Below are 54,433 nucleotides of genomic sequence, written 5' to 3'. Positions count from 1 at the left end.
ACAACGCCGGGTCCACCACCCCGGCCCGCCGCCGGAAGTCCCCGGCCCACAGCTCCCGCACCCCCTCCGGCTCCAGAAAGCTCACGCGCCCCTGGACATCGCCCACGGTCCCGGGCGGCAGCGGAATCACCCCGGCCCGCTCCTCGTGGAACCGCGTGGTGATCGTCGCGACGCGCACGGCGTCACCCCGTACGGACAGCACGAGGAAGGGGCGCTCGGCCTCGTCGGCCACGGCCCACCAGATCTCCGCGGCCCGCGGCCGGACCGCCGCTGCCGAGGCGGGCCGCCGCGCCGTGCGCCCCGCGCCGCGCGAGCGCCCGTGCCCGCGCCCCCACCCGTCCACCACGGTGGCCACCAGGGCGAGCACCACCACCGCGGCGAGGGCCAGCCACCAGGACGTGTCCATAGCCCCGACGGTACCGGCGGGCCCGTCAGCCCGCCGCCCGCGCGGGCGAAAGGAGGGCGCCGAGGACGACCGGAGCGTCCTCGCGCGCCAGGGCGACGAGCACCGTCTCGGCGCCGTCGCGGCACTCGATGAGGACGGTGTCGTACGTGCCGCCGGGGCCGATGACGGTGTCGCCGGGCCGCGGCGCCCGCACCTCGCGCACGGTCAGTGACGGCGGCAGCGGCCTGCGGGCGACGCGCCCGTCCGGGTCGGGCGTCACCGCGGGCGCCCCGTCCCCGACGACCAGGTGGTCGAAGCCGTCCACGCTGTAGGGCACGTCCCCGAGGACGGCCGCGCGCACGCACCGCTTCCCGGCGGGCGGCACCGGGACGATGTCGCTGGTGTCGACGGCCCGCCGCTCCCGCCGCCGCGTGAGCCACGCGACCAGCGCGGTGAGCGCCGCCACCGGCGGCACCCCGAGGGCCGTGACCAGCAGGGCGCCGCGCACGTCCGGGCAGACGTGGGCCGCGACGATGCCGAGGCAGCCCAGGAGCGCCCCGGCCACGGGCCCCACGGAGAGCTGCCAGGCGCTCGCGTGCGCGGCGGACGCGTACCTCCGGCGCCACCAGCCGACCGCCCCCAGGACGCCGAGCCCGATGGGCAGCGTCAGCAGGCCGATGCCGAGGGGCAGGCGCCAGTCGTCGGCGGGCGAGGCCTCGGTGTCCTCGGCGGCGGTGCCGAACCGCACGGTGCGGATCTCGCCCCGCCAGTACGTCAGGGACACCCGGTCCCCGGCGCGCACGGCGTCGTGCAGCCGCGATCCGGACATGTGCACGCGCCGCACCCGGTCGTCGCCGCGCTCGGTGACGCGGAGCCAGTAGTCGGCCTTGCGGCCGCGGGCCTCCACCTCGGTGCCCGTGACGGTCGCGGCCACCGTCGTCGTGCACGATTCCGGCCGGGCCCCGGCCGTACACGCGGGCGCGGCGGCGTACGCGTGCCCCCGCGCGAGCGCGCCCGGCACGGCGGCGAAGAACCCGAGGGGGACGAGCAGGAACACCAGCGCACAGCCGACCCCGAGCACCGACCGCCACCGACCGGGCCCGTTCCCCGTCCGCCCCGCCGTCCCCGACACTCCCGCACCCCTCCCGGACCCAGCCAAAACCTTCCCTCACAGTGTCCCCCGCCACCCCACCCCCGGACGGCCCCCCCGAACCGGTGACACCCCAGGTGAGTTCGCCCACAACGGCCCACGACGGAGGAGCGAGGCGCCGTTTCGCGCCTTACGCTCGTCGGACCGCACGCCCCCGAATTCCCCCGACCGCCAGCGCGGAGGTTCCAGCTATATGAAGCTCACCGTCGTCGGCTGCTCGGGGTCGTTTCCGTCCGCGGACTCGGCCTGCTCGAGCTACCTCGTCGAGGCCGACGGCTTCCGGCTGCTGCTCGACATGGGCAACGGCGCCCTGGGCGAGCTGCAGCGCCACATCGGTCTGTACGACCTCGACGCGATCTTCCTCAGCCATCTGCACGCCGACCACTGCATCGACATGTGCGCGTACTTCGTGGCCCGCTACTACCGGCACGAGGGCGGCCGCTGCGTGCCCATCCCGGTGTACGGCCCCGAGGGCACCGAGCAGCGCCTGACCACGGCGTACGCCGACACGCCCTCCGCGTCCTCGATGAGCGAGGTCTTCGACTTCCACACGGTCAAGCCGGGCGCCTTCGACATCGGCCCGTTCGCGGTGCGCACCGAGAAGGTCTGCCATCCGGTCGAGGCGTACGCCGTGCGCGTCGAGCACGGCGGCAGGTCGCTCACGTACTCCGGCGACACGGGCCCCTGCGCGGCGCTCGACGAACTCGCCACCGGCACCGACCTCTTCCTGTGCGAGGCCGCGTTCACGCACGGCAAGGAGGACATCCCGGACCTGCACCTCAACGGCCGCGAGGCGGGCGAGTCCGCCCGGCGCGCGGGCGCGGGGCGCCTGGTCCTCACCCACATCCCGCCGTGGACGGACCCCGCGGTGAACCTCGCGGACGCCCGCGCGGTGTTCGAGGGCCCGACGGAGCTGGCCGCGCCCGGAGCGTCGTACCAGCTCTGAGGCGCTGTATCGATCCGCCCCCGCGGCGCGTGCCACCCTGACGACGAAGGCCCCGGAACCCAAGCGGTTCCGGGGCCTTCGCGCTGTCCGAGGGGCTACGCCTTCGTCAGGTCCTCGATCTCCTCCTCGGGCTCACGGCCCGGGGTGGGGATGTTGAACTTGACGATCGCGAAGCGGAAGACCACGTAGTAGACGGCCGCGAAGACGAGGCCGATCGGGATGATCATCCAGGGCTTGTCGGCGAACTTCCAGTTCAGGACGTAGTCGATGGCACCGGCGGAGAAGGTGAAGCCGTGGTGCACGCCGAGCGCCCAGGTGACCGTCATGGCCACGGCCGTGAGGACCGCGTGGATCACGTACAGGGCCGGGGCGATGAACATGAACGCGAACTCGATCGGCTCGGTGATGCCGGTGACGAAGGAGGTGAGCGCGAGGGACATCATCATGCCGCCGACGACCTTGCGGCGCTCGGGGCGCGCGGTGTGCGTGATGGCGAGCGCGACGGCGGGCAGCGCGAACATCATGATCGGGAAGAAGCCGGACATGAACTGGCCCGCGGTCGGGTCGCCGTGCATGAAGCGCTGGATGTCGCCGTGCCAGACGGCGCCCGCGGAGTCCGTGAAGGAGCCGATCTCCTGCCAGGCCACGGTGTTCACGAACTGGTGCATGCCGACCGGGAGCAGCCCGCGGTTGACCACGCCGAAGATGCCCGCGCCGACCGAGCCGAGGTCGGTCATCCACTCGCCGAAGCTGGTGATGGCGTCGCCGACCGGGCCCCAGGCCAGGCCGAAGAAGACACCCAGGGCGGTGCCGATGAAGGCCATGATGATCGGCACCAGGCGGCGGCCGTTGAAGAAGCCGAGCCAGTCCACCAGCTTGGTGCGGTGGAACTTCTGCCAGACCACGGCGGAGATCAGGCCCATGATGATGCCGCCGAAGACCTTGGGGTCGTTGTACGTGGCGGCGATGTCGGCACCCTTGGTGATCTTCGCCTCGGTCACCGGGAACGCCTTGAGCACGTTCGTGTAGACCAGGAAGCCGACGAGCGCGGCGAGGGCCGTGGAGCCGTCCGCCTTCTTCGCGAAGCCGATGGCGACACCGATGCAGAACAGCATCGGCATGTTCGCGAACACGGCGTCACCGGCGTTGGCGAACACCGTGGCGACCTTGCCCCAGCCCAGGCCGTCCGCGCCGAACACGTCCGGCTGGCCGAGGCGGAGCAGGATGCCCGCGGCGGGCAGCACGGCGATGGGCAGCTGCAGGCTGCGGCCGACCTTCTGCAGACCCTGCAAGAGGCCGGCGCCCCGCTTCTTCGCGGGCGCCGCCTTGGCGGTGGCCGTACTCATGACTTCCTCCATGTGCGGGTGCTGTCAGGGGACAGTTCAGGGGGTGCGACAGCATCCAGGTGGTCTACACCACTCAGTGGTGTAGACCTGTTGTAACACGGTCAAGGCGACATAAGGAACCCGCGATTCCTGTGGGGTGGGCCATACCGTCACAAGCACGACGAAAGGCCCCGGGACCAGGGGGTCCGAGGGCCTTTCCGGAGGCTCTGAGCGGGGTTCCGCTTGAGGCCTACGCTTTGGTCTGTTCTGCGTCCAACGCCTTTGCTTCCTCTTCCGGTTCGCGGCCCGGGGTGGGCAGGTCGAACTTGTGGATGACGAAGCGGAACAAAGCGTAGTAGACGACCGCGAACACCAGGCCGATGGGGATGATCAACCAGGGCTTGGTGGCCAGGCTCCAGTTGATGACGTAGTCGATGAGACCCGCCGAGAAGCTGAAGCCGTCCTTCACGCCGAGCGCCCACGTCACCGCCATCGAGACGCCGGTGAGCACCGCGTGGATCGCGTACAGGAGCGGCGCGATGAAGAGGAAGGAGTACTCGATCGGCTCGGTGATGCCGGTGACGAAGGAAGTCAGGCCGACCGAGAGCATCATGCCGCCGACGACCTTGCGGCGCTCGGGGCGGGCCGCGTGCGTGATGGCGAGCGCGGCGGCGGGCAGCGCGAACATCATGATCGGGAAGAAGCCCGAGGTGAACTGGCCCGCCGTCGGGTCCCCGGCGAGGAAGCGGTTGATGTCACCGTGCACCACGGTGCCGTCCGCCTTGGTGTAGTCGCCGAACTGGAACCAGACGAAGGTGTTCAGGAACTGGTGCAGGCCGACCGTGAGCAGCGCGCGGTTGGCCACGCCGAAGATGCCCGAGCCCAGCCAGCCGAGGTCCACCAGCCACTTGGAGAAGCTGGTGAGCCCGTCGCCGATGGGCGGCCAGACCCAGACGCACAGGCCCGCGAAGACCAGGCCGACGAAGGCCATGATGATCGGTACGAGCCTGCGGCCGTTGAAGAAGCCCAGCCAGTCCACCAGGCGCACCCGGTGGTAGCGCTGCCAGAGCCAGGCCGCGAGCAGGCCCATCACGATGCCGCCGAACACGCCCGGATTCTGGTACGCGGCCTGGGTGGGGGCCCCCTCGCCGGTCACGCACACCCCGCTCCACATCCCGGCGCCCGCGAAGTCGGCGCCCGGCGGGCAGTCGTCGGGGAAGGCGCGGAGCACCGCGTAGTAGACGAGGAAGCCCGCGACGGCGGCGAGCGCGGTGGAGCCGTCCGCCTTCTTGGCCATGCCGATCGCCACGCCGATGCAGAAGAGGAGCGGCAGGCCGAGCGAGGAGTCGAGCAGGGCGCCGCCCGCGGCGGCGAAGACCTTGGCGACGTTCGTCCAGCCCAGACCGTCGTCGCCGAAGACGTCCGGCTGGCCGAGCCGGTTCAGGATGCCCGCGGCGGGCAGCACGGCGATGGGCAGCTGGAGGCTGCGGCCCATCTTCTGCAGGCCCTGGAAGAGGCCGTTCCACCACTTCTTCCGCGGTGCCGCGGCGGCGTCCGACGTCATCGGCGTTCCTCCTGGAACCTTCCGGGAACCGGCCAGTTTGGCGGTCGTTGAAAACTGGTGTAGACCAGTTGCGGGCAGGTGTGCGGTGGCCCCTGGTCAGGGACGACGCCTTGATCGTCATGATGGGGTGCGGCCGTCGTGACCGCCCGCGAAGATGGGCCAACCGTGCGTTACCGTGACAGAGCGGACCTACGGTGTCGTGGCCGCGTCCTTTCACAGCAGGGAGTAAGCAATGGCCAGCAAGGCTGAGAAGATCGTCGCCGGGCTCGGTGGCCTCGACAACATCGAAGAGGTCGAGGGCTGCATCACCCGCCTCCGCACCGAGGTCAACGACCCGAGCCTGGTCGACGAGGCCGCTCTGAAGGCCGCGGGCGCGCACGGTGTCGTGAAGATGGGCACGGCGATTCAGGTGGTCATCGGCACGGATGCGGATCCGATCGCGGCGGAGATCGAAGACATGATGTGAGCGACGTCGCTCCCGCTTGGGGGTGCGGATCCGGGTTGCCGGGGCCGCGCCCCTTTTGCGTTGCCCGGGGCGGCTGCGGCCTCGGCTCGCCCTGAGCCCTGGCGCCGCGGCGCGGGGCGGCTGTCCGCTGTGCCCGCCCATCCCCAAGCTCTCGGCTCCGCTCGAGCAGGGGAGACCCCACTCGCCCCCTGGGCGGACCAGCCGCCCACAGAGCCAGGGGGAACCGGCCCGGTAGAGGACCGGGTGAACCGGTCGGGTGGGTTCCGGGGGGACTATAGGGTCGTTGGTATGTCTCGATTCGACGGTCGTACCCCCGCCCAGCTTCGTCCCGTTTCCATCGAGCGGGGGTGGAGCAAGCACGCCGAGGGCTCCGTCCTCGTCTCCTTCGGTGACACCAAGGTCTTCTGCACGGCCTCCGTCACGGAGGGCGTGCCCCGCTGGCGCAAGGGCAGCGGCGAGGGGTGGGTCACCGCCGAGTACTCGATGCTGCCGCGCTCCACCAACACCCGCGGCGACCGCGAGTCCGTACGCGGCAAGATCGGCGGCCGCACGCACGAGATCTCCCGCCTCATCGGCCGCTCGCTGCGCGCCGTCATCGACTACAAGGCGCTCGGCGAGAACACCATCGTCCTGGACTGCGACGTCCTCCAGGCCGACGGCGGCACCCGCACCGCCGCCATCACCGGCGCGTACGTCGCGCTCGCCGACGCCGTCTCCTGGGCGCAGGGCAAGAAGCTCATCAAGGCGGGCCGCCAGCCGCTGACCGGCACCGTCAGCGCCGTGTCCGTCGGCATCGTCGGCGGCGTGCCGCTGCTCGACCTCGCCTACGAGGAGGACGTCAAGGCGGACACCGACATGAACGTGGTGTGCACCGGCGATGGCCGGTTCGTCGAGGTCCAGGGCACCGCGGAGGCCGAGCCGTTCGCGCGCGACGAGCTGAACGCCCTGCTCGACCTCGCCGTCGGGGGCTGCGCGGAGCTGACCGCGCTCCAGCGCGAGGCACTGGATTCGGCCAAGTAGCCGTAGATGTACAGGGGTTCGCCTCCCGGCGAGCAACCGTCCCGACGACCACGGGCGTTCTATGGGGTGGAGCGTGCGGGAACGACCGCACGCTCGCTCACCGCATAACGGGAGGGAACCATCCATGGCCGTGCGCCACCGCCGTGTCACCGTCGCCATAACCACCGCTCTGATCGCCGTACCGGCGACGCTCGGCCTCGTCGCCTGCGACCCGAAGGACGCCGTGGACTGCGTCAGGGCGGCCGACGCCGTGTCCGACGGCGCCGCCGCGCTCCGCAAGGCCGCCTCCGACGCGGTCCTCTACCCGGACCGGTCCTCCGAGCGGCGCTTCGACAAGATCAGGGACAACCTCAAGGACATCCGCGAGGACCACGAGGACGACGAGGACATCACCGAAGCCGTCGACGAGATGCAGAAGGCCGTCGACAACGTCGAGAAGGCCGTCGACAACGGCGACAAGACGCCCGACCTCCGCCCGATGGCGAACGCCGCGGGCAAGGTCACCAAGGCCTGCACGAACTGACGCCGGGCCAGGGCCCGCACGGACGGACGCGGCGCGGTGGCCGGGGACACCCCCCGGCCGGGCGGCCGGGTCCCGGCGACGGGACGGATACTGGTCCCATGACCCGTCTCATCCTCGCCACCCGCAACGCCCACAAGGTCACCGAGCTCAGGGCGATCCTGGCCGCCGCGGGCCTCGACCACGAACTCGTGGGCGCGGACGCCTACCCCGAGATCCCCGACGTCAAGGAGACCGGGGTCACCTTCGCCGAGAACGCCCTGCTCAAGGCGCGCGCCCTGGCGCGGGCCACCGGCCTGCCCGCCGTCGCCGACGACTCCGGGCTCTGCGTCGACGTGCTCGGCGGGGCGCCCGGCATCTTCTCGGCGCGCTGGGCGGGGCGCCACGGCGACGACAAGGCCAACCTCGACCTGCTGCTCGCCCAGCTCGGCGACATCGACGAGGCCCACCGCGGCGCGCACTTCGCCTGCGCCGCGGCCCTCGCCCTGCCCGACGGCACCGAGCGCGTCGTCGAGGGCAGGCTGCGCGGCACCCTGCGCCACGCCCCCGCGGGCACGAACGGCTTCGGCTACGACCCGGTCCTCCAGCCCGAGGGGGACACCCGGACCTGCGCCGAGCTGACGGCCGAGGAGAAGAACGCGATCAGCCACCGCGGCGAGGCGTTCCGCGCCCTCGTGCCGGTGGTGCGGGAGCTGCTCGGCTGACCCGGCGCGCACAGACGGCGAAGGGCGCCCCCGCGCGCGGCGGGGGCGCCCTTTCGTACGTCTGCTTCCGAAGGCGGCGAGTCCTTCGCGAGTGCGGCCGGAGGGACTCGAACCCTCACGGGTGTTACCCCACTGGGACCTAAACCCAGCGTGACTGCCAATTCCACCACGGCCGCGTGCCGCCCCATCGTAATGGGCGCCCGACCGCGGCCGCCGGGCGGAGTCAGAACTTGGGCGCCGCGGCCCGCTCCTCGACCAGGTCGGCGGCCTCCTCCTCGGTCTCGACGCACGGCGGCGAGCCGCTGAGCGGCCGCCGCGCGGTCTCCTTCATGCAGGCGACCGCGGCGATGCCGACGCCCGCCGCCGCCATGGAGTAGTAGGCGGGCATCATGTCCGAGCCCGTGACGCTGATCAGCGCGGTGATCACCAGCGGCGCGGTGCCGCCGAACAGCGAGGCGGAGAGGTTGTAGCCCACCGAGAGCGAGCCGTAGCGCACCGGTGTCGGGAACAGCGCGGGCAGGGTCGCGGACATCGTGCCCAGCAGACACACCAGGGACAGGCCGAGCATCAGCATGCCCGCCGCGACCGCGACCAGCGCGCCCTGCTTGATCAGCAGGAACGCCGGGACCGGCAGCACCAGGAAGCCCACCATGCCGGTCAGCAGGAGCGGCTTGCGGCCGAAGCGGTCGGACAGCACCCCGACCCGGCTGATCACCAGCATCAGCGCGAGCATCGTCGCGATGAGGATCACCAGACCGTGCGTGTCGTCGTAGCCCAGCTCGTCGGTGAGGTACGTCGGCATGTACGACAGGAGCGTGTAGTGGGCGATGTTGTACGCGCCGACCAGGGCGACGCACAGGACCAGCGGCCGCCAGTACTCGCGGAAGATCCTGGCCAGATCGCCCTTGGCAGAGGTCTCGACGGCGGACGCGGCGTCGGATGCGGGGTGGTAGCTCTCGTCCGTGAGCTTCTGGAACGCCGGGGTCTCGTCCAGGCGCAGCCGCAGATACAGACCCACCAGGCCGAGCGGGCCCGCCACCAGGAACGGCACGCGCCAGCCCCACGCCTCCATGGCGCCGTCGTCGAGCACGGTCGTCAGGATCGTGACCAGGCCCGCCGCGCCCACGTACCCGGCGAGCGTGCCGAACTCCAGGAAGCTGCCGAAGTAGCCGCGCCGCTTGTCCGGCGCGTACTCGGCGATGAAGGTGGACGCGCCGCCGTACTCGCCGCCGGTGGAGAAGCCCTGCACCATGCGGAAGAGGATCAGGAGCACCGGGGCCCAGAAGCCGATGGCGGCGTAGCCGGGGATCAGGCCGATGGCGAAGGTCCCGGCCGCCATCAGGATCATCGTCAGGGCCAGCACCTTCTTGCGGCCGACCTTGTCGCCCATCGGGCCGAACACCATCCCGCCGAGCGGCCGGACCAGGAACGAGACCGCGAAGGTGGCGAACGACGAGAGCAGCTGGACCGTGCTGTTCCCGGACGGGAAGAAGACATGCCCGATGGTGACGGCCAGATAGCTGTAGATGCCGAAGTCGAACCACTCCATGGCGTTGCCGAGCGAGGCCGCCTTCACCGCGCGGCGCACCGCCGCGTCGTCGGTGACGGTGATGTCGGTGCGCCGCAGGGGCGGGTTCCGGCGCCGTCTCACCGTGCGGAAGAGGAGGCGGTGACGCTTCACCGCCTCCGGGTCGGCGCCGGGAGCGAGGGGGTCGGCCCCCGTGTCGGCCTGGTACCTGCTGGCCGCCATGGAAGGAGTCCTTTCGGAGCGGGTGGGTCTCCAGGACGCCTACTCCGAGCCCGCGATCGCAAACGAAAGCCCCCTACCGGAGGGGGCTTTCTCACATGCGCCGCGGCGGCCGTGCGCGCTCGTCAGATGCCGAGGTCGCGGATGATCTTGGCGACGTGGCCGGTCGCCTTCACGTTGTAGAACGCGTGTTCCACCTTGCCGTCCTCGTCCACGACGACGGTCGAACGGATCACGCCCGTCACCGTCTTGCCGTACAGCTTCTTCTCGCCGAAGGCGCCGTACGCCTCCAGGGTCTCCTTGGCCGGGTCGCCGACCAGGGTGACCTTCAGGTTCTCCTTCTCGCGGAACTTCGCGAGCTTCTCCGGCTTGTCCGGGGACACCCCGATGACGTCGTAGCCCGCGGCCGCGAGCACGTCCAGGTTGTCCGTGAAGTCGCAGGCCTGCTTGGTGCAGCCGGGGGTCAGGGCGGCCGGGTAGAAGTACACGATCACCTTGCGGCCCTTGTGGTCCGCGAGGGAGACCTGCTTGCCGTCGGCGTCGGGCAGGGAGAAGGCGGGGGCGGTGTCGCCGGGCTGCAGTCGCTCGCTCATTCTTGGGCTCCTCACGGTGCGCGTACGCACCAAGCTGTGGTGACGGAGACGAGCGTAATAGGGGTGCCGTGGGGTGCGGCGCGGGCGAAGCTGACAGACTGTGGAGGTCCGAGTACAAGGAACACACCCCACGGAGGCAGCGCGGTGTCGGATGCGGATGCCAGGACCCCTGCGCAGATCGAGGCGGACATCAAGCTCCGGCGCGAACAGCTCGCCGAGACCCTCGACGAGATCGGGGTGCGGGTCCACCCGAAGACGATCGTCGGCGACGCCAAGGCGAAGGCCGCGGCCAAGGTGGACAACACCCTCGGGCGGGCCTACGTCGGGGCGAACCGCTTCGTCTCCGACGTGCGCGGCCAGCTCGTCTCGGCGGACGGCCAGCCACGCCTGGAGCGGATCGTGCCGGTGGCCCTGGTGGTCGTGGGGCTCGTGGGGCTCCTCGCCGTCGGAACCCGGCGTCGCAAGGGCTGACCCGGGGGCGTACAGGGCGCGTGTGGGCAGGTAGGTTCGGGGCGTGAGCGCCAAGACACATGACACCAGCACCCACGACGACAAGCTGCCGATCCGGATGCTGCACGACCGCGTGCTCGTGCGACAGGACACCGCCGAGGGCGAGCGGCGCTCCGGCGGCGGCATCCTGATCCCCGCGACCGCGGCCGTCGGCCGCCGCCTGGCCTGGGCCGAGGTGGTCGCCGTGGGGCAGAACGTGCGCACGGTGGAGCCGGGCGACCGGGTGCTCTACGACCCGGAGGACCGGGCCGAGGTCGAGGTGCGGGGCACGGCGTACGTGCTGATGCGCGAGCGCGACCTGCACGCGGTGGCCGCGGACCGCTTCGAGGGCTCGGAGGACTCCACGGGGCTCTATCTCTAGCCCACAGGTGCGCGAAGGGGCTGGTGACCATGGTCACCAGCCCCTTTTGCCTGCCCTTTGCTACCGTGGAAGGACCCCGACGAGACGCGCCGTACCGGGCCCCGCAAAGACGACGCACCCCTGAAGTCCCGTTCTCGGAGGTGCCGTCATGGCCTGGGTCCTGCTCATCGTCGCCGGTCTGCTCGAAGTCGGCTGGTCGATCGGCATGAAGTTCACCGAGGGGTTCACCCGCCTGTGGCCGAGCGTGTTCACCGGCGCGGGCATCGTCGCGAGCATGGTCCTGCTGTCGTACGCGGCGAAGACGCTCCCCATCGGCACGGCCTACGGCGTCTGGGTCGGCATCGGCGCCGCGGGCGCCGCGGTGGTCGGCATGGCCGCCCTGGGCGAGCCCACCACCGCGGCCCGGATCTTCTTCGTCTGCCTGCTGCTCGTGGCTGTGGTGGGCCTCAAGGCGACGAGCGGCCACTGAGCCCGGGGGGCGCCCCGCGAGGGGCGCAGCCGGTCACTGAGCCCCGGGGGGGCGCCCCTTAAGGGGCGCGGGGCTGCGTCATGTGCGGCTCCGCCGCGTGGGCGCGCCCAGCCCCCACGCACCCGCAGGCTCAATCGTCGTCCCGCCCACCGGTCCCCACGGTGAGCCCACCAAGGGCCCCCTGGGCGGCCCCGCCGCCCGGCCCCCCGTCGTTGTCCCCGCTGGCGCCCCCGCCACCCGCACCGCCGCCCTGCGCAGCGCCGCCCTGGTCCTGCCCGCCGGTCGGGTCCTGGGTCTGACCGCCCTGGTCCTGGCCACCCTGATCCTGGCCACCCTGGCCCTGGCCGCCGGTCGGCTCCTGGGTCTGACCGCCCTGGGTCCGGCCGCCGCCCTGGTCCGGTTCCTCCGACGGCCCCCCGTCCGCCGCGCCGCCGGTGTCGTCGCCCTCGTCGGGCTCCTGCGCCGACTGCGACGGGTCCGGCGCGACCGGCTCCTCGGAGCCCGGCTCCAGCTGGAGGTCGAACTCGTTGACGGGCTTGCCCTCCAGGGCGTCCTTGGTGAACTGCGCCCACACCTTCGCCGGGTAGCCGCCGCCGTTGATGCGGGTCTCGCCGAGCGCCCCGTACAGCGGCGTCTGCGCCGCCGTGACCGGGTCCTGGCCCATCACAGCGACCACGGTGGCGAGGTCGGGGGTGTAGCCCGCGAACCAGGCCGCCTTGTCGTTCTCCGCCGTACCCGTCTTGCCCGCCGCCGGGCGGCCCGCGGCGAGGGCCTCGCGGCCGGTGCCGGACTGCACCACGCTCTGCAGGATCGACGTCGTCGTGTCGGCGGCCTCGCGGCTCACCGCCGTCGTCGTCTTGCGCTGCGGAAGGGCGATGTCCTGGCCGTCCTTGCTGATCTTCTCGACGAGCGTGTACGTGCCGTGCTTGCCGTGGTTGGCGAGCGTCGCGTACGCCTCGGTCATGTCCAGGACGGACGCCGTGGACGGGCCGAGCGCGATCGACGGGGACGCGGTCAGGTCCGGCGTCTTCGCCGGGACGCCGAGCGCGACCGCGGTCTCCTTGACCTTGTCCGAGCCGACGTCGACGGCCATCTGCGCGTACACCGAGTTCACGGACTTGTCCGTGGCCTCGCGCACGCTGATGTCGCCGTACTGGTAGTCGTCCTCGTTGGCGGGCGCGTACGTGCCGCCGTCCCAGCCCTGGACCGGGCGGCGGTTGTTGCCGTCGTAGACCGTGTTCGGCGTGATCGGGCGGCCGTCCTGCGTGGTCGAGTCGTTCTCCACCGCCGAGGTGAACACGAACGGCTTGAAGGTCGAGCCGACCTGGTAGTCGCGCCGGGTCGCGTTGTTCACGAACTGCTTGGTGTAGTCGATGCCGCCGTACATCGCGACGACCTTGCCGGTCTTCGGGTCCACCGACGCGCCGCCCACCCGCACGTCCTTGTCGATCTTGCGGGCCTTCTTGTCGACCTTCGACATGACCTGCTCGTCGACGGCCTTCACGAAGGCGTCCTGCTTGGGCTTCTGGAGCGTGGTGGTGATGCGGTAGCCGCCCTTGCTGAGGGTGTCCTCGTCGACGATCCGGTTCTCGATCAGATAGTCCTCGACGGCCTTCACGACGTAGCCGCGCTGGCCGGAGAGGCCCGGCGCGCCCTTCGCCTGCTCCGGCATCGGGAACTTGACCTTGTCCCGCTCGGCCCGGTCGAGCCAGCCCTCCTTGACCATGCCGTCCAGGACGTAGTTCCAGCGCGCGACGGCACGCGGCTTGTTCTCCGGGTGCGTCGCCACGTCGTAGGCGTTGGGGGAGTTCACCAGGGTCGCCAGGTACGCGCCCTGGCCGACGGACAGGTCCTCGACGTCCTTGCCGTAGTACGCCTGCGCCGCGGCCTGCACGCCGTACGCGCTGCGGCCGAAGTAGCTGGTGTTCAGATAGCCCTGGAGGATCTCGTCCTTGCTCACCTCGCGGTCCAGCTTGATCGCGATGAAGAACTCCTTCACCTTGCGCGAGACCGTCTGCTCCTGCGCCAGGTAGTAGTTCTTCACGTACTGCTGGGTGATCGTCGAACCGGACTGCTTGCCCTTGCCGGTGAGCGTGTTCCAGCCCGCGCGGAGCATCGCCTTGGGGTCGACGGCGGACTCGCTGTAGAAGTCCCGGTCCTCGGCGGCGAGGACCGCGTGCTGGACCTTCTTGGGCACCTTCGACAGCGGCACGTTCTCGCGGTTGACCTTGCCGTCGCGGGCGATCTCGGTGCCGTCGGAGTACAGGTAGACGTTGCTCTGCTTGGTGGCCATGGCGTTGGCGGGCGGGATGTTCACGAGGAAGTAGCCCGTCATGAACGCGCCCACGCCGAGCAGGATGAACAGGATGAAGGCGCCGAGCACCATCCGCCAGGTCGGGAAGAGGCGCCGCCAGCCCTTGCGCTTGGGCCGCTTCGCCTTCTTGCCCTTCTTGCCCTGCTGGCCGGGCGCTGCTGGCCCGGCGGGGCTCGCCCCGTCGCCGTCGCCCGCCCCGCCCTCGTCGGGGTCGCGGGGCGCCCAGCCCTGCGGCCTGCCGTTCCCGGGCTCCTGGTGCGCGGCGCCGGGCCCCTCGGGCCGCACGGGCCGCAGCCGGGTCGTGGCGGGGCCGCCCTTCGCCGCGGCCCCGGCCGCCCCGGCCGCGGCCCCGGCCGCCCCGGCCGCGGCCCCGGCCGCCCCGGCCGCGGCCCCGGCCGCCCCGGCCGCGGCCCCCTGGGCACCGGCCTTGACGGGGCGGATCTGCTGGGTCGCGGGGTCGTTCGCCCCGGCGGCCGGGGTGGCCCGGGGCGGCGCGGCGGAGCCGTTCTTGCGCAAGCGCGCGGCGTCGCCCTCGCCCTTGCCCCGCGGCGCGGCCCCGTCCCGGTCGGTGACCGGCCGGATCTGCTGGGTGGCGGGGTCGGGCGCGCCCTGGCCGGGGCGCGCGGCGGGGTCATCCCGGCGCGCGGGCCCGTCACCCTTGCCGGGGACGCCCGGGCGCCCGGCGTCGGCGGGGCGGCGGGCCCCCTCGGGGGCGTCCTGGCGCGGGGCCGCAGGCCCGTCCTCGGGGGCGGCGGGCTCCCCGGGCCCGTCAGCGGGCCCGCGCCCGGGGCCACGCTGCTGCTGCGGCTCGTCGCTGCTCATGTCTCGCGGAACTCCCAGTTCGCGTCGTACGCCTCGTACGACCCATTGCACACTGTCTCCGCATGCCCTTCTGACCAGGCACGCGCCGCGCGGCGAAATTGCCTGGCACGGACGGCCCCGCTCACATTAGGCTCCTGCGCTTCGGTCCGGACACGCGGTCCGGGCGCCCGGCCTGGAAGCGGGACGAGGCTCTCTGAAAGGGATGTGCGTGAGAACAGGACGGTTCCGCTTGTACGCGGCCGTCGCCGGAGGAAACTTCCGGAGATTCGCCACATACCGGATGGCGACGCTGGCGGGTGTGTTCACCAACACGGTGTTCGGGGTGATCCTGGCCTACACCTACAAAGCCCTCTGGGACGAGAGACCCGGACTAGGAGGATACGACCAGGCGCAGGCGCTCACGTACGTCTGGCTCGGACAGGCCCTCCTGATGACCGTCGCGGCGATGGGCGGCGGCTTCGAGGCGGAGCTGATGGAGCGCATCCGCACCGGCGACGTGGCGACCGACCTCCACCGGCCCGCCGACCTCCAGGCGTGGTGGCTCGCGAGCGATCTGGGCCGGGCCGCGTTCCACCTTCTGGGCCGTGGGGTGGTGCCGATGACTTTCGGGGCGCTCGCCTTCCAACTCGCGCTGCCGACGTCCGCGTTGACCTGGCTCGCGACGCTCCTCGCGGTGTTCCTCGGCGTCGTCGTCAGCTTCGCCCTGCGCTATCTGGTGGCGCTCAGCGCCTTCTGGCTCCTGGACGGCACGGGCGTGGCCCAGATCTCTTGGCTCGCGGGCACGTTCTTCTCCGGCATGCTGCTGCCCCTGAACGTCTTCCCCGGCGCCCTCGGCGAGGCCGCCCGGGCCCTGCCCTGGTCCGCGCTGCTCCAGGTGCCCGCGGACGTGTTCCTCGGCAAGCACACGGGCACCGGGCTCCTCGCGATCTACGCCTTCCAGGCCGCCTGGGCGGCGGGGCTGCTCGCCCTCGGACGGCTGCTCCAGGGCGTGGCGACCCGCCGGGTGGTGGTCCAGGGTGGCTGAGTCGCTGCGGGAGCGGCCCGAGCCGCCCCAGGAGCGGGCCGAGCCGCCGCGTGAGCGGGCCGAGCCGCCGGGTGAGCGGGCCGGGGGGCCGGTGCCCGGCGGCCTCGGCGTGCCGGTGGGGCCGCTCGGCAGGGCCCGCGAGGGCGTGCGCGCCTACCGCCTGATCACCGCCATGTGGATCCGCTCCACGATGGCCTACCGCGCCTCCTTCGCGCTGACGACCTTCGGGAACTTCGCGGCGACCGCGCTCGACTTCGTCGCGATCCTGCTGATGTTCTCCCAGGTGGACCGGCTCGGCGGCTACGGCCTCGGCGAGATCGCCTTCCTGTACGGGGCGGCGTCCACCGCCTTCGGCGTGGCCGACCTCGCCATGGGCTCCATGGAGCGGCTCGGCACCCGGGTGCGCGACGGCACGCTCGACACCCTCCTGGTCCGCCCCGTGCCGGTCCTCGCGCAGGTCGCGGCCGACCGCTTCGCGCTGCGCCGCCTCGGCCGCATCACCCAGGGCCTGCTGGTCCTCGCGTACGCCTTCTGGAGCGTGGACATCGCCTGGACGCCCCTGAAGGTGCTCCTCGTGCCGCTGATGCTGATCAGCGGGGCCGGGATCTTCGCCGCCGTCTTCGTGCTCGGCGCGGCCTTCCAGTTCGTCGCCCAGGACGCCTCCGAGGTGCAGAACTCCGTCACGTACGGCGGCAACACGCTGCTCCAGTACCCGCCGACCGTCTTCGCCGACGACCTGGTGCGCGGGGTCACCTTCGTCGTCCCGATCGCCTTCGTGAACTGGCTGCCCGGCCTGTACGTCCTCGACCGCCCGGCCCCGCTGGGCCTGCCGGAGTGGGCCGCCTTCGCCCCGCCGCTCGTGGCCCTCGCGTGCCTGGCGCTCGCGGGGCTCGCCTGGCGCGCGGGACTCCGCTCGTACCGCAGCACAGGGAGCTGACTCTTACGTGGACACCGACGCGTTCATCACCCTCGACGGCGTCGAGAAGGTCTTCGACGTCCGCAGGAGGACCGGCCTCCTGCGCCGCGAGCGGCACGAGGTGCGGGCCGTCGACGGCATCACCTTCCGGGTGCCGCGCGGCGAGATGGTCGGCTACATCGGGCCGAACGGCGCGGGCAAGTCGACCACCATCAAGATGCTCACCGGCATCCTCACGCCCAGCGGCGGCCGACTGCGGGTCGCGGGCATCGACCCGGCCCGCGAACGCACCCGCCTGGCCCGGCACATCGGCGTCGTCTTCGGCCAGCGCACCACGCTGTGGTGGGACCTGCCGCTCATCGACTCGTACCGCCTGATGCACCGGATGTACCGGATCCCGGACGCCCGCTTCGCCGAGAACCTCGACCGCTGCGTCGAACTCCTGGACCTGGGCGCCCTGTTGGACGTCCCCGTACGGCAGCTCTCGCTCGGCCAGCGCATGCGCGGCGACATCGCGGCGGCGCTCCTGCACGACCCGGAGGTCCTCTACCTCGACGAGCCGACCATCGGCCTCGACGTGGTCAGCAAGGCCAAGGTCCGCGGCTTCCTGCGCGACCTGAACGCCGAGTCCGGCACCACGGTCCTGCTCACCACGCACGACCTCACCGACATCGAGCAGCTCTGCGAGCGCGTCATGGTCATCGACCACGGGCGCCTGATGTACGACGGCCCGCTCGACGGCCTCCACGAGGCGGGCCAGAGCGAGCGCATGCTGATCGTGGACCTGGAGCACGAACTGCCGCCCCTGGAGGTCGAGTCGGCGCGGGTCGTGCGCACCGAGGGCCCCCGGCAGTGGCTGGCCTTCCCCGCGGACGCCTCCGCGGCGCCTCTGGTCGCCGCGGTCGCCGAGCGCTATCCGCTCGTCGACCTCTCCGTGCGCGAGCCGGACATCGAGGCCGTCATCGCCAAGATGTACGCCGACCGGGGGACCTCGTAGGCTTCGGGGTATGACGGACGCCGAGTCTTCCCAGCCCCCCGCGTCGCCACCGGCCGTCCCCGGCGCGCCGGATCCGGGGCTCCGCGCCTCCGACGCCGACCGCGAGCGCGTCGCCGAGGTCCTGCGCGAGGCCCTCGCCGAGGGCCGCCTCGACATGGACGAGTTCACCGAGCGGGTGGACTCGGCCTACCGCGCCCGTACGTACGGCGACCTCGCGCCGCTCACCCGGGACCTGCCCGCGGCCGGTGCGGTCGCCCCCAAGACCTCCCTGGTCAAGCGGTCCGCCGACGACGGTTCGACGGAGATCGACTGGGCGGAGCGCGTCGTCGTGGGCGCCGAGCCCACCTCCAGCGGCGCCTTCGCCCTCTGGAGCGGCTTCAACCGCAAGGGCGGCTGGACCATCGGGCGGCTCTTCACGTCGTTCGCGATGTGGGGCGGCGGCGAGATCGACCTGCGCGAGGCGCGCTTCGCCGAACGGGACGTCGTGATCCGCTGCTTCACGATCATGGGCGGCATCCAGGTCACCGTGCCGCCCGAACTGAACGTCACCGTCAAGGGCTTCGGCATCATGGGCGGCTTCGGCGACGACGCCACGGGCGAGGGCACCCCGGGCTCCCCGCGGGTGACCGTCACCGGCTTCGCCCTGATGGGCGGCGTCGGCGTCGAGCGCAAGCTCCGCAAGGCCGAGCGCCAGCGCCTGAAGGAGCAGCGCCGCCAGGAGCGCATCGAGGAGCGCGAGGCCCGGCGCCTGGCCCACCAGGAGCGCCACGAACTCCACCGCCGCCGGGTGGAGGAGCACCACCGCCGGACGGAGGACCGGCACCACGGCATCCACGGCGGGGACGGGCAGTAGCCCGCTCGCCCCCGCCGCGCCGACGCATCGGACGGGCCCTAGGCCGCGGAGTCCCGGCGGCCGCCCTGGCGGCCGGTGCCCGCGCCGCCCTTGGCGCCGCCCGCGGCCGTACGCCGTCCGGAACCGCGCCCGGCGTTGCCGGAGGCGGCACCGGCCGCGGACCGGCGGCCGGAGCCACGGCCGGAGCCACGGCCGGAGGCCGCGCCCGCCGTCGTCCCGCCGGACGCCCGGCGCTCCGAGCTCCGGCGTTCCGAGCCCCGGCCCCCGGCCGTGCCCGTGGCGCCGGTCGCGGTGCCCGCCGCGGCCTTCGCCCCGCCGCCACCGCGGCGTCGGCGGCTGGACCGCCTGCGGGACTCGGAGCCGGGCGCCCCGTCGGCACGGCCGGACGCCGGTGCTTGGGGCTGCGGGACCTCGATGGTGACGGCCACGCCGGAGGGCTCGCGGGCGCCGGTGATGTCGGCGAGCTCCGTGTCGCTCGACGTGACGCGGCTGGTCCGGGGGCGGATGCCCGCGTCCGACATGAGCCGGGTGATGTCCCGCTTCTGCTCGGGCAGGACCAGCGTGACCACGCTGCCGGAGTCACCGGCGCGGGCCGTGCGGCCGCCGCGGTGCAGATAGTCCTTGTGGTCGGCGGGGGGATCGACGTTCACGACGAGGTCGAGGTCGTCGACGTGTATGCCCCGGGCCGCGACGTTCGTCGCCACCAGGGCGGTGACCTGCCCGTTCTTGAACTGCTCCAGGGTGCGGTTGCGCTGCGGCTGGGAGCGGCCGCCGTGCAGGGCCGCCGCGCGGACGCCCACGGCCAGGAGCCGCTTGGCGAGCCGGTCCGCGGCCCGCTTGGTGTCGATGAAGAGGATCACCCGGCCGTCGCGGGCCGCGATGCGCGTGGTGACGGCCTTCTTGTCGGTCTCGTCCTGCACGTGGAGCACGTGGTGCTCCATGGTGGTCACCGCGCCCGCGGACGGGTCCACGGAGTGCACCACCGGGTCGGTCAGGAACCGCTGCACCAGGCGGTCGATGTTCCGGTCCAGGGTGGCCGAGAAGAGCAGGCGCTGACCGTCGGGCCGTACGCGCTCGACCAGCTTGGTGATCTGCGGCAGGAAGCCCATGTCGGTCATCTGGTCGGCCTCGTCGAGCACCGTGACGCGGACGTCGCCGAGCACGCAGTCGCCGCGCTCCACCAGGTCGTTGAGCCTGCCGGGGGTGGCCACGACGACCTCGGCGCCGCGCCGGATCGTGGCGGCCTGCTTGGTGATGGAGAGGCCGCCGACCACGGTGGCGAGGCGGAGGTTCACGGCCGTCGCGTAGGGGGTCAGCGCGTCCGTGACCTGCTGGGCGAGCTCACGCGTGGGCACGAGGACGAGGGCGAGGGGCGCCTTGGGCTCGGCGCGCAGACCGGCCGTGCGGGTCAGCAGCGCGAGCCCGAAGGCCAGCGTCTTGCCGGAGCCGGTGCGGCCGCGGCCGAGGAGGTCGCGCCCGGCGATCGAGTTGGGCAGCGTGGCGGCCTGGATGGGGAAGGGGGTGGTCACCCCCTGCGCGGTGAGGGTCTTGAGCAGGCCCGAGGGCATGTCCAGATCGGCGAAGCCCTCGACGGCGGGGAGTGCGGGTGTCGTGTTCTCCGGCAGCCGGAAATCCCTCGCGGGCGGCGCCGAGGACGCGGACGACTTGGACGACCTGGACGAGGACGTCTTGGCCGACGACGCGCGCCGGTTCGGCTTCTGGGGCCTGCGGGACATGCGGGTACTTGCCTTCCTGGAAACAGCACAAACCGGGGTCCGCACCGTGACGGTACGGACCCCGGTGAGTGGATACGCGTCCGGCGATCAGGCGGGGACGATGTTCTCCGCCTGCGGGCCCTTCTGGCCCTGCGTCACGTCGAAGGAGACGCGCTGGCCCTCCTGGAGCTCACGGAAGCCCTGGGTGGCGATGTTCGAGTAGTGGGCGAAGACGTCGGGGCCGCCGCCGTCCTGCTCGATGAAGCCGAAGCCCTTTTCCGAGTTGAACCACTTCACGGTTCCCTGTGCCATGACATTCTCCTTGACTGTAGGCAGAGGCCCCATCCGGAGATGCCGGTAAAAAACTAATGCGCCCGAGGAAACATTCCCGTCAGGCGCACATAGGTTCATGGGTACCACAACTGCAACGCTGAAACTCTAACACAGCCCGGCGGCAGTCGCCGGGTGACGGTGATCTCAGAGCTCGGCCGCTCCCGACCCCTTCAGGGCCCCCAGATCGAAGGTCTCGCCCATGCGGCGGAAGCCCGCGTCGCTGGGGTGGAGGCTGTCGCCCGAGTCGTAGCGGCGCAGGAGCCTGCGGGGGTCGTACGGGTCGCGCAGGGCCTTGTCGAAGTCCACGTAGTCGTCGAAGACCCTCCCCGAGCGGATCTCGGCGTTGACGGACTGCCGCACCGCCTCCAGGGCGGGGGTGTAGCCCCGGTGGCCGCCGAAGGGCATGAGGGTGGCGCCGACGACGCGCAGGCCGCGGGTGTGGGCCTGGCGGGTCAGCTCCCGCAGCCCGTCGAGGATGCGCTGGGCGTCGGTCTGCCGCGGGTTGCGCAGGATGTCGTTGATGCCGAGGGCGATGACGACGGCCTTGGCGCCGCTGCGGCCGAGGACGTCGCGGCCGAAGCGGGACAGGCCGCTGGGGTTGGCCGCGGGGGCGTCCGCGAAGCGGCCGGGCCGCCCGTCGGACAGGACGCGGTTGCCGCTGATGCCCTGGTTGACGACGCTGTAGCGCGGCGCGCCCGCCTCGTCGCGCAGCCGGTCCGCGAGCACGTCGGTCCAGCGGCGGTTGGCGCCCATGGTGGACGTGATGCCGTCGGTGATCGAGTCCCCGATGACGACGACCGTGCCGTCCGTGTCGCTGCTGAGCACGTCCACTGCGGAGACGTACCGCCAGTACGGGCTCTGCTCGTGGTACGCCGCCCCGGTCGCGTCCTCGGTCCGGTCGCCGTCGGCCACGTAGGAGATCTGGCGGGCGTGCGGGTGGTACGTCACCGGGCCCGAGGGCGTCGGCGAGTACGTGGTGACCAGCAGGTCCGCGTCGTGCGGGACGCGCAGGCGCGCCGCGTCGCTGACCACCTGGCGGCCGGGCGGGATGACGACGGACGTCTCGCCCCGGAAGGTGAGGCGGCGCAGCGTGTCGGCGGCCGCGGCCGGGCTTCCGGCCCCGGCGGCCACCGCGAGGGAGGCGTGCGTGACGGTCAGCGGCCGGCTGCCGTACAGGTTCGAGAGGGTGACGCGGGCGCCGTCGCCGCCCACGCTGGTGTGCACCACGTTGCGCACGGAGCGGCCCGCGAGGCCGTGCGCCTCCGTGCCGGGCTCGGCGCCCGCCGGGGACGCCGACCAGGTCCCGACCCAGGTGCCAGCGGAGGCGGGGGCCGCGGAGTTGCGCGGTGCACGGGGGTTCGCGCCGGACGCGTCCCCGGTGTCGTCGGCGCCGGTGACGCCGAGGTATATGGCCGCCGACACGACCAGGGTGACCGCGAGCAAAGCGGCCAGCAGTGCATAACCGTGACGCTTGGTCATGCGGCCTTTTTCTCCTCGGGCAGGGGGAGCCCGAGGCTCCGGTGTGATGACCCCATGATGCGTCATGGGCCGCGAGGAGGCCGACGGTGCCCCCCTCCGCTCCTTCAGACGTCGGGAACTCCTCGTCCGTTCCGGGAGTCGGTCTGAAGGGAACCCGGATGGGACCCGCTGAAGGGCACCCGGAAGGGACCTGAAGGGACAATGCGTACGACGAACGACGCGAGACGGGGCGCTGGGCATGAATCGCATCAAGGGTGAGGAACCACTCGAAACGGATTCCGGGGCGCCGCGGGGGGCCAAGGCCCTCATGGACGTGGGGGACCCGGCGGGCGCGGGGGACCCGGGGGACGCGGGGGGCCTGGCGGACCCGTCGGGCCCTCCTGGCTCCGGCTTCACCTACAGCGCGGCCGACGAGGAGAAGCGGCGCGGCGTGCGCCGGATGAAGCTCACGGCGACGGGGCTCCTGCTGTTCGTCGCGGTCGTGTACGTCCTCGCGAAGTGGGCGCGGCACGAGGGCGCGGGCGCCTGGGCCGGTTACGTCGCGGCGGCGGCCGAGGCGGGCATGGTCGGCGCGCTCGCCGACTGGTTCGCGGTCACGGCCCTGTTCCGCCACCCGCTCGGCATCCCCATCCCGCACACCGCGATCATCCCCAAGAAGAAGGACCAGCTGGGCGCCTCGCTGGGTGACTTCGTGGGGGAGAACTTCCTCTCCCGGACCGTCGTGCGCCAGCGGCTGCGGGCCGTGGGCATCGGCAGCCGCCTCGGCGCCTGGCTGGCCGAGCCTGAGCACGCCGACCGGGTGACGGCCGAGCTGGCCACGGCGCTGCGCGGCGCCCTGACCGTGCTGCGCGACTCGGACGTCCAGGCCGTCGTCGGCGAGGCCATCACGCGCCGCGCGGACGCGCAGGAGATCGCGCCCGGCATGGGCAAGATGCTGGAGAAGGTCGTCGCGGACGGCGGGCACAAGCGGTTCGTCGACCTGGTGTGCGTCCGCGCCCACGACTGGCTGGTCGTGCACGCGGACCAGGTCATGGACGCGGTGCAGGGCGGCGCCCCCGGCTGGACCCCCCGCTTCGTCGACAAGAAGGTCGGCGAGCGCGTCTACCGCGAGCTGCTCCGCTTCGTCACCGAGATGCGCGACATGCCCGAGCACCCCGCGCGCGGGGCCCTCGACCGCTTCCTCACCGACTTCGCCGCCGACCTGCAGTCCGACTCGGACACCCGCGCGCGCGTGGAGCACCTCAAGCGCGAGGTCCTCGCCCGCGGCGAGGTGCAGGACCTGATCGCCTCCGCCTGGTCGGCGGTCCGCCAGATGATCGTGGCCGCCGCCGAGGACGAGCGCAGCGAGCTGCGGCTCCGGGTGCGGGCGGCCCTCCTCTCGCTCGGCGCGCGCATGGCGGGCGACACCCGCCTCCAGCAGAAGGTCGACGGCTGGGTCGAGGGCGCGGCGGTGTACGTCGTGACGACGTACCGCGACGAGATCACCTCGCTGATCACCGACACGGTCGCGGGCTGGGACGCGGAGCACACCTCGAAGAAGATCGAGGCGCACATCGGCCGCGACCTCCAGTTCATCCGCATCAACGGCACGGTGGTGGGCTCGCTGGCGGGCTTGGCGATCTACTCGGTTTCGCGGCTGTTCGGGGGCTGACGGGGCGGTGGGCTTCGCCCGAGGGGGCGCCGCGCCCGGGGAACTGAGTACGCGTACTCAGGCGGAGCCCCCTGCCCGCACGCCACCGTCGTACACATGAACGCACTGAGCCCCTTGCGCGCCCGCCCCCTCCTAGAGCGGGGGATGGTCCGGCTGCTCGGCGCGGGCCTGGCGGCGGCCACGTATCTGCTCTTCCTGCCCTGGGACCTGCGCAATCGCGCCGAGACGCCGGGCGGCATCGAGGAGACGTCCCCCGTCACGGCCGCGGGCATCACCGGCGTCGTCGTCACGGTCCTGGCCCTCGCCGCCTACTTCGGCTACCGCGATCGCCTGTACTGGGTCCTGCCGGTGGTGGCCGCGCCCCCGGCTGGCCTCCTCTGGGCGTCGTTCCTGACCCACGAGCCCCCGGACGCGTCGCCGTGGCCGCTGGCCTGGGCGGTGTTCGTGGCGGTGGGCGGGGGTGCGGTGCTCGTGGTGGCGGGGGTCGCGCGGCAGCTGCGATCGCAGGCCGTCGGGGCTGCCGGAAGCAGCGCGTAGCGCTCTAGCGCCGCCGGTCCGCCACGACCCAGGAGGCGAGCCCCACGGCACCCGCGACCCCGAACACGGCGGGCCAGGCCCCGACCTTCTTGGCCAGCGGATGCGACCCGGCGAAGGCCGCGACGTACGCCGCGCCGAGCCCGGCAGCGGCCTTGCCCCCGGCCCGCTCCTGCCACCCCTTGGCCGCCACGGCCCCGGCAACGGCCAGCACGACCCCACCGAGGGGCCGCTTCTTGGTGAACCGGGCGGTGGCGTACCCACCCACAAGCCCACCCACCGCGACCACTGCCACGGGCACTTGGACCTTGGCCATGCTTGCCTCGCCTTCGAAACGCTTTCGGACGAACCTATGGCCTGAGCGTAATGGACGGTGATTTCTGGGCGGGGTGCGCGTGCCCAGGCAGGGGGGAAGAGGCAGGTCAGCGCAGCGGGCGGCCATGAAGGGAGGTGACGAAGCCCGTCCACGCCTCAGGCGCGATGGCAATTCTTTCACCGGCGGGGCGCTTTGAATCGCGTATGAGCACGGCACCCGCTGTGGCTGCTACCTCTACGCATTCTGTCGCATTGGCCCCGCTGTAAGAAGACTTGAACCAGGCATCTTCAGGGGCCGAGCGAGTGTGGGCCAGCATCACAACTCCTTGCGGACTCGTTGAATCAGTGCGGAGGACGCCTCCATGTCCAACGCTTGTGCCCGCAGATAGTCGAACGCAAGTCTGTATCGCTTCAGTTCCTCTTCCTTTTCCAGGAAGAGTGAGCCCGTGTGGTAGTCGACGTACACGACATCGAGCGACGGTTCCGCTCCGCCAATGATCACAAAGCTTCCGAGGGCGGCACCGTGAGCACCCTTGGCGAACGGCAGTATCTGGAGGGTGATGCGGGCCGATTCGTTGGCGTCCAGGAGCTGGCTGAGCTGCTCCCGCATGATCGCGGGTGAGCCGACGACGCGGCGGATCACCGATTCGTCGAGGATGGCCCACAGGTGCGGCGGCTCCGCGCGGCTGAGGATCTCCTGCCGTCTCATGCGGATGTCCACGAGCCGCTCGATCTCGGCGGACGCGAGTCGCACCTCGTTGGCCTGCTGCAAGGCCGTGCTGTACGCGCGCGTCTGCAGCAGCCCTGGAACATAGACGCACGCGAAGTGATCCTCGCGCGCGGCCTCGTCCTCCAGCGTGAGCAGGAGGTTCATGCTCTCCGGGATCGAGTCGGCGACGGAGCTCCACCAGCCCTGCCGCTTGGCGTCCTTGGCGAGGTTGACGAGAGCGTTCCGCTCGGCCTCGCTGGCTCCGTACGCCCGGCAAAGCCCTTCCACGACGAGCCACTTGACCGGCCCTTCGCGCGTCTCGTACCGGCTGACGGTCGCCTTCGACACGCCTACGCGGAGCCCGGCCTCCTCAAGGGTCAGCCCTTTGCGGGCCCGCAACTTGCGCAAGGTCACGCCTAGTTGGCGGCGGCGGGTCGTGGGCCTGGCTGGCACGTCGGCTACCTCCTCGGCGACGCGGGCTCCCTGCCCGCGGGCCGCGATCAGGCTATGGGGAAGGGGAGTTGAAGCCCTGCGGATTCACTCGATGGATTCCGGTGAGAAGTTACATGGTGAGATCTCTCTGTGCCATGCTCGCACAGGAAAGGCTACGCAGCGTCGCCGCGCGGTCGCGGTGGGCGCAGCGCTGGTGTGGCCGGAGAGGGAGTCTCGGTATGTCCTTCTACGAAGAGAGCACGGGGCGGCTGCGATGTGTTCTGCCCTTCGAAGTGGTGCCCTCGGAGCTGCGGTTCTTGCGCCGGTCGGTCCGCCGGACGATGGAGCAGTGGGGCGCTGCGGCCGTGAGCGGCGCCGCCGAACTGGCGGCCACGGAGCTGGCGGCCAACGTCATCAAACACGTAGGCGATGGGACTGCGGCAACTCTCGTACTGGAACCGCGGGACGACCGGCTCCGCCTGGAACTCCACGACAAGAGCCACGCTGTCCCCGCCGCCCGGCCCGCCGCCCGCGACGCTCTGTCCGGCCGGGGGCTTCAGCTGCTTGCCGCGGTGAGCCTGAGCTGGGGCACGCTGCTCACGGCGACGGGCAAGGCGGTGTGGTGCGAGATCTCCCTGGAGCCCGCCCGGCACTGCGCCCGGGCGCAGCGGGCGGCCGCAGTGCTGGACGAGTACCGGCGCGTGTCTGGCGTCTCCTCCGTGACTGTCCCCACTCATGCCGCCCTGAAGGAATCGGCCAGGGACGTGATTGCGGACCTGTTGCATTGGCTGGCGGCCTGGGGCGGCGATCCGGACGCAGCGCTGGAGCAGGCGCTGATCCGCTACGAAGCGGAAACGGGGGCGGCCTCGGAAGCGGAGGCGGCATGACGGGCTCCTGGGACGGATGTGCGCATCAGCCCACGCAGCTCTTCGGGTGTGCGCCAGGATTTCCCCGGGCTGACTCTGTGGCACATGCGGTGGCAGTTGGCGCACAGGCAGGCGAGGCCGTCGAGACTCGTCTCGCCGGCACCTGCGGCGTGGAGAGGGGTGACGTGGTGCACTTCGATGTAGTCGGCACCGAGCTCCCCGTACGTGCGGGCGAAGTCGAAGCCGCAGACCTCGCACTGGAGCGACTCACCGCGCCCCTTGACCTGCTTGATCTTCAGACGCCTGAGCTTCGCGCTCCGCTCGCGGACCAGCGCTTGGCGGACGAGGAGGCGTCCCTCGACAGCGACGACACCGACGTCGTCCACCTCGTCGGGCTGCGGTGCGTACAGCTGGAGCTGTCCCGATCCGATGCCTTCCTCGATGGCCCTGGCTGCTGCGAGCATCTCGGCCTCGCGGTCGATGAGAGCCGCGATCATGCGCAGCGTGGGCTTGTCGCATCGCGTACGCCCGCCGCTGTACCCGGGATGGTTCGTCGCGAAGTCGGTCGTCTTCCGGCTGACGCTGTCCGGAGACCGGAAGCCCGGCAATGCGAGGGCTTCGGGGGAGTGAATGGGCAGCGACCGCAGCAGCTCCGACAGCTCTTGGACCGCCTGATCGCCTGTGCGCAGCTCGCGCCAGCCGTTCTCCACGACAAGCGCTCCGGCCAGCACGAGCTCGTCCTCGGTCCATGCGGGTGCCTTCATGGGCAATATCGTATGAGTGTTCGTAGTGGCGGAGGGTGCGTTCTGTGAATGGCTGGCAGTGCTGCACACTTAGGCAGGTCTCGATGTCAGTGGGGTCTGTCACCCTCTGTGATAGCGGATTGCACGGTGTGTCCGCTGCTGCATGGCTGTAAGGAGGGGGCATGACCCGCATGAAGGAACGCGTATACACGTCTGTGGAGATCTGCGCCGGCGCGGGCGGGCAGGCCGTCGGCTTGCACCAGGCCGGATTCAAGCATCTCGCGCTCGTTGAGATCGACACGTATGCAGCGGAAACCCTCAAGGCGAACGTCGAGAAGGACGAGGGCTGGGTTTGGGAGCGAGAGCACTGTGATGTTCTGGCTCCGATGGACGTCAACGCCTTCGACCCTTCCAAGCACCTGCAGAAGAGCGCCAAGATTTTCGCTGCAGAGGGTCTGGACCTCCTCGCGGGAGGTGTGCCTTGCCCGCCCTTCTCGCACGCGGGTAAGCAGCTCGGCAGAGACGACGAGCGCGACCTATTCCCTCGCATGCTGGACCTCGTCGGGCAGCTCGAACCGCGCGCAGTCATGATCGAGAACGTGCGGGGGATCATGGACCCGAAGTTCGCTGACTACCGCGAGGAGATCCTGGCCAAGCTGCAAGGGGGAAGCTACTGGGGCCCGGACCGGCAGCGGGTGCGTGATGATGGCCTCGGTTACACCGTCTGTAACTGGGACGTCCTTGAAGCCAGCGACTTCGGAGTCCCGCAGCTCCGGCCGCGTGCCATCCTCGTAGCCATCCGTGATGACGTCCTCAAGGATGTCAAGTACGAATGGCCGACTCCAACGCACGAGGAGCCGGTGAGCGTCGCAGAGAGCCTCCAGCCCTCCATGCTCGAACGGTACGAGCCGTTCTTCGACGGTGAGCGCGCTCATGAGGCCCGTCGTATCTACAACCATTGGTTGAAGACGGCGCAAGACCGAGACGCTGAGCTCAAGGGGAAGGGTGGGGGCATCGCGCCCACCCTTGTGGGTGGCTCGAAGAAGCACGGCGGCGCGGATCTCGGGCCTAGCCGTGCAAAGGCTGCATGGAAGCAACTTGGCGTCAACGGGCTCGGAGTGGCCAACGATGCCAAGACGATGGCGAAGAAGGAGAGCGAGGATCGCGACCTCTTCGGCGAGCATGGGCCGATGCTGACCGTGGTGCAGGCGGCGATCATCCAGGGCTTTCCTCCCGAGTGGGACTTCGAGGGAGGAAAGACGGCGCAGTACCGACAGGTAGGCAACGCCTTTCCGCCGCCGGTGGCCAAGGCCGTCGGCAAGTCGATCCTGGATGTACTGAAGGCTGCGCGCGAGCGGGACCGCGAGACAAGCTAGTCAGCGTCCTCCGAACCGGACTTTCGAGAATTCGTCCTGCGCTTCTCTACCTCCGCGGCGATCCGGTCGGCGCATGCTCCCGCTGGCTCGTGTTCCCAGAAGCGGAGCACGAGCCAGCCGGCGTCAGTGAGACGCTGGTCGGTATCCCTGTCACGCGTCATGTTCCGGGCTACCTTGTCCGACCAGTAGCCGGAGTTGGTCTTTGGCGGCACGTAGTGCTCGGGGCAGCCGTGCCAGTAGCAGCCGTCGATGAACACCGCGACCTTCGAAGGCCGGAAGACCATGTCCGCAGTACGTCGCAACTCGGGAAGCGGTTTTGCTGCAACGCGGTACCGGAGGCCCTGTGCGTGCACCAGCTTGCGGATCAATCGTTCTGGCTTCGTATCCCGGCTACGGATGGCTTGCATATTCCGTCGGCGGTCAGCCGATGAGGCCCAAGAGCCTGCGGGTGGCGTCCACGCGGCTTGGCTTTTTGTCGGCTCTACTTTCATCGCGTCGGCCTGATCAGTAGGATTCGGGTGCTGCTACAGGAGTGTCTCCCGCGCGCCATGCAACATACTCCTGTCCAGAGATTCTCGTCTTCTTCCTCGTTGCGTCAGAGCTGTCTGCATGTGCAACACGGACGGCTACCCAAGATCCCTTCTCTGCGACGGACAGCCCGAGATCGCGGGCGATGCGCGGGTGTTGGCTTTGGTGTCCAAGGATCATGATGCCCTCAGGGCGAAGATGATTTCTGGCGTCGCGGACGCGCTTCGGGCCGTCATCTTGGCTGGCCACAGTGAGGACCGTGTTGCGATTGACCGGCTTCCCTTGTACGCGCCGAAAGAGTTCGTTGGTGCGCAATTGGCCACCATTTCCGCTGCCGCGGTATCCTGCCGAGGCGTTGAAGATGGCTGTCCGCTCGACCTCTGGAAGACTGAGCAGGATGTTCTGGGTGATCTGGCCGTTCTCAACGATCCAGTGAATGGCACCTCTTCCTGCGGCAGAGATGCTCCGCTTGCCGTCTCTGTTCTTGCCTGCATTGAGGAACTCATCGCGGATTCTCAACAAGCCGACCTGGTAGTGGGCTTTATGGTCGTTCGCCTTGGTGAGAAGGCATATGTGCCCGTCTGCCTCGCGAGGGATCGTCCAGTTGCCTCCACTCGTGAACTTCGAATCCACGTCATGGCCGACTATGTGGTAGTCCATTCTCTGGCCATGCCCGAGGCCGAACTCGGAACGAGTGACAATTTCAACCTTCGTCCCCAAGTAGGTCTTCTCTGTCTTCTCCAGTTCGTCAATGTCGAAACGACCTGTGCGCTGACCGTCGAGCACCTCGTCGATGGACTGGCGGATAACCTGGCCAAATCTGGCTTCCAGGTTGGGCTGCGCCCTGAACCAGTCCAATACGTCTTGCAGGGCTGGGTCGCCGCTATAGGGTTTCGCTGATTCGGCGATGTGTCTGGCTGCCAGGGTGTCGCGCGGAAATAGAGAGTCTTCCAACGTCTGCTTCCTTGGTGAAGGTTCAGCGCTTACCTGGCGCCATGACAGTTGGCGTACACCGCTCCCGACCCGCACCAGCAAGCCTCCGCAAGACGCGGCGGCCACTCCTGCGCCCGCCCCCTGGCCGCCAGTGTCGTCGCGTACTGGGGGAGGAGGGCCGGGTCCGATGGTGGGGTGCTTTCGGAGGCGGCGAAGGCTTCGTAGGAGGGGACCGTGGCGGTGACGATGCCGAGGTTGGGGGTGCCGGAGGCCGAGAGTTCGCGCAGGGACGCCTCTATCGTGGCCAAGTGGGCCTCGTGGGAGGGGTATTCGGCGGACAGGGCCGGATACGCCGCGAGGAGCTCGGTGAGTTCCGTGGCGGGCCAGTGCAGGACCGCCACCGGGAAGGGGCGGGACAGGGCCTCCCGGTACGTGCCCAGTTCCGCCTGGAGGCGGGTGATCTCGGCGCGGATCTCCTCCGGGTTCTCCGAGCCGAGGGTCCAGACCCGCTTCGGGTCGTGGAGCTCGTCCAGGGGCACCGGCGTGCGGCCCGCCGCCGCCGCGCGGGCCCGGTGGACGCGGTCCGCGCGCTCGTCCCAGTTGTCGTGCGGCGCGCCGAGCAGGCGCCGGACGCGGTGGCGGCCGTAGAGCAACGGGTGCGTGGCGTACGGCGGTTCGAGGTCGGGCGCGGGGAGCAGGAGGGTCAGCGCCTCCGAGAACGTGTCGTGCGCCTGGTCCAGCTCGTCGTGGGACTCCAGGGACTCCGCCACGATCACCCACGGGGCCGCGTCCGCCGGGCGCTGGCCGCGTACGCCGTCGATGATCGCCCTGGCCTCCGCCTCGTGGCCGTACTCCCAGAGGTTCGCCGCCTTGAGCGCGCGGATCAGGGTGGGGTTCTCCGGCGGGTGCGGTGCCGACGGGGACAGCAGCTGGTCGTAGAGCGTCGTCGCGCGCTCTCGGGCGTCGGCCAGCTCCAGGTGGGCCGCGGCCTGGAGGAGGAGGTGCTCGGCGTCCTCCGGGTAGAGGCCCGCGGTGCGCTCCAGGCGCTCCGCTTCGGCGATGTGGTCGACGTGGTCGGCAGGCGTGTCGGGGCGCATGAGTGACACCGTACTGCCGTACCCCGGCCAGGGTGTATGGGCCTTGTCGTCGGTGTGGTCCGTTCCCTCCGCGAGGACGCGTCGTTCCCCCGTCGGTACGTCGGCTCCCTCTGGTACGTCGCCGTGCTCCTCGCCTCGGTAGGGTGACGCCCCGTGATCATTCGCCGTCAGCCGCGCGCCCCGCGCCGGCCGCAGCTGCTCTGGCTGCTCGTGCCCTTCGTGCTGTATCTGGGGGCGCTGCCCTTCGTCAACCGGGTCGATCCGGTGGTGCTCGGGCTGCCCTTCCTGTTCGTGTGGCTGCTTGCCGCCACGCTTCTGACGCCGGTCGCGGTGTGGCTCACGTACCGGAGTGACCGGAAGAGCCGGACGGGGCGGCGCCCGTGAACACCGCCGTCGCCACCTCCGTCTTCGGTGTCTTCATGGTCGGCACGGTCGCGCTCGGCCTCCTCGCGGTGCGGGGCCGCGGCGGGCAGGGCGGGCTCGCCGAGTGGTCGGTGGGCGGGCGTTCGCTCGGGCCCGTGTTCATCTGGGTCCTGATGGCGGGCGAGGGGTACACGAGCTTCAGCTATCTCGGCGCCGCGGGCTGGGGGTACAACTTCGGGGCGCCCGTGCTCTACGTCGTCGCCTACATGTCCTGCGGCTACGCGGTCGGGTACGTCGTCGGGCCGCTGCTGTGGGACTACGCGCGGCGGCACGGGCTCGTCAGCGTCAGCGACATGGTGGCGCACCGCTTCGGCAGGCCCTGGCTCGGCGCCGCGGTCGCCGTGCTCGCGACCGTGTTCCTGCTGCCGTACATCCAGCTCCAGATCACCGGGATGGGTGTCGTCGTCTCGACCATCTCGTACGGCGCGATCAGTCTGAACTGGGCCTATTTCATCGGGTTCGCCGTCACGACCGGGTTCGTGGTGGTGAGCGGCCTGCGCGGCAGCGCGTGGGTGTCCGTGCTCAAGGACGTGCTCGTCATCGGCACGCTCGCCTTCCTCGCCGTGTACGTACCGCTGCACTACTTCGACGGGTACGGGGACTTCGTCGACCGGGTGGTGAGCGAGAAGCGCGACTGGCTGACGCTGCCGGGGCACGGCGGCTCCCCGTACGGCGAGGCCTGGTTCGCCACGACGTCGTTCCTCAACGCGCTCACCGTGGTGATCTTCCCGACCACCGTCGCCGGGTACCTCGGCGCCCGCAGCGCCGACGCGCTGCGCCGCAACGCCATCTGGCTGCCCGCGTACAACGTCCTGCTCTTCGTGCCGATGCTGCTCGGCCTCGCGGCCCTGTTCGTGGTGCCGGGGCTGACCGGCGCCGGGTCGAACCTGGCCCTGTTCGAGCTGGTGGTGGACTCGCTGCCCGCGTGGGCCGTCGGCGTGATCGGGGTCGCCGCCGCGCTCTCGTCGATCGTGCCGATGGCGGTGTTCATGCTGGTCATCGGGACGATGTGGGGCAGCAGCGTGCTGTCCCTGCTGCCCCGGTGGCGGTCGCCCGGGCGCCAGAAGCTCGCCTCGCAGGGCGTCGTCGTGGCCGCGGGCGCGCTCGCGCTCGTCCTGACGTACGCGACGCCCAACACCCTCGTGCGCCTCTCGCTCATCTCGTACGAGGGAATGGCGCAGCTCGTGCCGATGCTGCTGCTCGGCCTGGTGTGGCGGCGGCTCACGCTCGCGGGGGCGGTGAGCGGGCTCGTCGTGGGCGTCGCGGTCGTGTGCGGCCTCGTCTTCACCGACCGCGATCCGGTGGGCGGCGTGAACGCGGGGATCGTCGCGCTCGGCGTCAACCTCCTGGTCGCGCTCGTGGTGTCGTACGCCGGTCCGGCGGACCGGGACCCGCGGCCGGACGGCGAGGTGCTCGCGCGGGACCCGGTCGACGACGTCCACGACGAGGTCAGCGGCGCCGTTCCCGCAGCGTCAGGACGGTGAGCGCGGCCAGGACGCCGAGGCCCGCCGACACCAGGAGGGCCACGTCGGCGCCGTGCGCGAGCGCGGCGGGCGAGGAGCCCGAGGCCGTGGCCACGGCGATCATCAGGGCGACGCCCACGGCGGAGCCGAGGTAGCGGGCGGTGTTGCCCGCGCCCGAGCCCATCGCGGCGCGCCCGGGCGGCACCGACTCGACGGCGAGCAGCGGCAGGGCGGCGTTCAGCAGGCCGCTGCCCGCCCCGGAGAGCAGCAGCCCGGGCAGCAGGCGCGGCCAGGAGCCCCCGGCGGCCGCGCCCAGCATGGTCAGGGCGGCGACGGCGTGCAGCAGGAACCCGGCGGCGAGCTGGGCCCGCGCGGGGACCCGGCCCGCGAGCCGCCTGGCCTGGAGGGCGACCAGGAAGCCGGTCCCGGCCCAGAGCATGAACAGCCAGCCCGTGCCCATCGCGGACAGGCCCATGGTGTGCTGGAGGACCGTCGGCAGATAGCTGAACAGGGCGATCACCGAGAGCCCGGTGAAGAGCCCGCCCGCCGACGAGGCGAGGAACAGCGGGCGGCGCAGCAGGCCGAGGTCCAGCATCGGTGTCGCCGTCCGGCGTTCCACGTACGTGAACGCGGTGAGCAGGGCGGCGGCGGTGAGCAGCAGGGCGCCGACGGGCAGCCGCAGCCAGCCGTCGCGGCCCAGGGTGAGCGCGGCGAGCAGGGCGACGAGGGCCAGGCCGAAGGTCAGGGCGCCCGCGAGGTCGGGGCGGCCCGCGCGCGGCGCCCGGGACTCGGTCAGGGCGCGCGGGGCGAGGGCGCCGACGGCGAGGGTGGTCACGGCCAGGACGGCGTACGGCAGGCGCCAGTCGGTGAGCGTGGCGAGGGCGCCGGAGACGACCGGCGAGAGGGCGATGCCGCCGCTGACGAAGGCGCCCCAGACGCCGGTGGCGCGGATCCGGCCGGGCCCTGCCGGGTAGGCCTGCGCGATCAGGCCGAGGCTGGCCGCGAGGATGGCGGCGCTCGCCGCGCCCTGGACCACGCGGGCCAGCGTGAACATCCAGGTGGAGGTGGCGAGGGCGCCGAGGGCCGTGGTGACGCCGAGCGCGTACGTCCCGTACAGGAAGATCCGGCGGCGGCCGTAGTCGTCGGCGAGGCTGCCCGCGACGAGGAGCAGGGCGGCGAGCCCGAGCGGGGTGCCGTTCAGGAGCCAGGCCTGCGCGGACAGAGAGGTGCCGAGGGCCGCGGCGGTGTCGGAGAGCGTGACCATCGGGGCCGTGTACGTCATCAGGGCCATGAAGGTCGCGGCGCTGGTCAGGGCCAGGGTCCGGGCGGGGGACGCCGCGCGGACGGGGGCGGTGGCGGGGGCCGCGGTGGGCGCCGCGGTGGCTGTGCGTGGCATGGGTGAGTGCCCTTCGGGAGGTGCGTGGTGGGGCGCACGCGTCGACGGGGCACGCAAGTTCATTCATTGAACCTGCGTGGTGCGTGATGACCGTAGCAGGGATGGGTTCAATGAATGAACCTTGGTCGGGCAAAAGGGCTACAGTGGGCCCATGGCTCTCGGCAAGGACTACGCGGCGCAGGAGTGCTCCATCGCCCGCGCCCTGGAGGTCGTCGGCGAGCGCTGGACGCTGCTCGTCGTGCGCGACGCGCTCTACGGCGTCCGCCGCTACAACGACTTCCTCGTCCACCTCGGCATCCCGCGCGCGGTGCTCGCCGCCCGGCTCCAGACGCTCACCGACGCGGGCGTCCTGGAGAAGCGGCCGTGCGCGGGGGCGCCCCGGCGGCACGAGTACGTGGTGACCGAGCGGGGCCGCGCCCTCTGGCCGACGCTGCGCGCGCTGAGCGTGTGGGGCCGCGGGGTCCTCGGCGACGCCGAGCCGCTGCGCTCCTTCCGGCACGCGGCGTGCGGTACGGAACTGGGGCCGTCGGGGGAGTGCCCGGCCTGCGGGGTGCTCGTACCGGTCGACGACGTGGAGATGCTGCCCGGCCCCGGCCTCGATCCGGAACCGAGCGATCCGGTCAGCCGGGTGCTGCTCGCGCCCCGGCGGCTGCTTCAGCCCGTCGTCACGGATCCCGTGTAGCCCGTCGTCTCGGATCCCGTGTAGCCCGTCGTCACGGATCCTGTATAAACAGCAGCAGACACATGCGTACGCACAGGGGTTCGGGGAGGAGGCGGCCTTGATCAAGGAACTGGTCAGGAGCTGGGGCGGCGCCCTGCGGCCCGCCGCCCTGCTGTTCGTCCTGCTCGTCGAGACCGTCCTCGCCGACACCGGCAGCCTCGTGGGCGCCGTCGCCTTCGCCGCGACCGCCGCCGCGGGCTCCGCGCTCGCCCTGTGCTCCCTGCTCGCCGCGCGCTCCGCGCCCGCCGTGCCGCGCACCCGCGTGCGCACCGCCATCCGCGACCGCGAGCGGCGCACCGCCTTCCTGCCCCAGCGCGACCCCGACGCCCGGGGCCGCACGCGCCCGCGAGCGCCCGGCCGTCCCCTCCTGACGGCCGCGTAGGGAACCCCCGGCTCCTCTTCCGGAACCTCCCGGACCCCGCGCGGATCGTCCTGCCGACACGCACCTCACCCCGGCACGACGAGACCTCCGGAGGGCTCACCCATGTCTTTCATCGCCGACCTGGTCGCACACCTCGCCGACCTGCTCGAACCGCTCTTCCGCGGCTCCGCCATGGCCGCGGCCATCGTCCTGGTCACCGCCTGCGTACGCCTCCTGATCCACCCGCTGTCCCGGGCCGCGGCCCGCGGCCAGAAGGCGCGCGCCAAGCTCAACCCGCAGATCGCCGAGCTCCGCAAGAAGCACGGCAAGAACCCGGAGAAGCTCCAGAAGGCGGTCCTCGAACTGCACCGCAAGGAGCAGGTCTCCCCGCTCGCGGGCTGTCTGCCCGGCCTCTTCCAGCTGCCCGCGTTCTTCCTGCTCTACCACCTGTTCTCCAGCTCGGACATCGGCGGGAAGGCCAACGCGCTCCTCGACCACAAGCTGCTCGCGGCGCCGCTCGGCGGGCGCTGGGCCGACGCGCTCGGCGACGGCGGCGTGCTCGGCGGGGCGGGCCTCGTCTACCTGGTCCTCTTCGCGCTCGTGGCCGCCGTGGCCACCTTCAACTACCGGCGTACGAAGCGACAGCTGGCCGGGTCGCCGCTGCCCGCGGCCCAGGGCGGCGAACAGGTGCCCGGTGCGCAGGCGATGGCCGCGATGACCAAGTTCATGCCGCTGATGTCCTTCATGACGCTGTTCTCCGTGGCGGTCGTGCCGCTCGCGGCCGCGCTGTACGTCGTGACCAGCACGACCTGGAGCGCGGTGGAGCGGGCCGTCCTGTACCGGAACATGCCGCAGGGGGCGACGGGGGCCATGGCCACGGCCATGTGACGGTCCAGTACGTGAACGGGGTCTTGCGGGCCGGACGGTGAGCTTGGAGGATCGGCCGAACCTCCGATGGCGCCGCACCCCCATCGGTCGGCCCGGGCTCGACCAGAGGGAGACAGACCATGAAGCTGCTGCGAGTCGGTACGGCGGGCGCCGAGCGTCCGGCGCTGCTCGACGCCGGGGGCACCCTGCGCGACCTGTCCGGCGTCGTCACCGACATCGACGGCGCGCTGCTCGCCGACGACGCCGCGCTCGCCCGCGTGCGCGCCGCCGCCGAGGCCGGCGGCCTGCCCGCGCTCGACGCGGCCGGGCTGCGGATCGGGCCGCCGCTCGCGCGGATCGGCAAGGTCGTCTGCATCGGGCTCAACTACCACGACCACGCCGTCGAGGCGGGCGCCGAGCCGCCCGCCGAGCCCGTCGTCTTCCTGAAGGCGGCGGACACGGTGGTCGGGCCGAACGACACGGTGCTCGTGCCGCGCGGCTCGGTGAAGACGGACTGGGAGGTCGAGCTGGCGATCGTCATCGGGCGGACCGCGCGCTACGTGGACTCGTACGAGGAGGCGCTCGCGCACGTCGCGGGCTACGCGGTGGCGCACGACGTGTCCGAGCGCGCGTTCCAGATCGAGCGCGGCGGGACCTGGGACAAGGGCAAGAACTGCGAGACCTTCAACCCGCTCGGGCCGTGGCTCGTGACGGCGGACGAGGTGCCGGACCCGCAGGCCCTGTCCCTGCGGCTGTGGGTCAACGGCGAGCTGATGCAGGACGGCACGACGGCCCAGCAGATCTTCCCGGTGGCGGAGGTGGTCCGCTACGTCAGCCGGTTCATGACGCTGTACCCGGGCGACGTGATCAACACCGGGACGCCCGCCGGGGTCGCCCTCGGCCGCCCCGAACCCAAGCCCTATCTGCGGGCGGGGGACGTGGTGGAGCTGGAGATCGACGGGCTCGGGCGGCAGCGGCAGGAGCTCAAGGACGCCTGACGCCGGGCGGCCCCGGACGCCTCTCGGCACCCCCGTACGGCCCGCCGCTGGTCGGCCTAATGGGGGCCGTGCTGAGCGTGTCTCCCGCCATGAATGTCCGTAATACGCATATTTCCAGGTATGCGAAGAAAAAGCTCAGCATATCTAGCGGTGGCTGTCGCGGTCGCGGCGGCCACGGTCGTCGGCGGCCTGGCGGGGCAGGGCGTCGCCGACCCCCTGCCCGGCGGCCTCGGCCCCTGCCTGGGCGATGCCTGTCCGGGCACGTACCCCGAGGTCAACAACGGGCCCGTGGCGGGCCGCGACGAGAACATCAACGTCTTCGTCGGCGAGGACATGCTCGTCCGCGAGGCGGCGGCGGAGGCCGAGGGCAAGGTCGTCGTGCTCGGCGACTTCGACATGAACAAGCGGGCCGGGGCCTCGCAGATCTACAACGTGGGCGTCGCCGGTGTCGGCTCGCGCGTGCCGCCGCCCAACGGCTCGGACTTCCTCACCACGGGCGGCGACCTGAGTGTCGCCACGGGCCAGCGGCTGCTCGCCGAGGAGGGCGGCGTCTCCGGCCGCGTGGTGTACGAGGGCACGGCCAGCGGCACGGTCGCCCCGCCCGCGGTGCAGGAGGCCGGGGCGGCCGACAAGTACGCGACGCTGCCCGCCCAGCTCACGGCGGCGAGCCAGTGCTACGCGTACGACCAGGGCTCGCCCCGCACGGCCACCGGCACGGCCGTCAACAACGGCAGCGAGACGACCTTCACCGGTGACGGCACGTCCGCGATCCAGGTCTTCAACGTGGACTTCGACCTGGTCAGCCGCACCGGCGGCGACCAGGGCATCGTGTTCGCGAACATTCCCGCCGACGCCACGGTCCTCGTCAACCTCACCGGTGACGTGCGCACCATCCGCACCTATATGGGCACCCTCCCCGACGGCCTGCGCGAGCGGCTGCTCTGGAACTTCCCGGACGCGTCCAGCGTGCAGTTCGCGGGCAGCGGCCAGTTCCAGGGGAGCGTGCTCGTCGGATCGCCGGGCAGCATGACGACGGTGACGCTGCCGGGCATGAACGGCCGCTTCTTCACGGTGGGCACCCTGACCCACACCTCGGGGGCGGGCGGCGGCCAGGAGTTCCACGCCTACCCGTTCAACGGCGACCTGCCGACGTGCACCACGCCGTCTCCGTCGCCTTCGCCGTCGGAGAGCGAGAGTCCGTCGCCGTCGCCTTCGCCGTCGGACAGTGACGGCCCGTCTCCGTCGCCGTCCCCGTCGGACAGCGATGGTCCGTCGCCGTCGCCGTCCCCGTCGGACAGTGACGGTCCGTCGCCGTCGCCGTCCCCGTCGGACAGCGATGGTCCTTCGCCGTCGCCGTCCCCGTCGGACAGCGACGGCCCGTCGCCGTCGCCGTCCCCGTCGGACAGTGACGGCCCGTCGCCGTCGCCTTCGCCGTCGGACAGCGATGGTCCGTCGCCGTCTCCGTCTCCCTCGGACAGTGACGGTCCCTCGCCATCCCCGTCGGACAGTGACGGGCCCTCGCCGTCTCCCTCGGACAGCGACGGGCCCTCGCCCTCGCCGTCGGACAGCGATGGCCCCTCGCCGTCCCCGTCGGACAGTGACGGTCCCTCGCCGTCTCCGTCCGACAGCGACGGCCCGTCTCCCTCTCCGTCGGACTCGCCCACGCATCCGACTCCGCAGCCGACCAAGAGCCCTGACGAGATGGCGCACACGGGTGCCTCGTCCGGGGAGCTCGCGCTGGTCGGCGGGATCGCCGCGGCGCTGCTCGCGGCGGGTGTCACGGTCGTGGTGACGGTACGCCGCCGCCGCGCGGGAGAGTTCGAGTGACGGACCCTCACCCGGGCGTCAGGACGCGGTGAACCGCTCCAGGGCCTCCACCACCAGGGCGTGATCCGCGACCTGGGGGAGGCCTGAGACGGTCACCGTGCCGACGACGCCCACGCCCTCGACCCCGATCGGGAACGCGCCACCATGGGCCGCGTACCGGTCGGGGTCGAGGCGCGAGGAGTCCTCGAACGTCGTGCCCTTGGCCCGGAACCGGCTGCCCACCAGGTACGACGAGCAGCCGTACCGCTCGACGACGCGGCGCTTGCGGTCGATCCAGGCGTCGTTGTCCGGCGAGGAGCCGGGCAGCGCCGCGTGGAAGAGCTGCTGGCCGCCGCGCCGGATGTCGATCGCCACGGGCGCCGCGCGCTCGCGCGCGAGCTCCACCAGGAGGCAGCCGAGCGCCCAGGCGTCCTCGTGGGTGAAGCGCGGCAGCACGAGGCGGCGCTCCTGCTCCTCGATCTCCTCGACGGAGGGGGCCTTCGGCCCGGCCGGTCGCGTCGTCACAGCGTCACCGCCACGCCCTCGCGGGCCGAGCGGCGCGCGGCCTCCAGGACGTCGAGGGCCGCGGCGGCCTCGTGCGCGGTGACCGGGTTGTCGCCCTCGCCGCGCAGGGCGGCGGCCACGGCCGCGTAGTACGCGGGGTAGTCGCCGGGCAGCGTGGGCTCGGGGCGGCCGCCGCCGGTCAGCGGGGACTCGCCGGAGCCGACCCGGCCCCACATGCACTCGGGCTCCGCGCCCCAGGGGCCTTCGGCCGCATCGTCGCCGGGGCGTCTACCCTCGCGCAGGGCGGCCTCCTGCGGGTCCAGGCCGTACTTCACATAGCCCGCGGCCGAGCCGAGGACGCGGAAGCGCGGGCCGAGCTGGGCCGCGGTCGCGCTCACGTACAGGTGGGAGCGGACGCCGCCGGTGTGCGTGATGGCGATGAAGGTGTCGTCGTCGGCCCGCGCGCCCGGGCGGCGGACGTCCGCCTCGGCGTACACGCGCGCCGCCGGGCCGAAGAGCACCAGGGCCTGGTCGACGACGTGGCTCCCCAGGTCGTACAGGAGCCCGCCGATCTCCTCGGGGTCGCCGGACTCGCGCCAGCCGCCCTTGGGCTGCGGGCGCCAGCGCTCGAAGCGGGACTCGAAGCGCCAGACGTCGCCCAGCTCACCGGCCGCGAGCAGCTTGCGCAGCGTACGGAAGTCGTTGTCCCAGCGGCGGTTCTGGAAGACGGACAGGAGCAGGCCGCGCTCGTCGGCGAGCGCCGCGAGGTCCTGGGCGTCGGCCGCGGTGCCCGCGAGCGGCTTGTCCACGACGACCGGCAGGCCCGCCTTGAGCGCCGCGGTCGCGAGCGGTACGTGCGTCTTGTTCGGCGACGCGATCACGACGAGGTCGAGCTCGTCGGCGCGGTCCAGAAGCTCGTCCGCGGATGCGGCCGTCCGGCTGCCGTACGCCGTGGTCGCCTCGGCCTGGCGCTCGGGGTTCGACGTGACGACCGTGTCGAGCGTGAGGCCGTCGGTGGCGGCGATCAGCGGGGCGTGGAAGACGGAGCCCGCGAGGCCGTACCCGATGAGGCCGACGCGGAGGTCGTTCTTGCCTTCAGTCATGACCTCCACTTTGGCAACGCTGTTGCCAAAGTGCAAGCGACGGCGACAATGGAGGGGTGAACAGGGCTGACTCCGGTACGACCGGTCCGACGGGGGCGAATCTGCGGGCGCTGCGCGGGCACAACGCGGCGGTCGTGCTCGAACTGCTGCGGGGCGCGGGCGGCGAGGGCGTCAGCCGTCTTGAGCTCGCGGCGCGGGCGGGGCTCACGCCGCAGGCCGTCAGCAAGATCGTGGCGCGCCTCCGGGGGGAGGGCCTGGTCGCCGACGCGGGGCGGCGGGCCTCCACCGGCGGGAAGCCCGCGACGGCGCTGCGGCTCGTGCCGGAGGCGGGGGGTGCGGTGGGCGTGCATCTGGAGCGGGACGCGCTGGTCGCCGTCCTGGTGGACCTGGCCGGGGCGGTGGTGGCCGAGCGGCGGGCGGGGGTGGACTTCTCGGCGGGGGCCGATGCCGTGGTGGACCTGGTCGCCCGGGAGGCGCGGGCGCTGGTCGCGGGGGCGCCGTCCGCCGTGCTCGGCGTGGGGGTGGCCCTGCCGGGGCCGCTCGACCACGTGCGGGGGGTGCTGCACCGGGTCACCGGGTTCCCCGGGTGGGACGGGTATCCCCTGCGGGAGGTCCTCGCGGAGCGGCTCGGGCTCGCCGTGGTGGTGGACAAGGACACGAACGCCGCCGCGCTGGGGATCGCCCTGGCCCAGGGCGCGGAGTCGTTCGCGTATCTGCACCTGGGGACGGGGCTCGGCGCGGGCCTCGTGCTCGGGGGCGGTCTCTACCGTGGCGCGCGCACCGGGGCGGGGGAGTTCGGGCACCAGGTGGTGCTGCTCGACGGGCCCGTGTGCGAGTGCGGTGACCGGGGGTGCCTGGAGGCGCTGTGCCTCGCGGCCGTGGCGCGGGGCGACCTCGGCGGGGCGGCCCGCCTGCTCGGCGTCGGCGCGGGCAATCTGGTCTCGCTCCTGGACATCGACCTCGTGCTGCTCGGCGGGCGGACCGTGGCGGGGGCCGAGGACCTGTTCGTACGGGGAGTCGGCGAGGTCGTGGCCGCGCGTTCCCGGCGCGCGGGTGCACGCGCGCGTGTGGGCGTGGCGAGCGCGCCGGGCGGTGAGCGCGGCGTGGCGGAGGGGGCGGCGCAGTTGGTGCTCGCCCCGCTGTTCGGCCGGGCGGAGGTGGCCCTGCCCGCGCGGCGGACCGGCTGAGGCGCGGTGGGATCGGCTGTTCGAGGGGAATTCCGGGGGCGGTCGGCCGCAAGGAGTGGCGACGGCGGGGCGGGGGCGCGCGGCCGTGGCAGGGTCGGCCACGGCCTGTTGCCTCCCGGCGGGGCAACAGGGCACGTCCCGGCGCGAGTTCGACGCGCCCCGCCCGCCCGCGCTCAGCAAAGGTCCCGCATGCGACTCCGCTGCCGCCTGGCCGCAGGCGTCACCGCCGTGGCCGCCGCCCTGGTGCCCGCCGCGGCCGAGGCCGCCGCCCCGCACCCCGGGCACCGCGCCGCCTGCTCCGCCCCGGCCTCCGCCGCCTTCCCCGTCCGCGCCCGCCTGGGGAAGGGCCCGGACGTCTACTACGCGGGCGGCGGCTACGGACGCTGGTCCCTCAGGCTCGTGAACACCACGGGCGGCAGCTGCGAGCACATCCACCCCGTCGTCGTACTCGTCGACCACAAGGGGAAGCTGCGGCCGGGGCAGGCGCAGCTGGAGTTCCGCGCCGGGGGCCGCTGGCGGGCGGTCGCGTTGGAGGGGGCGGGGCGGGGGGAGAACGTCGGGGTCCTCGACGACGGGACCGGCGGGTTCACCGTCAGGCCCGGTGAGCCGGTGAGCGTGCCGGTGCGGCTCGCCTTCACGTCCGACGCCGGGTCGGACCGCGTCGTGGCGAGCGCCGCCGTCGTGCAGCGGCGGGGCGGGGACGGGGACTGGGTGGGGGAGTCCGACGACTACCCGTTCGAGGTGGTGGGCGACAGCGGCGCCCGGCCGTCCCCCGCCGAACTAGCGAGAACCGGCCCAAACACCCTCCTGACCCTGACCACCACCGCCACCACCCTCCTCCTCACCGGCACAGCCTTGATGACAGCAGCCCGCCGCCCCCGCTGAGCGGACAGCGCTTGGGGGAGCGCCCCAAAGGGGCACGGGGCCTTCGGGGCAGCGCCCTGAAGGGGCGCGGGGAACGGCGCGCCCAGCCACGACGAACCCGCAGACGACCGACAGCCCACCGGGGCAGCGCCCCAAAGGGGCGCGGGGAACGGCGCGCCCAGCCACAACGATCCCGCAGACGGCCAAAGGCACACGGCGGCAACCCCGGCGGAGCCAGGAGGGCCCAGGCAGGGGCCCGGCCCAGCCGTCCAGCCTGGCCGCACGGCCACCCGTGCGACGATCGCCCCGTGGACCACCAGGAAAACCCCCCAACCGCCCCACCCGCCCAACCGCGCGCCCACGCGCCGGGCGGCCCGGTCCGCTCGGGCATCCCCGAGCACGGCCGCATCCCCAAGTACTACGCGGTCAAGGCGCGCATCGCGGAGCTGATCGAGGAGTTGGGCGTGGGCCGGGCGCTGCCCACGGAGCGGGACCTCGCGGAGCGGTACGAGGTGGCGCGCGAGACCGTGCGGCAGGCCCTGCGCGAGCTGCTGCTCGAAGGCAGGCTGCGCCGCCAGGGGCGCGGCACGGTCGTCGCGGGGCCCAAGCTGGAGCAGCCCCTCTCCCTCGCCAGCTACACCGAGGGCGTGCGCAGGCAGGGCCGCACCCCGGGCCGCACCCTCATCTCCCTCGACCGCTTCCCCTGCCCGGCGGCCCTCGCCGCCGACATCGGGGCCGCGCCGGACGAACCGGTCTGGCACATGGAGCGCGTACTGCTCGCCGACGACGAGCGGGTCGGCCTGGAGAGCACGTACGTCGCGGTGGCGCGGGTGCCGCGGCTCGACGCGGACTTCGACCCCGACTCGTCCTTCTACGCGTATCTGCGCGACGAGCTCGGCATCGCGTTCGGAGATGCCGACGAGCGCATCGAGACGGTGCTCGCGACGCCGCGCGAGGCGCTGCTCATCGGGACGCCGCCCGCGCTGCCGATGCTGCTCCTGCACCGGCTGTCGCGGGACACGGAGGGCGGCCCGCTGGAGCGGGTGCGGACCCTGTACCGGGGGGACCGCTTCTCGTTCACGACGCACCTCGGCTGAGCCCGCGACGCAATCGGGTCCAACTGTCCCTTTCTAGGCCATAGTTGGCCCCGATTGATTACGGAACGATAACGGGTCTAGTCCAAACTTGCTCGGCAGTTCACCCTTTGGTTGCCGCCCGGCCCTCGCCGGGCCACCCGCCGAAAGGAACGTTGCCGTCGTGAGAGTCATCGTCGTAGGAGCAGGCGTGGTCGGCACCATGCACGCCTGGCACGCAGTGGAGCGCGGCCACGAGGTCGTACAGATCGAGCGCGAGAGCGAGGCCCGGGGCGCTTCCTTGCGCAACTTCGGGCAGATATGGGTGAGCGGCCGCGCGGGCGGCGAGGAGCTGGAGACGGCCCTGCGCGCCCGCGAGCTGTGGGAGGGGATCGGCGCCCGCGTCCCGGGCATCGGCTTCCGCGCCAACGGCTCGCTGACCCTGGTGCGCACCGAGCGGGAGCGCGCCGTCGCCGAGGCCGCGCTCGCCCGCCCCGACGCCGCCGCCCGCGGCTACAAGCTGCTCGCCCCCGACGAGGCCCGCGCGCTCAACCCGGCCCTGCGCGGCGACTTCACCGCCGCCCTGTGGTGCGAGCGGGACGCGGCCGTCGAGCCGCGCACCGCGCAGCTGAGGCTGCGCGAGGAGCTCCTGAAGTCCCCGCGCTACACCTTCCTGCCGGGCCGCGAGGTCCGCGACGTCGTCGGCCCCGCCGCCGTACGCGACGACCACGGCGACGTGCACACCGGCGACGCCGTCGTGCTGTGCACCGGCGCCTGGCTCGGCGGCCTCGTCCGCGAGCTCGCGCCGGACCTGCCGGTGCGCCGCGTCCGGCTCCAGATGATGCAGACCGACCCGCTGGGCGAGCCGCTCACCACGTCCGTCGCCGACGCCGACAGCTTCCGCTACTACCCGGCGTACCGCTCCCCGGAGCTCGACGCCCTCAACGCCGGGCAGGAGCAGCCCCCGACGGCCGCCGCGCACAAGATGCAGCTCCTCATGGTGCAGCGCGCCGACGGCGGCCTGACCATCGGCGACACCCACGAGTACGAGCACCCCTTCGCCTTCGACACCGTCGAGGACCCCTACGACCACCTCACCGAGGTCGTCGAGGGCTTCCTCGGGCGCCCGCTGCCCAAGGTCCGGCGGCGCTGGGCGGGGGTGTACGCGCAGTGCGTCGACACCAGCAGGGTCGTGCACCGCGAGCGCGTGGCCGACGGGGTGTGGCTGGTCACCGGGCCCGGCGGGCGCGGCATGACCTGCTCGCCCGCGATCGCCGAGCGGACCGCCGACGAACTGGGATGGTGAGGGAATTGACCACGCACACCAACACGCGCATCAAGCTGGCCGTACTCGACATGGCCGGGACCACCGTCGCCGACGGCGGCCTGGTCGAGCGGGCCTTCGCGGCGGCCGCGGGGGAGCTGGGCGTCGAGCCGGGCTCCGCCGACCACGCGGCGAAGCTCGACTACGTCCGCGCCACCATGGGCGAGTCCAAGATCTCCGTCTTCCGGCACCTGTTCGGCGCCGAGGACCTGGCCCAGCGGGCCAACGCGGCCTTCGAGAAGGCGTACGGAGAGCTGGTCGACGGCGGTCTCATCGCCCCCGTCGACGGAGCCCGCGAGGCCGTCGAGGAACTCAAGGCCGACGGTCTCACCGTGGTCTTGACCACGGGCTTCGCCCGCGTCACCCAGGACGCGATCCTGGCCGCCCTCGGCTGGCGCGACCTGGTGGACCTCACCCTGTGCCCCGCCGACGCGGGCGGGCGCGGGCGCCCCTACCCGGACATGGTGCTCGCCGCGTTCCTGCGCACCGGCGCCGCCGACGCGGTGCGCGAGGTGGCCGTCGCCGGGGACACCGCGTACGACATGCGCAGCGGCACCCGCGCCGGGGCCGGGATCGTCGCGGGCGTCCGCACCGGCGCCCACGACGAGGCGGCCCTGCGCGGCGCCGGGGCCACGCACGTGCTGCCCTCGGTCGTGGAACTGCCCGCCCTGATCCGGGACTTCGGGTCATGAGCAGCGGCATACGGTTCGACTCGGTGTCGGTCGCGTACGGCGGCAACGTCGTCCTCGACTCGCTCGACCTGACCGTCGAGCCCGGCGAGGTCATGGCGCTGCTCGGGCCCTCCGGGTCCGGCAAGACCACCGCCCTGCGGGCCGTCGCCGGGTTCGTGACACCAGCCGCCGGGCGGGTGTTCATCGGCGACCGCGACGTGACGGGCCTGCCGCCGCACCGGCGCGGCATCGGCATGGTCGTCCAGCAGTACGCGCTGTTCCCGCACCTGCGGGTCGAGGAGAACGTGGCGTTCGGCCTCCGGGCGCAGAAGGCCCCCAAGGCGGAGATCCCGGCGCGCGTCGCCGACGCCCTGGAGCTGGTCGGGATGGCCGCGTACGCCAAGCGGTACCCGCGCGAGCTGTCCGGCGGCCAGCAGCAGCGCGTCGCCATCGCCCGCGCCCTCGCCATCCGGCCCGGGGTGCTCCTCCTCGACGAGCCGCTGTCCGCGCTCGACGCGCAGCTGCGCTCCGGCATGCTCGCCGAACTCGCCCGGCTGCACCGCGAGTTGCCGGACGTCTCCATCCTGTACGTCACCCACGACCAGGTCGAGGCGCTCACCCTCGCCGACCGGATCGCCGTCATGGACCGGGCCCGGCTGCGGGACGTGGGCACGCCGCAGGAGCTGTACCGGCGCCCGCGCACCGAGTTCACGGCCTCCTTCGTGGGCAACGCGAACCTCCTGACGGTGTCCGTGGGCGAGGGCGCGGTGTCCCTCGGGGCGGCCGAGGTGAAGGTCGCCACCGACGGGGTGGCGGCCGGGGCCACGGCCACGCTGTGCGTGCGGCCGCACCTGGTGGGCCTCGGGCCCGGGCCCAACGCGCTCACCGGCAGCGTCACGGAGGTGCAGTGGCGGGGGGCCACGCACCGGCTGTACGTCGACGTGGACGGGCACGTGGTGAAGGCCGATGTGCGGGAGCTGCGGGTGCCCCCTGGGCTGGGGGAACAGGTCACGCTGCACTTCGCGCCCGAGGACGCGGTGCTGCTTGCCGCAGGGGTGAACGGTGATGGGTGACCTTACGCCGGGCCTCGTCAAAAGCGGGGCGGCACCTAGGGCTGTGCCCACCCGTCCCGCCCTGCGGGACGATTGCCCACAGCGGGTACGCCGAGTGCCCGCCTTCGTCTGGGTGTTGCCGCCCATCGCTCTGCTCGGGCTCGTCTTTCTTTATCCGCTCGGCCTCGTCGTCAAGCAGTCCGTGGAGCCCGACACCGGCGGGACCTCGCTCAAGCCGTACTCCGACGTGTTCGCCTCCGCGTCCTTCCGGGACGCCCTTGGCACCACCGTGTGGCTGGCCGTGGGGGCGACCGTCGGGTGTCTGGTGCTCGGGTTCGTGCTCGCGCTCGTCATCGCCTTCGTACCCTTCCCGGGCGGGAAGGCCGTCGCCAAGTTCATCGACGTCTTCCTGTCCTTCCCGTCCTTCCTCATCACCCTCGCGCTGCTCTTCATCTACGGCACCAAGGGCATGGCCAACGGGCTGTGGACGGACGCGACCGGGAGCGGCGGCGACGGGCCCTTCCAGTTCCTGACCACGCCGTGGGGCGTGCTGCTCGCGGAGATCACGTACTTCACGCCGTTCGTGATGCGGCCGCTGCTCGCCGCCTTCTCGCAGCTCGACACCGCGCAGCTGGAGGTGGCCTCCAGCCTCGGCGCGCGGCCCGCGCGGATCGTGCGGAAGGTGATCCTGCCGGAGGCGCTGCCCGCGCTCGCGGCGGGCGGCAGCCTCGTCCTGGTGATGTGCCTGAACGAGTTCGGAATCGTCCTGTTCACCGGGGCGAAGGGCGTCACGACCCTGCCGACGCTCGTCTACGGCAAGGCGATGCTCGAGTCCGACTACCCGGCGGCCTGCGTCGTCGCCGTCGTCAACATCGCGATCTCCGTGGGCCTCTACGGCCTGTACCGGGTGGTGAGCCGTCGTGCTGGTGCATAGCCGCAAGGGCAAGTGGACGCTGTGGGCGGTGTTCGCCGTCCTGTTCCTGCCGGTGTTCGCGCTGCCGCTCGCCGTCATCGTCACGGCCTCGTTCGCGGGCCACTGGTCGGGGGCGTTCCCGTCCGCGTTCACCACCGAGCACTACGCGGCGGCGACCCGGGGCGAGTCCCTCCAGGCCCTCACCACCAGCCTGCTCACCGCGCTCGGCGCGAGCGTCGCCGCGCTCGCCGCGGGCACCTGGGCGGCGCTCGCGGCGGCCCGCCTCCGCAAGCCCGGCAAGCGGGTCGTCGACGCGCTGTTCATGCTGCCCGTCGCCGTGCCGTCCGTCGTCGTCGGGCTCGCCGTGCTCGTCGCCTTCAGCAAGCCGCCGGTGATCCTCAACGGCACGTCCACGATCGTCGTCCTCGCGCACGCGATCCTCGTCACGGCGTTCGCCTACCAGTCGGTCTCGGCCGCCGTCGTGCGTCTCGACCCGGCGTACGAGCAGGCCGCGGCGTCCCTGGGCGCCCGGCCCGGGTACGTCCTGTGGCGGGTGAAGCTGCCGCTGCTCCTGCCCTCCCTGACGGCCGCCGCGGGCCTGTGCTTCGCCCTGTCCATGGGCGAGCTCAGCGCCACGATGATGCTCTACCCGCCGGACTGGACGCCCCTGCCCGTACGGATCTACGCGGCCACCGACCGGGGCGCCGCCTTCACCGGGGCGGCCCTCGCCGTGGTCCTCATGGGCGCCACCCTGCTCGTCCTCTTCGCGGTGTCCCGCGTCCGCACCCGCGCCTCCTACCGCTGACCGTCCCCTGTATCCCGCACGCCTCGTCAAGGAGCACGACACGCCATGCGTACCGTCACCCCCGTCCGCGCGCTCGCCGCCCTCGGCGGCTGCGCCCTGCTCGCCACCGCCCTCACCGCCTGCGGCGGCGACTCCGCCGCCTCCGACGCCAAGGTCGTCACCGTCTACAGCGCCGACGGCCTCAAGGGCGAGAACGGCGACGGCTGGTACGACCAGGTCTTCAAGGACTTCGAGAACAAGACCGGCATCGAGGTCAAGTACGTCGAGGGCGGCTCCGGCGAGATGGTGCAGCGCGCCGTCCGCGAGAAGTCCAACACCCAGGCCGACGTCCTCGTCACCCTGCCCCCGTTCATCCAGCAGGCCGACGACAAGGGCCTGTTGCAGGCGTACTCCCCCCAGGGCGCCGAGCAGGTCGACGGCGCGAACAAGGCGTCCGACGGCAAGTGGACCACCGTCGTGAACAACTACTTCGGCTTCATCTACAACAAGAAGGAGCTGAAGGGCGCCAAGACGCCCAGGACCTGGGACGAGCTGACCGACGGCGCGTACAAGAACAAGATCCAGTACTCCACGCCGGGCGTCGCGGGCGACGGCACCGCCGTGCTCATCAAGGCCATGCACGACTTCGGCGGCAAGGAGCCCGCCATGAAGTACCTGGGCAGGCTCCAGTCCAACAACGTCGGCCCGTCCGCCTCCACCGGCAAGCTCGCCCCCAAGGTCGACAAGGGCGAGCTGCTCGTCGCCAACGGCGACGTCCAGATGAACTACGCCCAGGCCAAGGACATGCCCAACCTCGGCATCTGGTTCCCGGCCAAGAAGGGCGCGAAGCCCACCACCTTCGCGCTGCCGTACGCCGCGGGCCTCGTCACCAAGGCCCCGCACAGCGCCAACGCCAAGAAGTTCCTCGACTACCTCCTCAGCCGCACCGCCCAGCGGCAGGTCAGCGAGATCGGCGGCGGCTTCGCGGCCCGCAAGGACGTCAAGGCCACCGACGCCAACGCCATCGCCCTGGAGAAACTCCTGCACGGCGTGGAGGTCTTCGAGCCGGACTGGGCAGACATCTCCGAGAACCTCACGTCGTACGTCGAGGACTGGAAGTCCGCCACCGGCAGCTGACCCCCACCACCACCCCCCTCTCCCCCCAACGCCCCTGTGCCACCAGGGGCGTTGGTGTGTCCTGCCCTTCCCGCTCCCCCTGGAGGAATCGTGTCCCACGGCATCCGCCGCCGCTCGCTCCTCGTCTCCGCCGCCGCCCTCGCCACCGCCGCGGGCCCCCTGTCGGGCCTCGCCCGCGCGGCCGCGGCCCGCACCCCCAAGGTCCTGGTCATCGGCCTCGACGGCACGCTCCTCAGCCGCGTCAAGGACGCCGACGCGCCCCGCCTGAAGTCCCTGATGGCCCGCGGCCTCACCGCCCCCAGCAGCATCTACGCCAAGCCGCTCGCGCCCACCATGTCGGGGCCCGGCTGGGCCACGCTGCTCACCGGCGTCTGGCCGGACAAGCACAAGGTCGTGGGCAACGACTTCGCGGGCCACGACCTCGCCCGCTACCCCGACTTCATGACGCGCGCCGAGGCCGCCAAGCCCGCCCTGCGCACCTACGCCGTGTCCTCCTGGGCGCCCCTCACCGAGACGATCTTCTCGGCGAAGGTCGACACGCGCGTCTCGACGCCGTCCGACGAGTACGACGAGGGCACCACGAAGCGCGCCGTCGCCGCCCTCGCGGACAAGGACCCCGACGCCGTCTTCGTCCAGCTCGACAACATCGACCACGCCGGGCACACCAGCGGCGCGGCCAGCCGCGCCTACCTCGACGCCATCCACGGAGCCGACGCCCAGGTCGGCCGCATCCTCGACGCCGTCGCCGCCCGCCCGGCGCACGGCGACGAGGACTGGCTGGTCATGGTCACCGCCGACCACGGCCACGCCGACGCGGGCGGCCACGGCGGCTCCAGCAGGGCCGAGCGGCAGACCTTCCTCATCGCCGTCGGGGACGGGCTCACCGCCGGTTCCGTACGGCACGACGTGCGCATGCCCGACGTCGCCGTCAGCGCCCTCGCCCACCTCGGCGTCCCCGTCGACCCGGCCTGGGGCCTCGACGGCCGCCCGGTGCAGCAGCCGCGCCCCGACGCCTTCGACACGCTGCGCGACCGCCTGAAGCCGCCGGTGGACGAGACCGGCATCGGCTCCGGCGTCCTCGGCTTCACCCACACCCCGCCCGAGGGCTGGAGCGTCGACAACACGCGGATGGGCGGCGGGGGCGTCACCGAGTGGCGCGGCTGGGCCTTCACCACGGACGAGTTCTGGACGCGGACGGAGCGCGACCAGCAGCGCGAACTCAACCTCAGGGCCCGGAACGTGTTCGCCGTCGCCGACGGCGACGAGTGGTCCGACAAGCCCGTCACCGGCACCTTCGACTCCACCCTGATCAGCCCCGCGTACGAGGTCACCGGCGGCGCCCCGGCGACCCTCACGTACACGACGTACTACCGTCACGAGGCCCCGCAGCAGGGCCAGGTGCTCGTCTCCTACGACGGCGGCGCCCCCGCCGTCGTGAAGACGTACGCCGCCGACACCCCGTCCACTGTCGAGACCATCCGGCTCCAGGTCCCGGCCGGGGCCCGGACCGCGCAGGTCCGCTTCCGCTACACCGGCGGCAACAACTGGTACTGGGTGATCGACGGGGTCGGGATCAAGCCTTCCTGATTAGGCTGGGGGCGTCGGCACAGCGTGGTTCCGACGCCCCACCCGCCACCTTGGTTTCACGCAGACCCGCAGGAGTGCACCCCATGGCAGAGCGCAAGCCCATCGAATCGTGGCTCACCGACATGGACGGGGTGCTCATCCACGAGGGCGTGCCGATCCCCGGCGCCGACTCCTTCGTCAAGAAGCTCCGCGAGTCCGGCAAGCCGTTCCTCGTGCTCACCAACAACTCCATCTACACCGCCCGCGACCTCCAGGCCCGGCTGACCCGCATGGGCCTGGAGGTGCCCGTCGAGAACATCTGGACCTCGGCCCTCGCCACGGCGAAGTTCCTCGACGACCAGCGGCCCGGCGGCACGGCGTACGTGATCGGCGAGGCGGGCCTGACGACCGCCCTGCACGACATCGGCTACGTCCTGACCGACCACGACCCGGACTACGTGGTCCTCGGCGAGACCCGCACCTACTCCTTCGAGGCCATGACCAAGGCCGTGCGGCTCATCAACGACGGCGCGCGCTTCATCTGCACCAACCCGGACGAGACCGGCCCCTCCACGGAGGGCCCGCTGCCCGCCACCGGCGCCGTGGCCGCGCTGATCACCAAGGCGACCGGCAAGAAGCCGTACTTCGCGGGGAAGCCGAACCCCCTGATGATGCGGACAGGGCTGAACGCCATCGGCGCGCACTCGGAGACGAGCGCGATGATCGGCGACCGCATGGACACGGACGTCCTCGCTGGCCTTGAGGCGGGGATGGAGACCTTCCTGGTGCTCACCGGCCTCACCTCCCGGGCCGACATCGACCAGTACCCGTTCCGGCCCTCCAAGGTCGTGGACTCCATCGCCGACCTCGTCGACCGGGTGTGAGGCACGGCGGCACCGGGGCACAAACGGGTGTGCTGAACGTGCGGTGACGCCGTGCGCGCGTGAATCTGCTGGTACAGGAGGTTCACGATGCGTATATGTACGCTCGCCGTGCGTGGCGCGGGCGGTCTCGCCCTCGCGGCCGCGCTGGCGGCGGCGCCGGGGACGGCCGTCGCGCACGACCAGGACCAGGTCGAGGCCCGGGTCACGCCCGCCGACGGAAGTCCGGGCGGGCAGGTCGAGGTGCGGGTCTCGGGGTGCCGGGGGACGACCGGCGCCGCCGGGTCCGGGGCGTTCGCGAAGGACGCCGCGCTGACCGGCGGCGGGAAGTCCCTCACCGGCTCCGCCCGGATCAGGGCCGGGATCTCGGGCACGTACGAGATCACCGTGACCTGCGACGGGCACCCGCACCAAGGTGTCGGCACCGTCCGGGTCGGCGGCGCCCAGGCCACCCCGCAGGCGCCCGTGCGGGCCGGTGGCGGCGGTACCGCCGACCTCCAGCCCGTGGCCGCGGTCGCCGAGGAGGCCGGGCCCGGTACGCGGCACGCGGTCGTCGGCCTGGTGCTAGCGGGGGCCGCCGCCGTCGCCGTGGCCCTGCGCAGCGTCCGCCGGCGCCGCTCCGACTGACCGTGTCCGGGTCCGGGCCCGAAGGCGCCGACGCCCCGCACGGCACGAGCCGTCTCGTCCTGGGCGTGGCGTGGGCCGTGCTGCTCGTGGCCCTGTGGCTGTGGGGCAACGAGATCACCGATGTCCGCGGCGGCCTCTCCGACCCGACCACCGGCGACGTCGCCGCCGTCGGACGGCCCCCCGGCCTCCAACTGCCCGGCCCGCACGAGCCGCTGGCGGACGCGCGGCCGCAGCGCGTGGACGTGCCCTCGCTCGGCGTCCGGGCCCCGGTGGTGGCGCGCGGCCTGGACGCGGTGGGCGCGATCGACCCGCCGCCGTACGGGCAGCCGGGCGTCGTCGGCTGGTACGGCGGCGGGGTGCGGCCGGGGGCCGCCGGGGCCGCGCTGCTCGTGGGGCACGTGGACACGGAGAGCAGGCCCGCCGTCTTCTACCACCTCAGCGCCGTGCGCCCCGGCGAGAAGGTGCGCGTGGTGCGGGACGACGGGGCGGTCGCCGAGTTCACGGTCGACGACGTGCAGGTCATCGGCCGCGACGACTTCGACGCGAAGACGGCCTACGGTCCCCGCCGCGAGGGCCGGGCCGAGCTGCGCCTGATCACGTGCGGCGGCACGTTCGACCGCGCGAGCCGTACGTACTCCGCGAACGTGGTGGTCTCCGCGTACCTCACGGGGGTGGGTCCCTAAACGCTTCGGCTGGCATTGCCGCGATGGGCCGTCGATCGCCTGCGGGCCCGTCGTGGCTGGTCGCGCAGTTCCCCGCGCCCCTTCGGGGCGCTGCCGAACCGCCCTAGCCGACCTTCGGCCCGGTTCTGGGGCGCAGGGCCCGCAGGCCGATGCCGCCGAAGACGGCTGCGAAGACCACCCACATCAGGACGTGTGACGCGAGCGACAGCATGCGGAAGTCCCACAGGAGCGTGGGGCTCACGGGCGTCGGGTCCGGGTTGTCCGGCAGCGCCCACAGCAGCGCGAGGACGGCGGCCGCCGTGCCCGCCGCCGCGAGCTGCCGCACCGGCAGGGCCCTGGCGGCCAGGCGCACGTACACCTGCCAGACCAGGAACATGCCGAGCACGCTGATCACGACGGCCGCGACCCACATCGCCTGCCGGTCGCCCACCGTGCCGGAGTCCCCGACGCCCGGCGGCATCGCCGGATAGCGCAGGGCGGGGAAGAGGGAGATCGCGCAGAACGCGGCCGCGCAGAAGGCGAGCGCGCGCGGCCAGGGGTGGGAGCGCGGATCGCGCCGGTGCACGAGCGCGTACGCGACGGCGAAGAGCACACCGATCGCGAGGCCCGCCACCACCAGGGCGATGACCAGG

57 protein-coding genes, 1 tRNA gene and 1 riboswitch (2 of these 59 only partly in view) are annotated in these 54,433 nt (G+C 72.2%); of the genes, 36 read left to right on the top strand and 22 right to left on the bottom strand.

The genetic code is table 11. The features are described 5' to 3' along the window. Positions 1-406, bottom strand: the 5' portion of a protein-coding gene (locus ACIG3E_RS09315) for a type II toxin-antitoxin system PemK/MazF family toxin (RefSeq protein WP_399613247.1). It extends 29 nt beyond the left edge of the window; 406 of the gene's 435 nt are visible here — the first part of the coding sequence; its start codon is at positions 404-406; its stop codon lies off the left edge, out of view. Positions 407-431: 25 nt separating this feature from the next. Next, positions 432-1,442 (bottom strand): hypothetical protein, encoded by a 1,011-nt coding sequence (locus ACIG3E_RS09310; protein ID WP_399613245.1) that lies wholly within the window; start codon positions 1,440-1,442, stop codon positions 432-434. A gap of 286 nt (positions 1,443-1,728) precedes the next feature. Between ACIG3E_RS09310 and ACIG3E_RS09305 the strand changes: the two genes are divergently transcribed. Continuing rightward, on the top strand, positions 1,729-2,481 hold the full coding sequence (locus ACIG3E_RS09305; protein ID WP_399613242.1) for an MBL fold metallo-hydrolase: 753 nt from the start codon (positions 1,729-1,731) through the stop codon (positions 2,479-2,481). Between the two features lie 95 nt (positions 2,482-2,576). On the opposite strand, the gene ACIG3E_RS09300 is transcribed toward ACIG3E_RS09305, so the two are convergent. After that, positions 2,577-3,827, bottom strand: a complete 1,251-nt coding sequence (locus ACIG3E_RS09300) for a PTS transporter subunit EIIC (protein WP_242718532.1) — start codon at positions 3,825-3,827, stop codon at positions 2,577-2,579. 229 nt (positions 3,828-4,056) lie between these two features. Continuing rightward, positions 4,057-5,370: a PTS transporter subunit EIIC gene (locus ACIG3E_RS09295; protein ID WP_399613239.1), complete on the bottom strand. Its 1,314-nt coding sequence runs from the start codon at positions 5,368-5,370 to the stop codon at positions 4,057-4,059. 232 nt (positions 5,371-5,602) lie between these two features. Between ACIG3E_RS09295 and ACIG3E_RS09290 the strand changes: the two genes are divergently transcribed. From ACIG3E_RS09290 to rdgB, 4 genes are all read left to right on the top strand, one after another. Continuing rightward, positions 5,603-5,836, top strand: coding sequence for a glucose PTS transporter subunit EIIB (locus tag ACIG3E_RS09290; protein ID WP_024756373.1), 234 nt, complete (start codon positions 5,603-5,605; stop codon positions 5,834-5,836). A 288-nt stretch (positions 5,837-6,124) separates the two neighbouring features. Further along, positions 6,125-6,856, top strand: coding sequence for a ribonuclease PH (gene rph, locus ACIG3E_RS09285; protein ID WP_242718527.1), 732 nt, complete (start codon positions 6,125-6,127; stop codon positions 6,854-6,856). A 124-nt stretch (positions 6,857-6,980) separates the two neighbouring features. Continuing rightward, positions 6,981-7,379, top strand: coding sequence for a hypothetical protein (locus ACIG3E_RS09280; RefSeq protein WP_399613234.1), 399 nt, complete (start codon positions 6,981-6,983; stop codon positions 7,377-7,379). A gap of 98 nt (positions 7,380-7,477) precedes the next feature. Then, positions 7,478-8,080 carry an RdgB/HAM1 family non-canonical purine NTP pyrophosphatase gene (rdgB, locus tag ACIG3E_RS09275; protein ID WP_399613232.1) on the top strand — a complete coding sequence of 201 codons (603 nt, stop codon included), beginning with the start codon at positions 7,478-7,480 and terminating at the stop codon, positions 8,078-8,080. A 92-nt stretch (positions 8,081-8,172) separates the two neighbouring features. On the opposite strand, the gene ACIG3E_RS09270 is transcribed toward rdgB, so the two are convergent. The 3 genes from ACIG3E_RS09270 to bcp form a co-directional block, all read right to left on the bottom strand. Beyond that, positions 8,173-8,256 (bottom strand) — tRNA-Leu (locus ACIG3E_RS09270). A gap of 47 nt (positions 8,257-8,303) precedes the next feature. Beyond that, positions 8,304-9,830, bottom strand: a complete 1,527-nt coding sequence (gene proP / locus ACIG3E_RS09265) for a glycine betaine/L-proline transporter ProP (RefSeq protein WP_399613229.1) — start codon at positions 9,828-9,830, stop codon at positions 8,304-8,306. A 122-nt stretch (positions 9,831-9,952) separates the two neighbouring features. Continuing rightward, positions 9,953-10,420 carry a thioredoxin-dependent thiol peroxidase gene (bcp, locus tag ACIG3E_RS09260; protein WP_138959941.1) on the bottom strand — a complete coding sequence of 156 codons (468 nt, stop codon included), beginning with the start codon at positions 10,418-10,420 and terminating at the stop codon, positions 9,953-9,955. 144 nt (positions 10,421-10,564) lie between these two features. Here bcp and ACIG3E_RS09255 point away from each other — a divergent pair, with 144 nt between their 5' ends. The 3 genes from ACIG3E_RS09255 (at position 10,565) to ACIG3E_RS09245 (ending at position 11,760) form a co-directional block, all read left to right on the top strand. Continuing rightward, positions 10,565-10,891 (top strand): DUF3618 domain-containing protein, encoded by a 327-nt coding sequence (locus ACIG3E_RS09255; protein ID WP_399613226.1) that lies wholly within the window; start codon positions 10,565-10,567, stop codon positions 10,889-10,891. A 43-nt stretch (positions 10,892-10,934) separates the two neighbouring features. Next, entirely contained in the window at positions 10,935-11,291 is a 357-nt protein-coding gene (locus tag ACIG3E_RS09250) for a GroES family chaperonin (protein ID WP_399613224.1), read from the top strand. 49 nt (positions 11,292-11,340) lie between these two features. Next, positions 11,341-11,410, top strand: a riboswitch (guanidine-III (ykkC-III) riboswitch). Between the two features lie 29 nt (positions 11,411-11,439). Then, positions 11,440-11,760 carry a DMT family transporter gene (locus ACIG3E_RS09245; protein WP_399613221.1) on the top strand — a complete coding sequence of 107 codons (321 nt, stop codon included), beginning with the start codon at positions 11,440-11,442 and terminating at the stop codon, positions 11,758-11,760. A 130-nt stretch (positions 11,761-11,890) separates the two neighbouring features. Here the strand turns inward: ACIG3E_RS09245 and ACIG3E_RS09240 are convergent, their stop codons facing one another. After that, complete coding sequence (locus ACIG3E_RS09240; RefSeq protein ID WP_399613530.1) at positions 11,891-14,146, bottom strand: transglycosylase domain-containing protein; 2,256 nt, start codon at positions 14,144-14,146, stop codon at positions 11,891-11,893. A 952-nt stretch (positions 14,147-15,098) separates the two neighbouring features. Here ACIG3E_RS09240 and ACIG3E_RS09235 point away from each other — a divergent pair. The 4 genes from ACIG3E_RS09235 to ACIG3E_RS09220 are packed head-to-tail and all read left to right on the top strand — an operon-like array spanning position 15,099 to position 18,686. Then, complete coding sequence (locus tag ACIG3E_RS09235; RefSeq protein WP_399613219.1) at positions 15,099-15,920, top strand: ABC transporter permease; 822 nt, start codon at positions 15,099-15,101, stop codon at positions 15,918-15,920. Beyond that, positions 15,913-16,857 (top strand): ABC transporter permease, encoded by a 945-nt coding sequence (locus tag ACIG3E_RS09230; RefSeq protein WP_399613216.1) that lies wholly within the window; start codon positions 15,913-15,915, stop codon positions 16,855-16,857. Before ACIG3E_RS09235 ends, ACIG3E_RS09230 begins: the two co-directional genes overlap by 8 nt. A gap of 7 nt (positions 16,858-16,864) precedes the next feature. After that, positions 16,865-17,833 (top strand): ATP-binding cassette domain-containing protein, encoded by a 969-nt coding sequence (locus ACIG3E_RS09225; protein ID WP_399613214.1) that lies wholly within the window; start codon positions 16,865-16,867, stop codon positions 17,831-17,833. A 10-nt stretch (positions 17,834-17,843) separates the two neighbouring features. After that, positions 17,844-18,686: a DUF1707 domain-containing protein gene (locus ACIG3E_RS09220; RefSeq protein WP_399613211.1), complete on the top strand. Its 843-nt coding sequence runs from the start codon at positions 17,844-17,846 to the stop codon at positions 18,684-18,686. Positions 18,687-18,724: 38 nt separating this feature from the next. Here the strand turns inward: ACIG3E_RS09220 and ACIG3E_RS09215 are convergent, their stop codons facing one another. The 3 genes from ACIG3E_RS09215 to ACIG3E_RS09205 all read right to left on the bottom strand — a co-directional run bounded on the left by ACIG3E_RS09215 (position 18,725) and on the right by ACIG3E_RS09205 (position 22,213). Next, a complete protein-coding gene (locus ACIG3E_RS09215) occupies positions 18,725-20,422 on the bottom strand; it encodes a DEAD/DEAH box helicase (protein ID WP_399613209.1) in 1,698 nt (565 codons plus the stop codon). Between the two features lie 87 nt (positions 20,423-20,509). After that, positions 20,510-20,713 carry a cold-shock protein gene (locus ACIG3E_RS09210; RefSeq protein WP_007502648.1) on the bottom strand — a complete coding sequence of 68 codons (204 nt, stop codon included), beginning with the start codon at positions 20,711-20,713 and terminating at the stop codon, positions 20,510-20,512. 165 nt (positions 20,714-20,878) lie between these two features. Next, positions 20,879-22,213, bottom strand: coding sequence for an SGNH/GDSL hydrolase family protein (locus ACIG3E_RS09205; RefSeq protein ID WP_399613206.1), 1,335 nt, complete (start codon positions 22,211-22,213; stop codon positions 20,879-20,881). Positions 22,214-22,451: 238 nt separating this feature from the next. On the opposite strand from ACIG3E_RS09205, the gene ACIG3E_RS09200 reads away from it, so the two are divergent. Both ACIG3E_RS09200 and ACIG3E_RS09195 read left to right on the top strand, forming a co-directional pair. Then, positions 22,452-23,864, top strand: a complete 1,413-nt coding sequence (locus ACIG3E_RS09200; RefSeq protein ID WP_399613204.1) for a DUF445 domain-containing protein — start codon at positions 22,452-22,454, stop codon at positions 23,862-23,864. Positions 23,865-23,960: 96 nt separating this feature from the next. Beyond that, the gene (locus ACIG3E_RS09195) at positions 23,961-24,401 is read left to right on the top strand and encodes a hypothetical protein (RefSeq protein ID WP_399613202.1); all 441 of its coding nucleotides are present in this window, start codon (positions 23,961-23,963) and stop codon (positions 24,399-24,401) included. 4 nt (positions 24,402-24,405) lie between these two features. On the opposite strand, the gene ACIG3E_RS09190 is transcribed toward ACIG3E_RS09195, so the two are convergent. The 3 genes from ACIG3E_RS09190 to ACIG3E_RS09180 all read right to left on the bottom strand — a co-directional run bounded on the left by ACIG3E_RS09190 (position 24,406) and on the right by ACIG3E_RS09180 (position 25,875). After that, positions 24,406-24,714 (bottom strand): hypothetical protein, encoded by a 309-nt coding sequence (locus tag ACIG3E_RS09190; RefSeq protein ID WP_399613200.1) that lies wholly within the window; start codon positions 24,712-24,714, stop codon positions 24,406-24,408. Between the two features lie 106 nt (positions 24,715-24,820). Further along, positions 24,821-25,030: a DUF397 domain-containing protein gene (locus tag ACIG3E_RS09185; RefSeq protein ID WP_399613198.1), complete on the bottom strand. Its 210-nt coding sequence runs from the start codon at positions 25,028-25,030 to the stop codon at positions 24,821-24,823. Further along, the gene (locus ACIG3E_RS09180; RefSeq protein ID WP_399613195.1) at positions 25,030-25,875 is read right to left on the bottom strand and encodes a helix-turn-helix domain-containing protein; all 846 of its coding nucleotides are present in this window, start codon (positions 25,873-25,875) and stop codon (positions 25,030-25,032) included. The genes ACIG3E_RS09185 and ACIG3E_RS09180 overlap by 1 nt, the downstream gene beginning before the upstream one ends. Positions 25,876-26,093: 218 nt before the next feature. On the opposite strand from ACIG3E_RS09180, the gene ACIG3E_RS09175 reads away from it, so the two are divergent. Further along, a complete protein-coding gene (locus tag ACIG3E_RS09175) occupies positions 26,094-26,741 on the top strand; it encodes an ATP-binding protein (protein WP_399613191.1) in 648 nt (215 codons plus the stop codon). Here the strand turns inward: ACIG3E_RS09175 and ACIG3E_RS09170 are convergent. Further along, positions 26,696-27,484, bottom strand: a complete 789-nt coding sequence (locus ACIG3E_RS09170; RefSeq protein ID WP_399613188.1) for an HNH endonuclease — start codon at positions 27,482-27,484, stop codon at positions 26,696-26,698. The two genes, ACIG3E_RS09175 and ACIG3E_RS09170, sit on opposite strands and share 46 nt — an antisense overlap. 161 nt (positions 27,485-27,645) lie before the next feature. Here ACIG3E_RS09170 and ACIG3E_RS09165 point away from each other — a divergent pair, with 161 nt between their 5' ends. Continuing rightward, positions 27,646-28,839, top strand: a complete 1,194-nt coding sequence (locus tag ACIG3E_RS09165; RefSeq protein WP_399613185.1) for a DNA cytosine methyltransferase — start codon at positions 27,646-27,648, stop codon at positions 28,837-28,839. Here ACIG3E_RS09165 and ACIG3E_RS09160 read toward each other — a convergent pair. The 3 genes from ACIG3E_RS09160 to ACIG3E_RS09150 are packed head-to-tail and all read right to left on the bottom strand — an operon-like array spanning position 28,836 to position 31,397. Continuing rightward, the gene (locus ACIG3E_RS09160; RefSeq protein ID WP_399613183.1) at positions 28,836-29,330 is read right to left on the bottom strand and encodes a very short patch repair endonuclease; all 495 of its coding nucleotides are present in this window, start codon (positions 29,328-29,330) and stop codon (positions 28,836-28,838) included. The genes ACIG3E_RS09165 and ACIG3E_RS09160 overlap by 4 nt on opposite strands. A gap of 13 nt (positions 29,331-29,343) precedes the next feature. After that, positions 29,344-30,321 (bottom strand): NaeI family type II restriction endonuclease, encoded by a 978-nt coding sequence (locus ACIG3E_RS09155; RefSeq protein WP_399613181.1) that lies wholly within the window; start codon positions 30,319-30,321, stop codon positions 29,344-29,346. Positions 30,322-30,350: 29 nt separating this feature from the next. After that, positions 30,351-31,397, bottom strand: a complete 1,047-nt coding sequence (locus ACIG3E_RS09150; protein WP_399613178.1) for an SEC-C domain-containing protein — start codon at positions 31,395-31,397, stop codon at positions 30,351-30,353. Between the two features lie 153 nt (positions 31,398-31,550). Here ACIG3E_RS09150 and ACIG3E_RS09145 point away from each other — a divergent pair, with 153 nt between their 5' ends. Together ACIG3E_RS09145 and ACIG3E_RS09140 are read left to right on the top strand one after the other, a co-directional pair. Beyond that, a complete protein-coding gene (locus tag ACIG3E_RS09145) occupies positions 31,551-31,781 on the top strand; it encodes a DUF3311 domain-containing protein (protein ID WP_399613175.1) in 231 nt (76 codons plus the stop codon). Beyond that, positions 31,778-33,304, top strand: coding sequence for a sodium:solute symporter (locus tag ACIG3E_RS09140; RefSeq protein WP_399613173.1), 1,527 nt, complete (start codon positions 31,778-31,780; stop codon positions 33,302-33,304). Before ACIG3E_RS09145 ends, ACIG3E_RS09140 begins: the two co-directional genes overlap by 4 nt. Here the strand turns inward: ACIG3E_RS09140 and ACIG3E_RS09135 are convergent. Beyond that, the gene (locus ACIG3E_RS09135; protein ID WP_399613170.1) at positions 33,270-34,679 is read right to left on the bottom strand and encodes an MFS transporter; all 1,410 of its coding nucleotides are present in this window, start codon (positions 34,677-34,679) and stop codon (positions 33,270-33,272) included. The genes ACIG3E_RS09140 and ACIG3E_RS09135 overlap by 35 nt on opposite strands. A 151-nt stretch (positions 34,680-34,830) precedes the next feature. On the opposite strand from ACIG3E_RS09135, the gene ACIG3E_RS09130 reads away from it, so the two are divergent. From ACIG3E_RS09130 to ACIG3E_RS09110, 5 genes are all read left to right on the top strand, one after another. Further along, positions 34,831-35,361, top strand: coding sequence for a winged helix-turn-helix transcriptional regulator (locus tag ACIG3E_RS09130; protein WP_399613167.1), 531 nt, complete (start codon positions 34,831-34,833; stop codon positions 35,359-35,361). Positions 35,362-35,458: 97 nt separating this feature from the next. Beyond that, the gene (locus tag ACIG3E_RS09125; RefSeq protein ID WP_399613165.1) at positions 35,459-35,782 is read left to right on the top strand and encodes a DUF6412 domain-containing protein; all 324 of its coding nucleotides are present in this window, start codon (positions 35,459-35,461) and stop codon (positions 35,780-35,782) included. A 102-nt stretch (positions 35,783-35,884) separates the two neighbouring features. After that, the gene (locus ACIG3E_RS09120; protein WP_399613163.1) at positions 35,885-36,649 is read left to right on the top strand and encodes a YidC/Oxa1 family membrane protein insertase; all 765 of its coding nucleotides are present in this window, start codon (positions 35,885-35,887) and stop codon (positions 36,647-36,649) included. Between the two features lie 119 nt (positions 36,650-36,768). After that, positions 36,769-37,626 (top strand): fumarylacetoacetate hydrolase family protein, encoded by an 858-nt coding sequence (locus ACIG3E_RS09115; protein ID WP_399613160.1) that lies wholly within the window; start codon positions 36,769-36,771, stop codon positions 37,624-37,626. Positions 37,627-37,776: 150 nt separating this feature from the next. Continuing rightward, positions 37,777-39,453: a choice-of-anchor A family protein gene (locus tag ACIG3E_RS09110; RefSeq protein WP_399613158.1), complete on the top strand. Its 1,677-nt coding sequence runs from the start codon at positions 37,777-37,779 to the stop codon at positions 39,451-39,453. 18 nt (positions 39,454-39,471) lie between these two features. On the opposite strand, the gene ACIG3E_RS09105 is transcribed toward ACIG3E_RS09110, so the two are convergent. Together ACIG3E_RS09105 and ACIG3E_RS09100 are read right to left on the bottom strand one after the other, a co-directional pair. Further along, positions 39,472-39,957, bottom strand: a complete 486-nt coding sequence (locus ACIG3E_RS09105; RefSeq protein WP_399613156.1) for a heme-degrading domain-containing protein — start codon at positions 39,955-39,957, stop codon at positions 39,472-39,474. Beyond that, a complete protein-coding gene (locus tag ACIG3E_RS09100; protein WP_399613153.1) occupies positions 39,954-41,039 on the bottom strand; it encodes a Gfo/Idh/MocA family oxidoreductase in 1,086 nt (361 codons plus the stop codon). Before ACIG3E_RS09100 ends, ACIG3E_RS09105 begins: the two co-directional genes overlap by 4 nt. 56 nt (positions 41,040-41,095) lie before the next feature. On the opposite strand from ACIG3E_RS09100, the gene ACIG3E_RS09095 reads away from it, so the two are divergent. From ACIG3E_RS09095 to ACIG3E_RS09035, 13 genes are all read left to right on the top strand, one after another. After that, positions 41,096-42,226 (top strand): ROK family protein, encoded by a 1,131-nt coding sequence (locus ACIG3E_RS09095; RefSeq protein WP_399613150.1) that lies wholly within the window; start codon positions 41,096-41,098, stop codon positions 42,224-42,226. 189 nt (positions 42,227-42,415) lie between these two features. Further along, a complete protein-coding gene (locus ACIG3E_RS09090; protein ID WP_399613147.1) occupies positions 42,416-43,111 on the top strand; it encodes a hypothetical protein in 696 nt (231 codons plus the stop codon). A 287-nt stretch (positions 43,112-43,398) separates the two neighbouring features. Next, positions 43,399-44,187, top strand: coding sequence for a GntR family transcriptional regulator (locus ACIG3E_RS09085; protein ID WP_399613144.1), 789 nt, complete (start codon positions 43,399-43,401; stop codon positions 44,185-44,187). Between the two features lie 160 nt (positions 44,188-44,347). Continuing rightward, entirely contained in the window at positions 44,348-45,469 is a 1,122-nt protein-coding gene (locus ACIG3E_RS09080) for a TIGR03364 family FAD-dependent oxidoreductase (RefSeq protein WP_399613141.1), read from the top strand. After that, positions 45,463-46,179 (top strand): phosphonatase-like hydrolase, encoded by a 717-nt coding sequence (locus ACIG3E_RS09075; RefSeq protein WP_399613139.1) that lies wholly within the window; start codon positions 45,463-45,465, stop codon positions 46,177-46,179. The genes ACIG3E_RS09080 and ACIG3E_RS09075 overlap by 7 nt, the downstream gene beginning before the upstream one ends. Next, the gene (locus tag ACIG3E_RS09070; RefSeq protein WP_399613136.1) at positions 46,176-47,231 is read left to right on the top strand and encodes an ABC transporter ATP-binding protein; all 1,056 of its coding nucleotides are present in this window, start codon (positions 46,176-46,178) and stop codon (positions 47,229-47,231) included. The genes ACIG3E_RS09075 and ACIG3E_RS09070 overlap by 4 nt, the downstream gene beginning before the upstream one ends. After that, positions 47,224-48,144, top strand: a complete 921-nt coding sequence (locus ACIG3E_RS09065) for a 2-aminoethylphosphonate ABC transporter permease subunit (RefSeq protein WP_399613134.1) — start codon at positions 47,224-47,226, stop codon at positions 48,142-48,144. Before ACIG3E_RS09070 ends, ACIG3E_RS09065 begins: the two co-directional genes overlap by 8 nt. After that, positions 48,131-48,928 (top strand): ABC transporter permease, encoded by a 798-nt coding sequence (locus ACIG3E_RS09060; protein ID WP_399613131.1) that lies wholly within the window; start codon positions 48,131-48,133, stop codon positions 48,926-48,928. The genes ACIG3E_RS09065 and ACIG3E_RS09060 overlap by 14 nt, the downstream gene beginning before the upstream one ends. A gap of 45 nt (positions 48,929-48,973) precedes the next feature. After that, positions 48,974-50,044 carry a 2-aminoethylphosphonate ABC transporter substrate-binding protein gene (locus tag ACIG3E_RS09055; RefSeq protein WP_399613128.1) on the top strand — a complete coding sequence of 357 codons (1,071 nt, stop codon included), beginning with the start codon at positions 48,974-48,976 and terminating at the stop codon, positions 50,042-50,044. 90 nt (positions 50,045-50,134) lie between these two features. Next, positions 50,135-51,631, top strand: a complete 1,497-nt coding sequence (locus tag ACIG3E_RS09050) for an alkaline phosphatase family protein (protein ID WP_399613126.1) — start codon at positions 50,135-50,137, stop codon at positions 51,629-51,631. Positions 51,632-51,714: 83 nt separating this feature from the next. Next, positions 51,715-52,494, top strand: coding sequence for an HAD-IIA family hydrolase (locus ACIG3E_RS09045; protein ID WP_399613124.1), 780 nt, complete (start codon positions 51,715-51,717; stop codon positions 52,492-52,494). A gap of 87 nt (positions 52,495-52,581) precedes the next feature. Next, positions 52,582-53,118, top strand: a complete 537-nt coding sequence (locus ACIG3E_RS09040) for a hypothetical protein (RefSeq protein WP_399613122.1) — start codon at positions 52,582-52,584, stop codon at positions 53,116-53,118. Between the two features lie 2 nt (positions 53,119-53,120). Beyond that, entirely contained in the window at positions 53,121-53,801 is a 681-nt protein-coding gene (locus ACIG3E_RS09035; RefSeq protein ID WP_399613119.1) for a class F sortase, read from the top strand. Positions 53,802-53,904: 103 nt separating this feature from the next. Here ACIG3E_RS09035 and ACIG3E_RS09030 read toward each other — a convergent pair whose 3' ends face one another. Continuing rightward, positions 53,905-54,433: the 3' portion of a CbtA family protein gene (locus ACIG3E_RS09030; protein ID WP_399613117.1), read on the bottom strand. 302 nt of this gene lie beyond the right edge of the window; the window shows 529 of its 831 coding nt (coding positions 303-831); its start codon lies off the right edge, out of view; the stop codon is at positions 53,905-53,907.

Source organism: Streptomyces sp. NPDC053474, from assembly GCF_044544845.1.
Taxonomy (GTDB): Bacteria; Actinomycetota; Actinomycetes; order Streptomycetales; family Streptomycetaceae; genus Streptomyces.
The sequence above is the reverse complement of the archived record's forward strand: the minus strand, read 5'-3'. Positions and strand labels throughout refer to the sequence as shown.

Coding starts and splice junctions, on each gene's coding strand:
- ACIG3E_RS09305 (WP_399613242.1), top strand. CDS start 1,729: ATGAAGCTCACCGTCGTCGGCTGCTCGGGGTCGTTTCCGTCCGCGGAC.
- ACIG3E_RS09300 (WP_242718532.1), bottom strand. CDS start 3,827: ATGAGTACGGCCACCGCCAAGGCGGCGCCCGCGAAGAAGCGGGGCGCC.
- ACIG3E_RS09295 (WP_399613239.1), bottom strand. CDS start 5,370: ATGACGTCGGACGCCGCCGCGGCACCGCGGAAGAAGTGGTGGAACGGC.
- ACIG3E_RS09290 (WP_024756373.1), top strand. CDS start 5,603: ATGGCCAGCAAGGCTGAGAAGATCGTCGCCGGGCTCGGTGGCCTCGAC.
- rph (WP_242718527.1), top strand. CDS start 6,125: ATGTCTCGATTCGACGGTCGTACCCCCGCCCAGCTTCGTCCCGTTTCC.
- ACIG3E_RS09280 (WP_399613234.1), top strand. CDS start 6,981: ATGGCCGTGCGCCACCGCCGTGTCACCGTCGCCATAACCACCGCTCTG.
- rdgB (WP_399613232.1), top strand. CDS start 7,478: ATGACCCGTCTCATCCTCGCCACCCGCAACGCCCACAAGGTCACCGAG.
- proP (WP_399613229.1), bottom strand. CDS start 9,830: ATGGCGGCCAGCAGGTACCAGGCCGACACGGGGGCCGACCCCCTCGCT.
- bcp (WP_138959941.1), bottom strand. CDS start 10,420: ATGAGCGAGCGACTGCAGCCCGGCGACACCGCCCCCGCCTTCTCCCTG.
- ACIG3E_RS09245 (WP_399613221.1), top strand. CDS start 11,440: ATGGCCTGGGTCCTGCTCATCGTCGCCGGTCTGCTCGAAGTCGGCTGG.
- ACIG3E_RS09240 (WP_399613530.1), bottom strand. CDS start 14,146: ATGGTGCTCGGCGCCTTCATCCTGTTCATCCTGCTCGGCGTGGGCGCG.
- ACIG3E_RS09235 (WP_399613219.1), top strand. CDS start 15,099: ATGTGCGTGAGAACAGGACGGTTCCGCTTGTACGCGGCCGTCGCCGGA.
- ACIG3E_RS09220 (WP_399613211.1), top strand. CDS start 17,844: ATGACGGACGCCGAGTCTTCCCAGCCCCCCGCGTCGCCACCGGCCGTC.
- ACIG3E_RS09215 (WP_399613209.1), bottom strand. CDS start 20,422: ATGTCCCGCAGGCCCCAGAAGCCGAACCGGCGCGCGTCGTCGGCCAAG.
- ACIG3E_RS09210 (WP_007502648.1), bottom strand. CDS start 20,713: ATGGCACAGGGAACCGTGAAGTGGTTCAACTCGGAAAAGGGCTTCGGC.
- ACIG3E_RS09205 (WP_399613206.1), bottom strand. CDS start 22,213: ATGACCAAGCGTCACGGTTATGCACTGCTGGCCGCTTTGCTCGCGGTC.
- ACIG3E_RS09200 (WP_399613204.1), top strand. CDS start 22,452: ATGAATCGCATCAAGGGTGAGGAACCACTCGAAACGGATTCCGGGGCG.
- ACIG3E_RS09195 (WP_399613202.1), top strand. CDS start 23,961: ATGAACGCACTGAGCCCCTTGCGCGCCCGCCCCCTCCTAGAGCGGGGG.
- ACIG3E_RS09190 (WP_399613200.1), bottom strand. CDS start 24,714: ATGGCCAAGGTCCAAGTGCCCGTGGCAGTGGTCGCGGTGGGTGGGCTT.
- ACIG3E_RS09185 (WP_399613198.1), bottom strand. CDS start 25,030: ATGCTGGCCCACACTCGCTCGGCCCCTGAAGATGCCTGGTTCAAGTCT.
- ACIG3E_RS09175 (WP_399613191.1), top strand. CDS start 26,094: ATGTCCTTCTACGAAGAGAGCACGGGGCGGCTGCGATGTGTTCTGCCC.
- ACIG3E_RS09170 (WP_399613188.1), bottom strand. CDS start 27,484: ATGAAGGCACCCGCATGGACCGAGGACGAGCTCGTGCTGGCCGGAGCG.
- ACIG3E_RS09165 (WP_399613185.1), top strand. CDS start 27,646: ATGACCCGCATGAAGGAACGCGTATACACGTCTGTGGAGATCTGCGCC.
- ACIG3E_RS09160 (WP_399613183.1), bottom strand. CDS start 29,330: ATGAAAGTAGAGCCGACAAAAAGCCAAGCCGCGTGGACGCCACCCGCA.
- ACIG3E_RS09150 (WP_399613178.1), bottom strand. CDS start 31,397: ATGCGCCCCGACACGCCTGCCGACCACGTCGACCACATCGCCGAAGCG.
- ACIG3E_RS09135 (WP_399613170.1), bottom strand. CDS start 34,679: ATGCCACGCACAGCCACCGCGGCGCCCACCGCGGCCCCCGCCACCGCC.
- ACIG3E_RS09130 (WP_399613167.1), top strand. CDS start 34,831: ATGGCTCTCGGCAAGGACTACGCGGCGCAGGAGTGCTCCATCGCCCGC.
- ACIG3E_RS09120 (WP_399613163.1), top strand. CDS start 35,885: ATGTCTTTCATCGCCGACCTGGTCGCACACCTCGCCGACCTGCTCGAA.
- ACIG3E_RS09115 (WP_399613160.1), top strand. CDS start 36,769: ATGAAGCTGCTGCGAGTCGGTACGGCGGGCGCCGAGCGTCCGGCGCTG.
- ACIG3E_RS09100 (WP_399613153.1), bottom strand. CDS start 41,039: ATGACTGAAGGCAAGAACGACCTCCGCGTCGGCCTCATCGGGTACGGC.
- ACIG3E_RS09090 (WP_399613147.1), top strand. CDS start 42,416: ATGCGACTCCGCTGCCGCCTGGCCGCAGGCGTCACCGCCGTGGCCGCC.
- ACIG3E_RS09075 (WP_399613139.1), top strand. CDS start 45,463: ATGGTGAGGGAATTGACCACGCACACCAACACGCGCATCAAGCTGGCC.
- ACIG3E_RS09070 (WP_399613136.1), top strand. CDS start 46,176: ATGAGCAGCGGCATACGGTTCGACTCGGTGTCGGTCGCGTACGGCGGC.
- ACIG3E_RS09065 (WP_399613134.1), top strand. CDS start 47,224: ATGGGTGACCTTACGCCGGGCCTCGTCAAAAGCGGGGCGGCACCTAGG.
- ACIG3E_RS09055 (WP_399613128.1), top strand. CDS start 48,974: ATGCGTACCGTCACCCCCGTCCGCGCGCTCGCCGCCCTCGGCGGCTGC.
- ACIG3E_RS09045 (WP_399613124.1), top strand. CDS start 51,715: ATGGCAGAGCGCAAGCCCATCGAATCGTGGCTCACCGACATGGACGGG.
- ACIG3E_RS09040 (WP_399613122.1), top strand. CDS start 52,582: ATGCGTATATGTACGCTCGCCGTGCGTGGCGCGGGCGGTCTCGCCCTC.